The sequence below is a fragment of the Rhodoferax sp. genome, from assembly GCF_025354435.1.
In the GTDB taxonomy this organism is placed as follows: domain Bacteria; phylum Pseudomonadota; class Gammaproteobacteria; order Burkholderiales; family Burkholderiaceae_C; genus Rhodoferax_B.
Map to the genome: position 1 here is coordinate 1 of NZ_JANXMU010000062.1, position 50,537 is coordinate 50,537.

At 63.4% G+C, this 50,537-nt stretch carries 48 protein-coding genes; 39 read left to right on the forward strand and 9 right to left on the reverse strand.

Annotated features, from left to right (window positions below; genetic code table 11):
- The first annotated feature begins 151 nt into the window (after positions 1-151).
- The 25 genes from Q0T48_RS16345 to Q0T48_RS16465 all read left to right on the forward strand — a co-directional run bounded on the left by Q0T48_RS16345 (position 152) and on the right by Q0T48_RS16465 (position 27,483).
- Entirely contained in the window at positions 152-835 is a 684-nt protein-coding gene (locus tag Q0T48_RS16345; protein WP_295958222.1) for a DUF484 family protein, read from the forward strand.
- The gene (locus Q0T48_RS16350) at positions 836-1,774 is read left to right on the forward strand and encodes a tyrosine recombinase XerC (protein ID WP_295958226.1); all 939 of its coding nucleotides are present in this window, start codon (positions 836-838) and stop codon (positions 1,772-1,774) included.
- 57 nt (positions 1,775-1,831) lie between these two features.
- A complete protein-coding gene (locus Q0T48_RS16355; protein ID WP_295958228.1) occupies positions 1,832-3,028 on the forward strand; it encodes a class I SAM-dependent methyltransferase in 1,197 nt (398 codons plus the stop codon).
- A 109-nt stretch (positions 3,029-3,137) separates the two neighbouring features.
- Positions 3,138-4,187, forward strand: coding sequence for a GTP-binding protein (locus tag Q0T48_RS16360; protein ID WP_295958232.1), 1,050 nt, complete (start codon positions 3,138-3,140; stop codon positions 4,185-4,187).
- Between the two features lie 53 nt (positions 4,188-4,240).
- Positions 4,241-4,951 (forward strand): RNA polymerase-binding protein DksA, encoded by a 711-nt coding sequence (dksA, locus tag Q0T48_RS16365; protein ID WP_295958234.1) that lies wholly within the window; start codon positions 4,241-4,243, stop codon positions 4,949-4,951.
- 37 nt (positions 4,952-4,988) lie between these two features.
- A complete protein-coding gene (locus tag Q0T48_RS16370) occupies positions 4,989-6,800 on the forward strand; it encodes an STAS domain-containing protein (RefSeq protein WP_295958239.1) in 1,812 nt (603 codons plus the stop codon).
- Positions 6,801-6,864: 64 nt separating this feature from the next.
- Positions 6,865-7,413 carry an ATP-dependent protease subunit HslV gene (hslV, locus tag Q0T48_RS16375; protein ID WP_295958242.1) on the forward strand — a complete coding sequence of 183 codons (549 nt, stop codon included), beginning with the start codon at positions 6,865-6,867 and terminating at the stop codon, positions 7,411-7,413.
- 3 nt (positions 7,414-7,416) lie between these two features.
- Positions 7,417-8,751, forward strand: coding sequence for an ATP-dependent protease ATPase subunit HslU (hslU, locus tag Q0T48_RS16380; protein WP_295958244.1), 1,335 nt, complete (start codon positions 7,417-7,419; stop codon positions 8,749-8,751).
- Positions 8,752-9,047: 296 nt separating this feature from the next.
- Positions 9,048-9,476 (forward strand): division/cell wall cluster transcriptional repressor MraZ, encoded by a 429-nt coding sequence (mraZ, locus tag Q0T48_RS16385; protein WP_295958247.1) that lies wholly within the window; start codon positions 9,048-9,050, stop codon positions 9,474-9,476.
- 9 nt (positions 9,477-9,485) lie between these two features.
- A complete protein-coding gene (gene rsmH, locus Q0T48_RS16390) occupies positions 9,486-10,439 on the forward strand; it encodes a 16S rRNA (cytosine(1402)-N(4))-methyltransferase RsmH (RefSeq protein WP_295958249.1) in 954 nt (317 codons plus the stop codon).
- The gene (gene ftsL / locus Q0T48_RS16395) at positions 10,436-10,744 is read left to right on the forward strand and encodes a cell division protein FtsL (protein ID WP_295958252.1); all 309 of its coding nucleotides are present in this window, start codon (positions 10,436-10,438) and stop codon (positions 10,742-10,744) included. The genes rsmH and ftsL overlap by 4 nt, the downstream gene beginning before the upstream one ends.
- Positions 10,741-12,471 carry a penicillin-binding protein 2 gene (locus Q0T48_RS16400; RefSeq protein WP_295958254.1) on the forward strand — a complete coding sequence of 577 codons (1,731 nt, stop codon included), beginning with the start codon at positions 10,741-10,743 and terminating at the stop codon, positions 12,469-12,471. Before ftsL ends, Q0T48_RS16400 begins: the two co-directional genes overlap by 4 nt.
- Complete coding sequence (locus Q0T48_RS16405) at positions 12,471-13,961, forward strand: UDP-N-acetylmuramoyl-L-alanyl-D-glutamate--2,6-diaminopimelate ligase (RefSeq protein ID WP_295958257.1); 1,491 nt, start codon at positions 12,471-12,473, stop codon at positions 13,959-13,961. The genes Q0T48_RS16400 and Q0T48_RS16405 overlap by 1 nt, the downstream gene beginning before the upstream one ends.
- Positions 13,958-15,346: a UDP-N-acetylmuramoyl-tripeptide--D-alanyl-D-alanine ligase gene (gene murF, locus Q0T48_RS16410; RefSeq protein WP_295958259.1), complete on the forward strand. Its 1,389-nt coding sequence runs from the start codon at positions 13,958-13,960 to the stop codon at positions 15,344-15,346. Before Q0T48_RS16405 ends, murF begins: the two co-directional genes overlap by 4 nt.
- The gene (gene mraY, locus Q0T48_RS16415; protein ID WP_295958262.1) at positions 15,336-16,514 is read left to right on the forward strand and encodes a phospho-N-acetylmuramoyl-pentapeptide-transferase; all 1,179 of its coding nucleotides are present in this window, start codon (positions 15,336-15,338) and stop codon (positions 16,512-16,514) included. Before murF ends, mraY begins: the two co-directional genes overlap by 11 nt.
- 4 nt (positions 16,515-16,518) lie before the next feature.
- Positions 16,519-18,117, forward strand: coding sequence for a UDP-N-acetylmuramoyl-L-alanine--D-glutamate ligase (gene murD / locus Q0T48_RS16420; protein ID WP_295958265.1), 1,599 nt, complete (start codon positions 16,519-16,521; stop codon positions 18,115-18,117).
- Positions 18,114-19,382 (forward strand): putative lipid II flippase FtsW, encoded by a 1,269-nt coding sequence (gene ftsW / locus Q0T48_RS16425; protein ID WP_295958268.1) that lies wholly within the window; start codon positions 18,114-18,116, stop codon positions 19,380-19,382. Before murD ends, ftsW begins: the two co-directional genes overlap by 4 nt.
- Positions 19,379-20,458 carry an undecaprenyldiphospho-muramoylpentapeptide beta-N-acetylglucosaminyltransferase gene (gene murG / locus Q0T48_RS16430; RefSeq protein WP_295958271.1) on the forward strand — a complete coding sequence of 360 codons (1,080 nt, stop codon included), beginning with the start codon at positions 19,379-19,381 and terminating at the stop codon, positions 20,456-20,458. Before ftsW ends, murG begins: the two co-directional genes overlap by 4 nt.
- Positions 20,455-21,888 carry a UDP-N-acetylmuramate--L-alanine ligase gene (murC, locus tag Q0T48_RS16435; protein WP_295958274.1) on the forward strand — a complete coding sequence of 478 codons (1,434 nt, stop codon included), beginning with the start codon at positions 20,455-20,457 and terminating at the stop codon, positions 21,886-21,888. Before murG ends, murC begins: the two co-directional genes overlap by 4 nt.
- Positions 21,885-22,841: a D-alanine--D-alanine ligase gene (locus Q0T48_RS16440; protein ID WP_295958277.1), complete on the forward strand. Its 957-nt coding sequence runs from the start codon at positions 21,885-21,887 to the stop codon at positions 22,839-22,841. Before murC ends, Q0T48_RS16440 begins: the two co-directional genes overlap by 4 nt.
- 2 nt (positions 22,842-22,843) lie before the next feature.
- Positions 22,844-23,647 carry a cell division protein FtsQ/DivIB gene (locus tag Q0T48_RS16445; RefSeq protein ID WP_295958280.1) on the forward strand — a complete coding sequence of 268 codons (804 nt, stop codon included), beginning with the start codon at positions 22,844-22,846 and terminating at the stop codon, positions 23,645-23,647.
- Between the two features lie 14 nt (positions 23,648-23,661).
- Positions 23,662-24,891, forward strand: coding sequence for a cell division protein FtsA (gene ftsA, locus Q0T48_RS16450; RefSeq protein ID WP_295958283.1), 1,230 nt, complete (start codon positions 23,662-23,664; stop codon positions 24,889-24,891).
- 166 nt (positions 24,892-25,057) lie between these two features.
- Positions 25,058-26,263 carry a cell division protein FtsZ gene (gene ftsZ, locus Q0T48_RS16455; RefSeq protein ID WP_295958285.1) on the forward strand — a complete coding sequence of 402 codons (1,206 nt, stop codon included), beginning with the start codon at positions 25,058-25,060 and terminating at the stop codon, positions 26,261-26,263.
- A gap of 115 nt (positions 26,264-26,378) precedes the next feature.
- Positions 26,379-27,302 carry a UDP-3-O-acyl-N-acetylglucosamine deacetylase gene (lpxC, locus tag Q0T48_RS16460; RefSeq protein ID WP_295958288.1) on the forward strand — a complete coding sequence of 308 codons (924 nt, stop codon included), beginning with the start codon at positions 26,379-26,381 and terminating at the stop codon, positions 27,300-27,302.
- A 4-nt stretch (positions 27,303-27,306) separates the two neighbouring features.
- Positions 27,307-27,483, forward strand: coding sequence for a hypothetical protein (locus Q0T48_RS16465; RefSeq protein WP_295958291.1), 177 nt, complete (start codon positions 27,307-27,309; stop codon positions 27,481-27,483).
- Positions 27,484-27,632: 149 nt separating this feature from the next.
- Here Q0T48_RS16465 and ruvC read toward each other — a convergent pair whose 3' ends face one another.
- From ruvC to Q0T48_RS16480, 3 genes are read right to left on the reverse strand one after another with little or no spacing between them, the layout of a single operon-like run.
- Positions 27,633-28,181 (reverse strand): crossover junction endodeoxyribonuclease RuvC, encoded by a 549-nt coding sequence (ruvC, locus tag Q0T48_RS16470; protein ID WP_295958293.1) that lies wholly within the window; start codon positions 28,179-28,181, stop codon positions 27,633-27,635.
- 40 nt (positions 28,182-28,221) lie between these two features.
- On the reverse strand, positions 28,222-29,211 hold the full coding sequence (locus tag Q0T48_RS16475; protein WP_295958297.1) for a phosphatidate cytidylyltransferase: 990 nt from the start codon (positions 29,209-29,211) through the stop codon (positions 28,222-28,224).
- On the reverse strand, positions 29,208-29,834 hold the full coding sequence (locus tag Q0T48_RS16480; RefSeq protein ID WP_295958300.1) for a lysophospholipid acyltransferase family protein: 627 nt from the start codon (positions 29,832-29,834) through the stop codon (positions 29,208-29,210). Before Q0T48_RS16480 ends, Q0T48_RS16475 begins: the two co-directional genes overlap by 4 nt.
- Before the next feature lie 254 nt (positions 29,835-30,088).
- On the opposite strand from Q0T48_RS16480, the gene Q0T48_RS16485 reads away from it, so the two are divergent.
- From Q0T48_RS16485 to Q0T48_RS16520, 8 genes are all read left to right on the forward strand, one after another.
- Entirely contained in the window at positions 30,089-31,339 is a 1,251-nt protein-coding gene (locus tag Q0T48_RS16485) for an ABC transporter substrate-binding protein (protein WP_295958302.1), read from the forward strand.
- A 73-nt stretch (positions 31,340-31,412) separates the two neighbouring features.
- Entirely contained in the window at positions 31,413-32,294 is an 882-nt protein-coding gene (locus Q0T48_RS16490) for a sugar ABC transporter permease (protein ID WP_295958308.1), read from the forward strand.
- On the forward strand, positions 32,284-33,138 hold the full coding sequence (locus tag Q0T48_RS16495; protein ID WP_295958311.1) for a carbohydrate ABC transporter permease: 855 nt from the start codon (positions 32,284-32,286) through the stop codon (positions 33,136-33,138). The genes Q0T48_RS16490 and Q0T48_RS16495 overlap by 11 nt, the downstream gene beginning before the upstream one ends.
- Positions 33,139-33,144: 6 nt before the next feature.
- Positions 33,145-34,215: an ABC transporter ATP-binding protein gene (locus Q0T48_RS16500; RefSeq protein ID WP_295958315.1), complete on the forward strand. Its 1,071-nt coding sequence runs from the start codon at positions 33,145-33,147 to the stop codon at positions 34,213-34,215.
- Between the two features lie 209 nt (positions 34,216-34,424).
- On the forward strand, positions 34,425-35,663 hold the full coding sequence (locus Q0T48_RS16505; RefSeq protein WP_295958320.1) for an ABC transporter substrate-binding protein: 1,239 nt from the start codon (positions 34,425-34,427) through the stop codon (positions 35,661-35,663).
- Positions 35,664-35,748: 85 nt separating this feature from the next.
- On the forward strand, positions 35,749-36,615 hold the full coding sequence (locus Q0T48_RS16510; RefSeq protein ID WP_295958327.1) for a sugar ABC transporter permease: 867 nt from the start codon (positions 35,749-35,751) through the stop codon (positions 36,613-36,615).
- Positions 36,608-37,468 carry a carbohydrate ABC transporter permease gene (locus Q0T48_RS16515; protein ID WP_295958329.1) on the forward strand — a complete coding sequence of 287 codons (861 nt, stop codon included), beginning with the start codon at positions 36,608-36,610 and terminating at the stop codon, positions 37,466-37,468. Before Q0T48_RS16510 ends, Q0T48_RS16515 begins: the two co-directional genes overlap by 8 nt.
- Before the next feature lie 4 nt (positions 37,469-37,472).
- A complete protein-coding gene (locus Q0T48_RS16520) occupies positions 37,473-38,588 on the forward strand; it encodes an ABC transporter ATP-binding protein (RefSeq protein WP_295958332.1) in 1,116 nt (371 codons plus the stop codon).
- Between the two features lie 71 nt (positions 38,589-38,659).
- Here the strand turns inward: Q0T48_RS16520 and Q0T48_RS16525 are convergent, their stop codons facing one another.
- The gene (locus Q0T48_RS16525; protein ID WP_295958334.1) at positions 38,660-39,907 is read right to left on the reverse strand and encodes a YbiU family protein; all 1,248 of its coding nucleotides are present in this window, start codon (positions 39,905-39,907) and stop codon (positions 38,660-38,662) included.
- Entirely contained in the window at positions 39,894-40,901 is a 1,008-nt protein-coding gene (locus Q0T48_RS16530) for a LacI family DNA-binding transcriptional regulator (protein ID WP_295958336.1), read from the reverse strand. Before Q0T48_RS16530 ends, Q0T48_RS16525 begins: the two co-directional genes overlap by 14 nt.
- A 104-nt stretch (positions 40,902-41,005) precedes the next feature.
- On the opposite strand from Q0T48_RS16530, the gene Q0T48_RS16535 reads away from it, so the two are divergent.
- From Q0T48_RS16535 to Q0T48_RS16550, 4 genes are all read left to right on the forward strand, one after another.
- Entirely contained in the window at positions 41,006-42,007 is a 1,002-nt protein-coding gene (locus Q0T48_RS16535; RefSeq protein ID WP_295958339.1) for a Gfo/Idh/MocA family oxidoreductase, read from the forward strand.
- Entirely contained in the window at positions 42,004-42,315 is a 312-nt protein-coding gene (locus tag Q0T48_RS16540; RefSeq protein WP_295958343.1) for a Dabb family protein, read from the forward strand. The genes Q0T48_RS16535 and Q0T48_RS16540 overlap by 4 nt, the downstream gene beginning before the upstream one ends.
- A gap of 106 nt (positions 42,316-42,421) precedes the next feature.
- Entirely contained in the window at positions 42,422-42,697 is a 276-nt protein-coding gene (locus Q0T48_RS16545) for a hypothetical protein (RefSeq protein WP_295958345.1), read from the forward strand.
- Between the two features lie 200 nt (positions 42,698-42,897).
- On the forward strand, positions 42,898-43,167 hold the full coding sequence (locus Q0T48_RS16550) for a hypothetical protein (RefSeq protein ID WP_295958348.1): 270 nt from the start codon (positions 42,898-42,900) through the stop codon (positions 43,165-43,167).
- A 99-nt stretch (positions 43,168-43,266) separates the two neighbouring features.
- Here Q0T48_RS16550 and Q0T48_RS16555 read toward each other — a convergent pair whose 3' ends face one another.
- Positions 43,267-44,175 (reverse strand): LysR family transcriptional regulator, encoded by a 909-nt coding sequence (locus tag Q0T48_RS16555; protein ID WP_295958351.1) that lies wholly within the window; start codon positions 44,173-44,175, stop codon positions 43,267-43,269.
- Between the two features lie 122 nt (positions 44,176-44,297).
- On the opposite strand from Q0T48_RS16555, the gene Q0T48_RS16560 reads away from it, so the two are divergent.
- Entirely contained in the window at positions 44,298-45,044 is a 747-nt protein-coding gene (locus Q0T48_RS16560) for an SDR family oxidoreductase (RefSeq protein ID WP_295958353.1), read from the forward strand.
- Between the two features lie 77 nt (positions 45,045-45,121).
- Here the strand turns inward: Q0T48_RS16560 and Q0T48_RS16565 are convergent, their stop codons facing one another.
- Genes Q0T48_RS16565 through Q0T48_RS16575 form a run of 3 tightly spaced genes read right to left on the reverse strand, consistent with a single transcriptional unit; the run spans position 45,122 to position 49,853 of the window.
- The gene (locus Q0T48_RS16565; protein WP_295958356.1) at positions 45,122-47,662 is read right to left on the reverse strand and encodes a GGDEF and EAL domain-containing protein; all 2,541 of its coding nucleotides are present in this window, start codon (positions 47,660-47,662) and stop codon (positions 45,122-45,124) included.
- Positions 47,663-49,135: a sensor histidine kinase gene (locus Q0T48_RS16570; protein WP_295958360.1), complete on the reverse strand. Its 1,473-nt coding sequence runs from the start codon at positions 49,133-49,135 to the stop codon at positions 47,663-47,665.
- Positions 49,136-49,142: 7 nt separating this feature from the next.
- Positions 49,143-49,853, reverse strand: a complete 711-nt coding sequence (locus tag Q0T48_RS16575) for a response regulator (protein WP_295958363.1) — start codon at positions 49,851-49,853, stop codon at positions 49,143-49,145.
- A gap of 118 nt (positions 49,854-49,971) precedes the next feature.
- Here Q0T48_RS16575 and Q0T48_RS16580 point away from each other — a divergent pair.
- The coding region (locus Q0T48_RS16580) for an HAD family phosphatase (protein ID WP_295958366.1) at positions 49,972-50,537 on the forward strand (566 nt) is incomplete at its 3' end.

A 50,537-nucleotide genomic window follows, 5' to 3' on the forward strand; every position in this document is an offset into this window, starting at 1 on the left:
TTGCGGTGCTGGGCGAATCCCGCTTCTTGGTCGGCGGCCAGGGCCAGGGTGTGTTGCTTCATCTTTGTCGCCTTGTGAGGGATGACAATACCAATGCAAGTCACGCGCCAGGTCGGGACTTATTCAGCGTTGCCTTAAACCTTTTATGAACATGAACACCCAAAACCCCATCACCGAAGACGACATCGCCAACTTCCTGAGCAATACGCCCGAGTTCTTCGAGCGCCATTCGCAAGTGCTGGCTTCGGTGCAGCTCACCAGCCCACACGGCAACCGGGCCGTCAGCCTGCAGGAGCGCCAGGCCGAGATGCTGCGCGAGAAGATCAAGGGCCTGGAGCACCGCATCATGGACATGGTGCGCAACGGCAACGAGAACGTGATCATTGCCGACAAGCTGCAGCGCTGGGCCCGCAGCCTGCTGCTGACCCGCGCGCCCGGCGACCTGCCCGAGCGCATCGCCCACGAGATCGAGGTGCAGTTTGCGGTGCCGCAGGTGGCCATCAAGGTCTGGGGCGTGTCGGACGAATACGCCCACGCTGCCTGGGCCCAGGGCGTGAGCGAAGACGCGAAGATATTCGCCTCGTCGCTCACCGCACCGTTTTGCGGTGTGAATTCCGGCTTCGAAGCCGTCAGTTGGCTGGCGAACCCGGCCGCCGCCATGTCGATCGCCCTGATGCCGCTGCGCATCGGCGTGCTCAACAGCCCCAGCCCGGCTTTCGGCATGCTGGTACTGGCTTCGCCCGACGGCCAGCGCTTCGAGTCGGCCATGGGCACGGACTTTTTGGAGCGCATCGCCGAGTTGGCTGGTGCAGCGCTCTCGCGTCTGCGGGTTTAGATGGCCCCTGCCGCGCTGGTCGCCCAGTACCTCGACTACGTGCGCTTTGAAAAGCGCCTGGCCGAGCGTACGCTGACGCTCTACGCGCTGGATCTGGTCAAACTGAGTGGGCATGCCGAGTCCGCCGGGGTGGCGCTGACCGATGTGGCCCACCACCACATCCGCCGCTGGGTGGTGCAGATGCACAGCCAGGGCCGCAGCGGGCGCGGCATTGCGCTGATCTTGTCGGGCTGGCGCGGTTTCTACGTCTGGCTGGGCCGCCAGGGCCTGGTGTCCAGCAACCCGGTGCAGGACGTGCGTGCCCCCAAAGCTGCCAAACCCCTGCCCAAAGCCTTGGGGCTGGACGAGGCTGTGGGTTTTGCCGACTTTGAAAACGAAGCCGACGACCCGTGGCTGGAAGCCCGTGACGCGGCCATGGTCGAGCTGTTGTACGGCGGCGGCCTGCGGGTGGGCGAACTGACCGGGCTGGACGCGGCACCCAGCGCCTCGGCCAAAGGCTGGGTCGATCTGGCCGCGGGCGAGGCCCATGTGCTGGGCAAGGGCAGCAAGCGGCGGATTGTGCCCATCGGCAAAACTGCCGTGGCGGCGCTTGAAAAATGGCTGGAAATACGCGCCGAAGGGCAGGGCACAGAGGTATCGGCGGCGATGTTCCTGGGCCGTTACGGCACCCGCCTGACTGCCGCTTCGGTGTGGCAGCGCCTGCGCCGCCGCAGCCGCCTGGCAGGCACCGCCACCCCGGTGCACCCGCACATGCTGCGCCACTCGTTTGCCAGCCACGTGTTGCAAAGCAGTGGCGACCTGCGGGCGGTGCAAGAGCTGCTGGGCCACGCCAACATCAGCACCACCCAGGTCTACACCCGGCTGGACTTTCAGCATCTGGCGGCCACCTACGACAAGGCCCATCCGAGAGCTAAGGCGACAGCGGCGGACAAAAAATAGCCTGCGGGCGGCGGTTCGGGGGCGTAAAAAGCCCCATAAAGCCCCACAATCCGCCCCATGAAAACCATCCGTCTCCGTGAAGGCAAAGAGCGCTCGCTGCAGCGCCGCCACCCCTGGATCTTTGAATCTGCCATCGCCCGGGGCGGTGCCGATGCGGGCGAAACCGTGCGTGTCGAATCCAGCGAAGGCAAGTTCTTGGCCTGGGCGGCATTCAGCCCCACCTCCAAAATACGCGCCCGCGCCTGGAGCTTTGACGAGGCCCAGCGCATTGATGCTGCGTTTTTTGTAGCTGCTGTTGCAAGCGCTATCAGCGCTAGAACCCGATTTGACGTAAAAAGCGACGGCATGCGCCTCATCCATGGCGAATCCGACGGTTTGCCGGGCCTGATCGTTGACCGCTACGGTGACACGTTGGTGGCGCAGTTTCTGTTTGCCGGGGTGGAGCGCTGGAAAGACGTGCTCATCGACGCCATCCTGGCCGCCACCGGCCTGACCCAGCTATACGAGCGCTCGGATGCCAGCACCCGCGCCCTGGAGGGCCTGGAGCCCACCACTGGCTGGCTGCGCGGCGACGGCCCGACCGACTTGACCATCCAAGAGCACGACTGGCGGCTCACGCTGGACATTGCCGAAGGCCACAAAACCGGCTTCTACCTGGACCAGCGCGACAGCCGCCAGAAGATGGCCAGCTACGCCCAGCGCCTGCAGTTCCAGCGGGTGCTGAACTGCTTTAGCTACACCGGCGGGTTTACCGTGGCCGCACTGGCAGGCATGCGTGCTGGGGGCCGCATGGGCCACGTCACCTCCATCGACTCGTCCGGCCCGGCTTTGACCCGGGCGGCGGCCAATGTGGCGCTGAACGGCTTTGCGCCCGAGTGCGTGACCTTTATGGATGCCGACGTGAACGCCTCGCTGCGCCAGTTTGCCGTGCAGGGCCAGACCTTTGACTGCATCGTGCTGGATCCGCCCAAGTTTGCCCCTACCGCCGCCCACGCCGACCGTGCGGCCCGGGCTTATAAAGACATCAATCGCCTGGCCTTCAAGATACTGGAGCCGGGCGGTGTGCTGTTTACCTATTCGTGCTCAGGCGGCATCAACGCCGACCTGTTCCACAAGATTGTGGCCTCGGCCGGTATCGACGCGGGGGTGGACGGCTATATCAGCGAGCGCCTGGGCGGCGCGCCTGACCACCCGATGACGGTCAATTTCCCCGAGGGCGAATACCTCAAAGGGCTAGTGATTTTGCGTAAATGAGCCTATGCGGATACAGATTGAATTGGCCGCTACACTCCCCACCTGTTAATTTCCACGAAATCGGGTGGGCCGCACGGCTCCCGGTGAAAAGTTAGCAATGAAAGAACCTATGGCACTCATCCCCGCCACCATCCTGACCGGCTTTCTCGGCTCCGGCAAAACCACGCTGCTCAAGCGCGTGCTGACGGAGGCCCACGGCCAGAAGATCGCCGTCATCGAGAATGAATTTGGCGAAGAAAACATCGACAACGAGATTCTGGTGTCCGAGCCGGGCGAGCAAATCATCCAGCTCAACAACGGCTGCATCTGCTGCTCGATCCGTGAAGATCTGCGCGCCACCCTGAGCCTGCTGGCCGCCAAAAAGCGCAAAGGCCTGCTCGACTTTGACCGCGTGGTGATTGAAACCACCGGTCTGGCCGACCCAGGACCCGTGGCGCAGACCTTCTTCATGGACGACGAGATCGCCGAAAGCTACCTGCTGGACTCGATTTTGACCCTGGTGGATGCCAAGCACGCCGCCACCCAGCTCAATGACCGCCAGGAGGCCCGCCGCCAAGTGGGTTTTGCCGACCAGATATTCATCAGCAAAACCGATCTGGTCGAGCCGACCGAAGTCGATGCACTCATGCACCGCCTCAAGCACATGAACCCGCGTGCGCCGCAAAAAGCCGTGCATTTCGGCGAAGTGGCCCTGAGTGAAGTGTTTGACTTGCGCGGCTTCAACCTGAACGCCAAGCTTGACATCGACCCCGACTTCCTCAAGGAAGACGACCATGCAGGCCACGACCATGCCGAGGGCGAGCATTGCGACCACCCCTCGCACAGCCACGACCACGAAGGCGGGCACCATCACCACCATGACGACGATGTGAAGAGCTTTGTCTTCAAGTCCGACCGGCCTTTTGACCCGGCCAAGCTGGAAGACTTCCTGAGCGCCATCGTCAATATTTACGGCCCGCGCATGTTGCGCTACAAAGGTGTCTTGAATATGCAGGGCACCGAGCGTAAAGTCATTTTCCAGGGAGTGCACCAGTTAATGGGCAGCGACCTGGGCCCAGAATGGGCTGCAGATGAAAAACGCGGCAGCAAAATGGTGTTTATCGGTATCGATTTGCCCAAAGACATCTTTTTGCAAGGCATGGAACAGTGTTTGGTGTGACGCCCAGAACAGAAATAGTGACGATTGCGGGACGCTAAAGCCCCGCGCCAACCATGAGTACTACCAAAGTGACCACAGCGCCCAAGCCCACCCCCGCCCCCGTGGCGGCTGCCACCGAAGCCACCCCGGCGGTGCAGACCAGCCCCCGCTACACGTCGATTCCGGCCAAGAGCGTGCGTCCTTCGTCGCGTTTGGCGCAGTTGACCGTGCCGTCCATGGCTCCGGCTGTCGCATCCACTGCGGCCAAGTCCAGCTACATGCAGAACGCGCCCGAGCCGATGATTGCGCCGCCACCCCACGTGGCCGCCAAAAAAGACCCTAAGCTGGCGAACAACTGGAAGACCACCCCGGCCGACAAGCTGACCGATGCCGAAGTCATCGCCATGCCCGACTCCGAGTACATGAATGAAAAGCAGACCGCCTTCTTCCGCCTCAAACTCACGGTGCTCAAGCAGGACATGCTGAACAACGCCGGTGAAACCACCGAGCACTTGCGCGAAGATACGGTCGTTGTGCCCGACCCGGCCGACCGCGCCACCATCGAAGAAGAGCACGCGCTGGAACTGCGCACCCGCGACCGTGAACGCAAGCTGCTCAAGAAGATCGAGCAATCCATCAACCGCATCGACGCGGGCGACTATGGCTACTGCGACGAAACCGGCGAACCCATTGGCGTAGGCCGTTTGCTGGCCCGCCCCACAGCAACGCTGTCGCTGGAAGCCCAGCAGCGTCGCGAGCTGAAACAAAAAATGTTTGGCGACTGATTGACCCGTATCTAACCCTGCTTGCGCCGCTGCCACCATGCCACCTAACGAACCCTCGGGTCTGCTGTCCAAGGTTGTCAAGTTCGTCCGCAATCCGACGACGAACTGGTCTGACCTGGACCAGCCCGAGCTCGATAAGGAGAGCCAGTACAGCAAGCAGATGCTCAAGGAGATGATTGAGCGTAAAAAGCGCAACGATTTTGTACGCCGCCGCGAGTTTGACCAGTTGCGCAAGCTGCGCCAGCGCGAGGCACAGCCTTCTTCCGACGCGGTAGAGCGGCCCTCGTTCTTCCAAAGCAGCATGCAGTCCAAGCTGGACGACCGCGCTGGGACGATCAAAAAAATCGACGACATCGAAGCGCAAATGTCCCGCCAGTGGTGGAAAGCCAAAGACACCGGTGCCAGCCAGCCGGTGCGGCTGTCGGGCCAGGCCGGTTTGCAGTCCGCCGAGGCCCATCCGCTGGGCAATACCCGCGCCTATGCTCCTACCGAGGTTGCCGCCCTGCCCACCCGGGCTGCGGCCCACCATGCCAATGCGTTTGCGCCCACCGATGTATCGCCGCTGCGCGACGAGCGGCACTGGAACGTACCCACGCCGAGTGCCGAGCCCATTGTGGATATGCTGGCCGCGCTGGACCACAACCTGAACCTGGATTTTGACTTTGGTGTGCCTGCGCCTGCCCCGAAGATGGCGCAGCCCGCGGCCCTGGATCTGGATTTGCCCGATCTGGATGCCGGTGTTTACGAGCACAACCCCGACCTGGAAGAAGCCGCCATCCGATTTGCCAATGGCGATGTGGAGGGTGCCGAGGCGGCCCTACATACCCTGCTTCGGCAGAACCCGGCGCCATCTGCGCACTCCGAGGTCTGGACTGCGCTGTTTGATTTGTACCGTGCGACCAACCAACAGGATCGGTTTGACACCGAGGCCATCGACTTCGCGGGCCGTTTTGGGCGCACTGCGCCAGCCTGGTTTTCGATTCCCGACCAAGCCGGGCTGCCGCCGGCAAGCTTTGCGCTGCCCGACTCGGCTGTGGGGCAGGGGAGCAGCTTTACTTGGGCCTGCCCCGCCGTTCTGAGCGCCGCGTCCGTTGCCAGCCTGCAAGCCGCTTTGCACATGCGGACACCCGTATCGGTGCAGATCGGTTGGGCCAGCCTGGGCCTGGTGGACAGTGCCGCCGTGCAAGGCCTGGGCGATATTTTTGAGGCCTGGGCAGACCAGGCGGTGCAACTGATTTTTGCCGATGTGGAGCATTTGCAGGACGTGCTCAAAAGCCATACCGTGTCGGGCGATGCCACTGCGCACCCGCAGTGGTGGCGTGTGCGGCTGGCGTTGCTGCGTATCTTGCAAAGCCAGGATGCCTTTGACATGGTGGCGCTGGAATACTGCATCACCTACGAGGTGTCGCCACCGGCATGGCAGGCGGCGCACTGCAGCTACGCTGTGCTGGATGCGCAGGGCAACGGGGTGGCGCGGGATGCGCTGGGCGTGTCGACGTTTGGGTCCTCCGATTTCAAAGACTCCGATACTGGCGTGCATACCTTGCCGCCGGGTTTATCCACCGCGCCAGTGTCTCGGGGTGCCTTATCGGGCCTGGTGCTGGGCGACGCCTCGCAAGCTCTGGCAGTGGTGGATGCCCAGGCGGGCGGCAGTGCGCTGCTGGTGGTGGCCTGTGACACCTTGGTGCGCATCGACTTTTCGGCGGCAGGTTCGGTGTTGAACTGGGCTGCAGACCAGCATGCGGCGGGTCGTCAGGTGCAATTTAACGGCCTGCACCGCCTGGCGGCCATCTTTTTCAACGTGATCGGCATCAACGAAAACGCTACCGTCATTCCACGTCGGAACTGACCTGCTGCCGTGGCGGCGTGCGTGGTGCGCTTGCATTTATGGCCCCCACCCTTACCTAGACCCCATGGAACAATTTCACGGCACCACCATCATCAGCGTGCGCCGCCAGACCCCCAACGGCGTGCAAGTCGCCATTGGCGGCGACGGCCAGGTCACGCTGGGCAACATCATCATCAAAGGCACGGCCCGTAAGGTCCGCAAGCTGCACCATGACCGCGTTTTGGCTGGTTTTGCGGGTGCAACGGCCGATGCTTTCACCTTGTTCGAGCGCTTTGAGGGCAAGCTGGAAAAGCACCAGGGTCACCTTGTGCGCGCCGCCATTGAGCTCACCAAAGACTGGCGCACCGACCGCGTGCTGCGCCGCCTGGAGGCCATGCTGGCCGTGGCCGACAGCACCGCGTCCTTGATCATTACCGGCAACGGCGATGTGCTGGAGCCCGAGCACGGCATTGTGGCCATCGGGTCGGGCGGTGCCTACGCCCATTCGGCGGCCAAGGCGCTGCTGGACAACACCGATTTGTCGGCTGCGCAGATCGTAAAAAAGTCGTTGGAGATCGCGGGCGAGCTGTGCATCTACACCAACATGAACCACATCATTGAAACCCTGGACTGAACCATGTCCTCCATGACCCCCCAAGAAATTGTTGTCGAGCTGGACAAGCACATCGTCGGCCAGCACCAGGCCAAGCGGGCCGTGGCCATCGCCCTGCGCAACCGCTGGCGCAGGCAGCAGGTTGCAGAGCCACTGCGCTATGAGATCACGCCCAAGAATATTTTGATGATTGGCCCTACCGGCGTGGGCAAGACCGAAATAGCCCGCCGCTTGGCGAGGCTGGCCGATGCGCCCTTCATCAAGGTCGAGGCCACCAAGTTCACCGAAGTGGGCTACGTGGGCAAAGACGTGGATGCCATCATCCGCGACCTGGCCGACATCGCTGTGAAGCAAACCCGCGAAGCCGAGATGCGCAAAGTGCGCGCCCGGGCCGAGGACGCTGCCGAAGACCGTATTCTGGACATCCTGATTCCCACCGCGCGCAGCCTGGAAGGGCAGGGCCACACCTCCGATACGCCGGACAGCGCGGCCCGCCAGAGCTTTCGTAAAAAGCTGCGCGAACACCAGTTGGACGACAAGGAAATCGAACTCGACCTGGCTGATGTCAAGGCGCAGATGGAAATCATGGGACCGCCCGGCATGGAGGAGATGACCGAGCAATTGCGCGGTATGTTCAGCCAAATCGGCCAGACCAAACGCAAAACCCGCAAACTGCCGATTGGCGAAGCCCTGAAGCTGCTGGTCGAAGAAGAGGCCGCCAAGCTGGTCAACGAGGAAGAAATCAAGACCCAGGCCATCTTCAATGCCGAGCAAAACGGCATCGTCTTCATCGACGAAATCGACAAGGTCACCTCGCGCAGCGAAGGTGGCGGGGCTGAAGTGTCGCGCCAGGGCGTGCAGCGCGATCTACTGCCGCTGGTGGAGGGCACCACGGTGTCCACCAAGTATGGCACGATCAGGACCGACCACATTCTGTTCATCGCCTCGGGTGCGTTCCATTTGAGCAAGCCCAGCGACCTGATCCCCGAGTTGCAAGGCCGGTTTCCGATCCGGGTGGAGCTGCAATCCCTGTCGGTACAAGACTTTGAGGCGATTCTGGTGCAAACCCATGCCTCGCTGGTCAAACAGTACCAAGCGCTGCTGGCCACCGAAAACGTGACGCTGGAATTCCTTCCCGAAGGCATCACCCGGCTGGCGCATATCGCGTTTGACGTGAACGAGCGTACCGAAAACATCGGTGCCCGGCGTTTGTCGACCGTGATGGAGCGGCTGCTGGACGACATCAGTTTCGATGCAGCCCGACTGGCCGGGCAAACAGTGGTCGTTGATGCTGCCTACGTGGATGCCCGCCTCAAGGAACTGAGCAAAAACGAAGACCTGTCACGGTATATCTTGTAATAGCTCCAGGCTGCGTGTTCTGGCCGTACGCAAATGGTCATCTTTGTTACACCTGATGCGTCGGTTTCATTCTGCACATTCACAAACCTCTCTAAGTGCTTAATTTTTAACGTTTTTTGCGCAAATTAACATGCAACACTGAGGCTAAGTCATTGATTTGATTGAAAAAATACTGCGCTGCCGGTGGGCGCAGTCTTTTTTTCCTGATACAGTGCAAAAAAGTGCAATTAAGTGGTGAAAAGTGCCTTCGCATCGCCCATTTAGTTGTCACTCAATAGCAAGGGTGGGCAGTTGTTGTGTTTCAAGGGGCTTCGTCTCTCAGTCTGGATGCGAAGGGTCGGCTCTCGGTGCCGACCCGGCACCGTGACGTGCTGAGCGCGACAGCTGGCGGCCAACTGACCATCACCAAACATCCCCATGGCTGCCTGATGCTGTTTCCGCGCCCCGAGTGGGAGAAATTTCGCGAGCGGATTGCCGAGCTGCCCATGTCTGCCCAGTGGTGGAAACGCATCTTTTTGGGTAACGCCATGGATGTGGAGCTGGACGGCACGGGCCGCGTATTGGTGTCGCCCGAGCTGCGCGAAGGCGCGGGTATCCAGCGCGAAACCGTGTTGCTGGGCATGGGGCGGCATTTTGAGTTGTGGGACAAAGCCACCTACGACGCACAAGAGGCCAAAGCCATGCAGGGTGACATGCCCGAAGTGTTCAAGGATTTTTCTTTCTAAGGCCCTACGGTGGATACGTTGTGGAAACATACCACCGTCTTGTTGGACGAAGCAGTTGATGCTCTTCTCGACAAGCCGGACTCTTTAACCCACAGCGCCGATGGCGCTGTGGCTACTTACGTCGATGCAACTTTCGGGCGCGGCGGGCATTCGCGCCTGCTGCTGTCCAAGCTGGCCCCCCAGGACCGCCTGATCGCCTTCGACCACGACCCGGAAGCGATTGCCGAGGCTGCCACCATTGCCGACCCGCGGTTTTCCATCCGCCACCAGGGCTTCCGCCACCTGGATACCTTGCCCGACGCCAGTGTGACCGGGGTGTTGATGGACTTGGGTATCAGCTCGCCGCAAATCGACAACCCGGTGCGCGGCTTCAGTTTTCGGTTCGATGGCCCACTCGATATGCGCATGGACCCCACGCGCGGCGAGAGTGTGGCCGAGTGGCTGGCAACAGCCGAGGTTCAACAGATCGCAGAGGTGGTACGTGACTACGGTGAAGAACGGTTTGCTGGGCCCATTGCAAAGGCGATTGTTGCTCGCCGACAAGAATGCGGCCCTCTATCAACCACCACTGAACTGGCCGAACTCGTGGCTAGCACGGTCAAAACCCGCGAGGCGGGCCAAAACCCTGCAACGCGGACATTTCAGGCTTTTCGGATTTTCATCAATGCCGAACTGGAGGAGCTGCAACACGCGCTAAATGCCAGTCTGCGGGTGCTGCAGCCGGGTGGCCGTCTGGTGGTGATTAGCTTTCATTCGCTCGAAGACCGCATCGTCAAGCAATTCATTGCCAAACATGCGCGTGAAGTGGTGGACCGCCGGGCACCAAGCTGGATGCTGGGCGGTACCACCCTGATGAAGCTGGAGGCCTTGGGTCGGGTCAAACCCAGCGCGGCCGAGGTGGCGGGCAACAAGCGCTCGCGCAGCGCGGTGATGCGTGTGGCACGCAGGACGGCAGCGCCATGACCCGGCTCAATCTGGTGCTGATGCTGGCCGTGGTCGCCAGTGCGCTGTATCTGGTGCGGGTGCAGTACGACTCGCGCAGCCTGTTTGTCGAGGTGGACCGGGCCATCGCCCTGTCGCACAAGCTGGAAATTGAAAACGAGCGCTTGCAAGTCGAAAAGCGGGCCCAGGCCACGCCTTTGCGCGTGGAGAAGCTGGCCAAAGAACAACTGCAAATGCGCACCAGCACTCCGGCCATCACCCAGTACGTGACGGTGGCTGCAGCCCCTGCCAACTCTGCCAGCACAGCCGCAGGGAAGGCACCATGAGCCGCAGCGTCCGTTATACCTCCAGCCCCTTGCTGGCCAGCAGAACGCCTGTCTGGCGCAGCAAGCTGGTGGTCGCCGCCATTGCCATCGGCTTTGTGGGGTTGACCGCCCGTGCCGCCTATATCCAGGTGATTGGCAATGCGTTCTTTCAGCGCCAGGGCGAAGTGCGCTTTGCCCGCACGCTGGAGTTGCCAGCCAACCGCGGCCGCATTCTGGACCGCAATGGCCTGATTCTGGCTTCTAGTGTGATTGCGCCCAGCGTCTGGGCCATTCCCGAGGACGTGGACAACGACCCCGAAAAAATCAAGAAACTCGCCAAGCTGCTGGAGATGCCGCTGGCCGACCTGAAGAAAAAGCTGGACGAAGACAAGAGCTTTGTGTGGATCAAGCGCCAGGTAGACGAGCCCATCACCCAAGAGGTGGCGGCGCTCGGCATCAAAGGCATCTACTTGCGCAAGGAATACAAGCGCCAATACCCCGAAGGCGAGGCGATTGCCCACGTGGTGGGCTTCACCGACGTGGAAGACAACGGCCAGGAAGGCATTGAGCTGGCGTTCAACAAGGATCTGGGTGGCAAGCCTGGCTCGCGCCGCGTCATCAAAGACCGCATGGGCCGGGTGGTGGAAGACATCGGCGACCAGGTGCCGCCGGTGGATGGCCGCGAAATCCAGCTCAGCATCGACAGCAAGGTGCAGTTTTTTGCTTACCAAAAGTTGCGCGACGCGGTGCTGGCCAACAAAGCCAAGGCCGGGAGCGTGGTGGTGCTCGATGCCATCACCGGTGAAGTGTTGGCGCTGGCCAACTACCCCAGCTATGTGCCTGATAAACGCAAGAATTTGACCGGCGAGCAACTGCGCAACCGCGCGCTGACCGACACCTTCGAGCCGGGCTCCACCATGAAGCCCATCACCGTGGGTATGGCGCTGGAGGCGGGCCGCATCACGCCGCAAACGATCATCGACACCTCGCCGGGGCGCTACACCGTTACCGGCTCCACCATTACCGACACCCACAACTATGGTGCGCTGACGGTGGAGGGCGTGATCCAGAAATCGAGCAACGTGGGCGCCACCAAAATCGCCCAGCGCATGACTCCGCACGAAATGTGGGACACCTACACGGCCGTTGGCTTCGGCCAGAAGCCACAGATCAGCTTCCCTGGCGCGGTGTCGGGCCGTCTGCGGCCCTGGAAGACCTGGCGGCCCATCGAGCAGGCCACCATGTCTTACGGCTACGGCCTGTCGGCTTCGCTGTTCCAGATGGCCCACTCGTACACCGTGTTTGCCCACGACGGCGAAATCATCCCGGCCACCATGCTCAAGACGGATGAACCGGCGGTGGGCGTACGGGTGTTCTCGGCCCAAAACGCCGCCGCCATCCGCAAAATGCTGCAAATGGCCGCAGGCCCTGGCGGCACCGGCCCGCTGGCGCAGACCGTGGGTTACTCGGTGGGCGGCAAGTCCGGCACGGCGCACAAGCAGGTCGGTAAAGGCTACGCCAGCAACAAATACCGCGCCTGGTTTACGGGCATGGCACCGATCAACAAGCCGCGCATCATCGTCGCTGTGATGGTGGACGAGCCCAGTGCGGGCTTGTATTACGGCGGCATTGTGGCCGCTCCGGTGTTCAGTGAGGTGGTGCAGCAAACCCTGCGCATGATGGGCGTACAGCCCGACCTGGACGTGAAGGCCCAGGTGGTTTCCAAATCTGTGGACGAGTCGTTCTGATGTTGCAACTCCATACCCCTGTTGAGGCCGTGGCCTGGTTGCGCAGCCGGGTCAGCGGCAGCCTGCAGGTGGACAGCCGCGCCATCCAACCCGGTGACGGTTTCATCGCCTGGCCGGGTGCCGCTGTCGATGGTCGCCAGTTTGTGCAGGCCGCTCTGGCCCAAGGTGCTGCCGCTTGCCTGGTTGAGCAAGAAGGTAGCGAGGCCTTTGGCTTCACCAGCGATGCGGTCGCCAGCTACACCGGCCTCAAGGCCAGCACCGGACCGATTGCTGCTGCTTATTGCCAGCAGCCCAGCGACAGCTTGGACGTGCTGGCCATCACCGGCACCAATGGCAAAACCTCCACTGCATGGTGGTTGGCGCAGGCGCTATCAAAAACAGAGCTATACGCGCAGACTCCCTGTGCGGTAGTGGGCACTTTGGGCATTGGAATTCCACCCGACGTGCTGGCCACCGGCCTGACCACGCCCGACCCGGTGCGCCTGCAGCAGGCGTTCCGCGGCTTTGTCGATCTGGGCCTGGGCGCGTGTGCGATTGAAGCCTCCAGCATCGGCGTGGTCGAACGCCGCCTGGATGGCACCCGCATCCGTGTCGCGGTATTTACCAATTTCACGCAGGACCACCTGGACTACCACGGCAGCACCGAAGCCTACTGGCAGGCCAAGGCCGAGCTGTTCTGCTGGCCGGGTCTGCAGGCAGCCGTGGTGAATGTGGACGACCCGCAAGGTGCCGAATTGGCCGCATCCTTGACCGGCCTGGATGTGTGGACGCTGTCCTGCAGCCACAGCGCACGCCTGCAGGCAGACAACATCCGCTACGAAGCTGGCGGCCTGTGCTTCGAGGTGGTGGAGGGCGCTGCGCGCCACAGCCTGCGCACCGCCGTCATCGGCCAGTACAACGTGGCGAACCTGCTGGGCGTGATCGGTGCCATGCGTGCCGTGGGCGTACCGCTGGCTGAAGCCGTACAGGCCTGCCACGGCCTGTTGCCGGTGCCGGGCCGCATGGACTGCATCAACCTACCCGGCCAGCCCCTGGTGGCCATCGACTACGCCCACACTCCCGACGCGCTGGACAAGGCCTTGCTGGCCTTGCAGCCGTTGGCGCAGGCGCGCGGTGGCAAGCTGTGGTGCGTGTTTGGCTGCGGTGGCGACCGCGATGCCTCGAAGCGCCCGCTGATGGCCGCCGTGGCCGAGAAGAATGCCGACCTGGTGTTGGTCACCAGCGACAACCCGCGCAGCGAAAAGCCCGAGCACATCATCAGCCAGATCCTGCTGGGCCTGAGCCACAACGCCGGCGTGCATGTGCAGGCCGACCGCGCCCTGGCCATCACCGAAGCCATTGCCCAGGCAGCACCCGCCGATGTGCTGCTGTTGGCGGGCAAGGGCCATGAGACGACGCAAGAGGTGGCGGGCGTGAAGCATGCCTTCTCGGACAAAGTCCATGCCGAAGCTGCCCTGGCGCGCCGCCCTGCCGAAGGAGCCGCCGCATGATGACCCTGCAACAAGCCCTGGCCCTGCTGCCCGGCGCACGGTTGGTCGGTGACGGCACGGTTGCCATCACCCGCGTGCACAGCGACACCCGCAGCCTGCAACCCGGCGACCTGTTTATTGCGCTCAAAGGCGACACTTTTGATGCCAACACCCTGCTGGCCCAGGCGCAAGCCAGCGGTGCCGTGGCAGCCCTGTGCCACCCCGGCTACGCGCTGCCCGGACTGCTCTGCATCGAGGTGGCAGACACGCTGGCCGCACTCGGCACCCTGGCCACCGGCTGGCGTGCCCAGTTCCACCTGCCGATGATCACCGTGACCGGCAGCAACGGCAAAACCACCGTCACGCAAATGGTGGCAGCGATCCTGCGCGCCGCCCAGCCCGAGGCCTTTTTGGCCACCCAGGGCAATTACAACAACGCCATCGGCGTGCCGTTGACGCTGTTGCGCCTGCGCGCCCACCACCGGCTGGCCGTGGTCGAGCTGGGCATGAACCACCCTGGTGAAATCGCGCTGCTGGCCGCCATGGCCCGGCCCACCGTGGCCCTGGTTAACAACGCCCAGCGCGAGCACCTGGAATTCATGCAGACCGTGGAGGCCGTGGCCCAAGAAAACGGCAGCGTGCTGGCGGCACTGCCCACCGACGGCGTGGCCGTGTTCCCCGCCGACGACAGCTTTTCCGCCCTGTGGCAAAGCATGGCCTGGCCGCGCAGCTGCGTGCAGTTCGCCGTGGGTGCTGCGGATGTGTGCGCCGATGTGCCGGTGTGGGCCGGGGGGGCCTGGCAAGTCCATGCCCGCACCCCCGCCGGGTCGCTGGACTACGCCCTGCACATTGCAGGCCTGCACAACGTGAAAAACTCGCTGGCGGCTGCCGCCTGTGCCTTGGCCGCGGGCGTGCCGCTGGTTGCCGTGGCCCAGGGCCTGGCGGCCTTCGAGCCGGTCAAAGGCCGTTCCAAGGCGCTGGCGGTGCAGATCGGTAGCCGCAGCCTGACCGTGGTGGACGATAGCTACAACGCCAACCCCGATTCGGTGCAGGCCGCCATCGCCGTACTCGCCGCCTTGCCCGGCCCGCGCCTGCTGGTGCTGGGTGACATGGGCGAGGTGGGCGACCAGGGTCCGCAGTTCCATGCCGAAGCCGGTGCCCAGGCGCAGCGCTGCGGCATCGAGCAGGTTTTGACTTTGGGCCCGTTGACGGCCCACCTGGCCCCGTTTGGCGGCCAGCACTTCGACAGCATGGACGCCCTCTTGACCGCCGTGCAGGCCCAGTTGCCTTTGGCCGCCAGCGTGCTGGTCAAGGGCTCGCGCTTCATGCAGATGGAGCGGGTCGTGGCTTTTATCCAATTACAACAACAGCAACAATATTCCGAGGATTCCCCCCGTGCTGCCTAGTCTTGCCCAGTGGTTGCAAACCCTGTCACCCGAGTTCGGGTTTTTCCGCGTGTTCCAGTACCTCACGTTCCGTGCGGTGATGGCCGCCATGACGGCGTTGCTGATCGGCGTGGCTGCGGGCCCGGCGGTAATCCGCCGCCTGGCGGCACTCAAGATTGGCCAGCCCATCCGCGGCTACGGCATGGAAAGCCATCTGGCCAAGCAGGGCACGCCCACCATGGGCGGTGTGCTGATTTTGCTGTCCATCGCCATCTCGACCTTGCTGTGGGTGGATTTGAGCAACCGGTTCGTGTGGATCGTGCTGCTGGTCACCCTGGGCTTTGGGGCCATTGGCTGGGTGGACGACTGGCGCAAGGTGGTCAACAAAGACCCCGAAGGCATGCGGTCGCGCGAGAAGTACATGTGGCAGTCGCTGATCGGCGTGGTCGCCGCGCTGTACCTGGTGTTCAGCATTTCCGAAAACTCCAATATGCGGGTGCTGGAGCTGTTCTTCAGCTGGGTCCAGTCGGGCTTTGACCTGAGCCTGCCGCCCAAGGCAGGCCTGCAACTGCCATTCTTCAAGGAAGTCAGCTACCCGCTGGGCGTGCTGGGCTTTGTGGTGCTGACCTATCTGGTCATCGTGGGCTCCAGCAACGCCGTGAACCTGACCGACGGCCTGGACGGCCTGGCCATCATGCCGGTGGTGCTGGTCGGCTCGGCGCTGGGCGTGTTTGCCTATGTGACGGGCAGCTCGGTCTACTCCAAATACCTGTTTTTGCCGCATATCCCCGGTGCGGGCGAACTGCTGGTGTTTTGTACCGCCATGGCCGGTGCCGGGCTGGCGTTTTTGTGGTTCAACACCCATCCGGCCCAGGTGTTCATGGGCGACGTGGGCGCGCTGGCGCTGGGCGGTGCGTTGGGCACTGTGGCCGTGATCGTGCGCCAGGAGGTGGTGCTGTCCATCATGGGCGGTATCTTCGTGGTCGAAGCCTTGTCGGTGATGCTGCAGGTCAGCTGGTTCAAGTACACCAAGAAGAAGTACGGTGCAGGTCGGCGCATCCTGAAGATGGCACCGCTGCACCACCACTTTGAGAAAAGCGGCTGGAAGGAAACCCAGGTCGTCGTGCGTTTCTGGATCATCACCATGCTGCTGTGCCTGGTGGGTCTGTCTACCCTCAAGCTGCGTTAACACCATGCGGCACTTGCAAGACCTCCCCGTGTTGATCCTGGGCCTCGGTGCGTCCGGCCTGGCCATGGCGCGCTGGTGCGCCCAGCACGGCGCGCAGGTGACGGTGGCAGACACGCGCGAGGCCCCGCCCCAGCTGGCGACCTTGCAGGCCGAAGTGCCCGCAGTGAGTTTCATTGGCGGCCCCTTCAGCGCGGCCCTGGTGCAGGGTGTGCGCGCCGTGTACCGTTCGCCCGGTCTGTCGCCCGAAATGCTGGCCCCGGTGCTGGCCGAGGCGCAGCGTGCGGGCGTGCCTGTCGGAGGTGAGCTGACCCTGTTTGCCCGGGCGCTGGCCGATATGCGCCAGGCTGCTCCTGTTTCAGAACCGCAGCTTGAGCCGGAGGCAGAGGAAGTCCTGCCGTCGGAGGATGACGAAGCCCCCGTGGCCATCGCCGTACCCGCCGTATCGCTGGGTTACCAGCCTGCCGTGCTGGCCATCACCGGCACCAACGGCAAGACTACCGTGACCTCGCTCACTGGCCAACTGGTGGCCCGTGCCGGTAAAACCGTGGCCGTGGCCGGCAATATCGGTCCCACGCTGCTGGACACGCTGGCGGCCCACATGGCAGCAGGCACCTTGCCTGAAGTCTGGGTGCTGGAGCTGTCCAGTTTCCAGCTCGACGCGGCCCAGGGCTTTGAGCCCACCGCCGCCGCCGTGCTCAACCTCACCCAAGACCACCTGGACTGGCACGGCAGCATGCAAGCCTACGGCGCAGCCAAGGCCCGTGTGTTTGGTCAGCAGGGCCTGATGCTGCTGAACCGCGAGGACCCCGGCGTGATGGCGATGCTGCCCGAGCCGATCCGTGTGCGCCTGCAAAAACCGCAACTGCGCCGCCACACCACCTTTGGCGGTGACATGCCCCAGCGCCCCGGCGACTTCGGCATCGAAGTGGTCAACGGCATGGCCTGGCTGGTGCGCGCCCTGGAGGCGGATGAAACCAAGCGCAGACGCAGCGAAGCCGCAGACGACCTGTACATCCAGCGCCTGATGCCCGCCGACGCGCTGCGCATCCGCGGCCGCCACAACGCCGTCAACGCCTTGGCCGCACTGGCGCTGGCCACGGCAGCAGGCTGCACACTGGCCCCCATGCTTTACGGTCTGCGCGAATACCGGGGCGAGCCGCACCGGGTCGAGTCGGTCGATACCGTGCGTGAAATCGAATACTTTGACGACAGCAAAGGAACCAATGTGGGCGCCACTGTGGCCGCATTGAACGGCCTGGGAGCCGAGCGCCGCATTGTTGCCATTCTGGGCGGCGAGGGCAAAGGCCAGGACTTCACGCCGCTGGCCGCGCCCGTGTCGCGCTACGCCCGCGCAGTGGTGCTGATCGGCCGCGATGCGCCGCAGATCCGTGCGGCGCTGGCAGACGCGGGTGTGGCCTTGGTCGATGCCGACAGCATGGCCCAGGCCGTATTACTCGCCAGCCAGCGCGCGCACCCGGGCGATGCCGTGCTGATGTCGCCCGCCTGTGCCAGTTTTGACATGTTCAACAACTACGAGCACCGCGCCCAGGTGTTCATTGAAGCCGTCATGGCCTTGGCCGATGCCGGGGAGGGCGAGGCATGAGCAGCCTGTCCCTGCGTCTATCCGAGCGGTTTCGCGACTGGTTCAAGGGCCTGCCCAAGGCCGCGGCCGATGCTTTGCCAGTCAAGCTGGGTGCCAGTGGCTTTTCGCGCACACCCAGCCAGCCCACCCGCGTGCATGGCTTTGACCAGTCTTTGCTGTGGGTTACCGTGGCGCTGCTGGCTTGGGGCCTGGTGATGGTGTATTCGGCATCGATTGCCATGCCCGACAACCCCCGCTTCGCCAAGTACGACCACAACTTCTTCCTGATCCGGCACGCGGCGTTTCTGTGCGTGGCCTTTGTGGCGGCGCTGATCGCGTTCCAGGTGCCGATGCGTACCTGGGAGCGCTGGGCACCCTGGCTGTTCATTGTTTCGCTGGTACTGCTGATCGCAGTGCTGATCCCGGGCGTTGGCAAGGTGGTGTACGGCGCACGGCGCTGGCTGCCCCTGGGAGTGATGAACTTCCAGCCGTCCGAGATGGCCAAGTTTTCTGTCGTTATCTACGCGGCCGACTACATGGTGCGCAAGATGGATGTGAAAGAGAATTTCTGGCGCGCCGTCTGGCCCATGGGTGCGGCGGTCGGCATGGTGGGCGTGCTGCTGCTGGCCGAGCCCGACATGGGCGCGTTCATGGTGATCGCCGTGATCGCCATGGGCATTCTGTTTCTGGGCGGCGTGAACGCCCGCATGTTCTTTCTGATCGCCACCGTGCTGGTGGGTGCCTTCAGCATGATGATTGCCTTCAACGACTACCGCCGGGCGCGCATCTTTGCTTACTTGGACCCCTGGAGCGACAGCAATGCACTGGCCAAGGGCTACCAGCTTACCCACTCGCTGATCGCCATCGGCCGGGGTGAAATCTTTGGCGTAGGCCTGGGCGGCAGCATCGAAAAACTCAGCTGGCTGCCCGAGGCGCACACCGACTTCTTGCTGGCCGTGATTGGCGAAGAGTTCGGCCTGGTCGGCGTGGTCACGGTGATCTGCCTGTTCTTCTGGCTGATCCGCCGCATCATGCACATCGGTCGCCAGTCCATCGCACTGGACCGCCTGTTTGCCGGTCTGGTCGCCCAGGGCGTGGGCTTGTGGATGGGCTTTCAAACCTTTATCAACATGGGCGTGAACCTGGGGGCGCTGCCCACCAAGGGGCTGACGCTGCCGCTGATGAGCTTTGGTGGCTCGGCGATTCTGTGGAATCTGGTGGCGTTGGCGGTGGTGTTGCGGGTGGACTACGAAAACAGGCAACTCATGCATGGAGCCCGCGTATGAGCGCGCGCCATCTGGTCGTCATGGCGGCAGGTACCGGCGGGCACGTCATCCCCGGCCTGGCGGTGGCGCGCGAGATGCAGCAGCGCGGCTGGACGGTCAGCTGGCTGGGCACGCTGCACGGCATGGAAAACAAGCTGGTGCCGCCATCGGGCATTGCCATGGACCGTATTGCCTTCAGCGGCCTGCGCGGCAAGGGGATTGTGCACATGCTGACCGGCGGCCTGCGTATGCTGGCGGCCTTCTGGAGCTGCTTGCAGATACTGCGCCAGCGCCACGCCAATGCCGTGTTGGGTATGGGCGGCTATGTGTGCTTTCCCGGTGGCCTCATGGCTGCGCTGCTTGGCAAGCCGCTGATGCTGGTGAACGCCGATGCCGCACTGCTGATGAGCAACAAGGCTTTGCTGCCAGTAGCCGACCGCGTGGCTTTCGGCTTCGAAGGCCCTGCCACCCAAGGCATACGCCGTGCGGTGGTCACGGGTAACCCGGTGCGTGTCGAGATCGAATCCATCGCCCCGCCTGCCGAGCGCTTCGCGGGCCGCCAAGGGCCGCTGAGGCTGCTGGTGGTCGGTGGCAGCCTGGGTGCCAAAGCCATCAACGACTGCCTGCCTCTGGCACTGGCCCGGCTGCCCGCCCACCAGCGGCCCCAGGTGGTGCACCAGACCGGCGTGGCCCAGCAGGCCGCAGTGCAGGCAGCCTATGCCGAGCAGGGCATTGCCGCCCAGGTGTTGCCGTTTATCGACGACATGGCCACCGAGTTGGCGGCCTGCGACCTGATCGTCTGCCGCGCCGGTGCCGTCACCGTGAGCGAGTTGTGCGCTGCCGGCGTGGCGGCTGTGCTGGTGCCCTTGGTGGTGAGCACCACTTCTCACCAGCGCGACAACGCCTGCTGGCTGGCTGACAAGCAGGCCGGCATCCACTTGCCGCAAGCCGAGCTGACACCGCCGCGCCTGGCAGAACTTTTGACCAGCCTGAACCGCGAGCAGCTGCTTGCGATGGCCACCCAGGCCCGCGCACTGGCCAAGCCCCATGCGGCGGCGCGCGTGGCCGATGAATTAGAAAGACTGGTACGCCCATGAAACACGCCGTACGCCATTTGCACTTCGTCGGGATCGGCGGCTCCGGCATGTCGGCCATTGCCGAGGTGCTGCACAAGCTGGGTTATGTGGTCTCAGGCTCGGACCAGAGCGACAGCGCCACGCTGCGCCGACTCGGCGGCCTGGGTATCACCACCTTCATCGGCCACACCCCGGCCAATGTGCTGGGGGCGGATGCGATCGTCACCTCTACCGCCGTCAAGGCCGACAACCCCGAGGTACTGGCCGCGCGCGAAAACAAGGTGCCCATCGTCCCGCGCGCACTGATGCTGGCCGAGCTGATGCGCTTGAAGCAGGGCATTGCCATTGCCGGTACGCACGGCAAAACCACCACCACCAGCCTGGTGGCCAGCGTGTTGGTTGAGGCCGGGCTGGACCCGACCTTTGTGATCGGCGGCCGCCTGAACAGCGCCGGGGCCAATGCCCGCCTGGGTACCGGCGACTACATCGTGGTTGAGGCCGACGAATCCGACGCTTCCTTTCTGCACCTGCTGCCGGTGATGGCGGTCGTGACGAATATCGATGCCGACCATATGGAAACCTACGGCCACGACTTCAACAACCTGAAGAAGGCCTTCGTCGATTTTCTGCACCGCATGCCCTTCTACGGCACGGCGATTTTGTGCACCGACGACCCCGGCGTGCGCGCCATCGTGGACCAGGTGACCAACCCGGTCACCAGCTACGGCTTTGAAGAAGGCGCCCAGGTGCGGGCGGTGGACGTGCGCGCCGTGGGCGGCCAGATGCACTTCACCGTGCAGCGCCGCAATGGAGCCACTTTGCCCGATCTGCCGGTGGTGCTGAACCTACCGGGCCGCCACAACGTGCTGAATGCGCTGTCGGCCATCGCCGTAGCGGTGGAGCTGGACGTGCCCGATGCCGCTGTACAGCGTGCGCTGGCCTCCTTTGAAGGTGTAGGTCGCCGTTTCCAACCCTACGGCGAGCAGCCTGCCAAAGACGGCGGCAACTTCACCCTGGTGGACGATTACGGCCACCACCCGGTCGAGATGGCGGCCACGCTGTCGGCTGCGCGCGGCGCGTTTCCGGGCCGTCGCCTGGTACTGGCCTTCCAGCCGCACCGCTACAGCCGTACCCGCGATTGCTTTGAAGACTTTGTGCGCGTGATTGGCGAGGCCGATGTGGTGCTGCTGAGCGAGATTTACGCAGCCGGCGAGGTGCCCATCGTCGCGGCCGATGGCCGAGCGCTGGCCCGTGCCCTGCGCGTAGCGGGTCGGGTGGAACCCGTCTTCATCGACGACATCGCCGCTATGCCGCAGACGATTTTTGATATCGCCCGCGACGGCGACGTGGTGCTGTGCATGGGCGCTGGCTCCATCGGGGCTGTACCGGGCAAGGTGGTTGATTTGCTATCAAAAAAAGAGCAGACTACGCAGATAGTCTCTACGCTATGACCCTAAATTCTTTAAATCTTGGAAAAGTGGCTGTGCTGATGGGCGGTGCGTCTGCCGAGCGTGAAGTGTCCAAAATGTCGGGCACCGGCGTGCTGGCCGCGTTGCGCAGCCAGGGCGTGGACGCACATGCCTTCGATCCGTCGGAACGCGATCTGGGCGACCTGAAGCGTGAGGGCTTTGCCCGTTGCTTCATCGCCCTGCATGGCCGCTTCGGCGAAGACGGCACGGTACAAGGTGCGTTGGAGCTGCTGGGCATTCCGTACACCGGCTCCGGCGTGATGGCCTCCAGCATCGCCATCGACAAGGTGATGACCAAGCGCATCTGGCGTGCCGAAGGTTTGCCCACACCCGGCTGGTTCGAGGTGGACAGCGCTGCCGCGGCCCGTGCGGCTTTCGCCACGCTGGGCGCGCCCATGATCGTCAAGCCCGCCCGCGAAGGCTCCACCATCGGCCTCACCAAGGTGCTGACGTTGGACCAGATAGATGCGGCCTACGCCCTGGCAGCGCAGCTCGACCCGGCGGTGCTGTGCGAGCAGTTCATCAGCGGCGACGAGGTCACCATTCCGCTGCTCGGTAGCGGTACGCAGACCGAGGCGCTGCCGGTGGTGCGTATCGTCGCGCCCGAAGGCAACTACGACTACCAGAACAAATACTTCACCGACACCACCCAGTACCTGGTGCCCTGCGGCCTGCCCGAGGGTGAAGAGGCCGCTATCCAGGCCTTGGTGCGCAAAGCCTTTTTGACCCTGGGCTGCCGCGGCTGGGCCCGCGCCGACGTGATGATCGACGCGGCCACCCGCAAGCCCTACCTGCTGGAAATCAACACCGCCCCCGGTATGACCAGCCACTCGCTGGTGCCCATGTCGGCCCGTGCCGCTGGCATCAGCTACGAAGCCCTGTGCGTGCGCCTGCTGCAAACCGCGGCGCTGGACTACGGAACACCGACGGCCTGAGCATGCAAAAAGTCGCCCCCCCCATGGACGTGAAACTCATGAACGCCACCGCTACGGTGTTGTTCCTGGGCGCGCTCGTCCTCGGGCTGGTGGCGCTGGTGCAATGGACGGCACGCCAGCCGCTGTTTGCCATCCGCGGCATTTCGGTGGTGGGTGATGTGGTGCACAACAACGATGTCACCCTGCGCGCCAACCTGGGCGGCAAGATCAAGGGCACGTTCTTTACCGTGGACCTGAATGCCACCAAGGCCGCTTTCGAGGCCGTTCCCTGGGTCCGCAAGGCGGTGGTGCGGCGCGAGTTTCCGAACCGTCTGCGGGTGGTGCTGCAAGAGCAGCAGGCCGCCGCCTACTGGGGCGACGACAGCGAGTCCCGCCTGCTCAATACCTTTGGCGAAGTGTTCGAAGCCAATGTGGGCGAGGTGGACCACGACGACATGCCCCGCCTGAACGGCCCGGCGGAGCAGGCGGGCCAGATTCTGGGCATGTACCACACGCTGTCCCCCTTGCTGACCCCGCTGGACATGACGCTGGACCAGTTGACCCTGACCAAACGCGGCGGTTGGCGCATGCAGACCGATGCCGGTGGCGAGGTCGAACTGGGCCGCGGCACGGCCGAAGAAATTACCCAGCGCGTGCAGCGCTTTATCGGCACCGTGGCCCAGGTGGCCAAGGAATATGGCCGCACGGTGGATGCCGTCGAGCAGGCCGATTTGCGCTACACCGAAGGTTACGCCTTGCGCTTGCGCGGCGTGACCACCTTGGCCGCACCACTGCCGGTGCCCAAGCAAAAGACAACAGGACATTGATTACAGGACGCACTATGGCAAAAGAGTACAAAGATTTAGTCGTCGGGGTGGACATCGGCACCGCCAAGGTGATGGTGGTGGTGGCCGAGGTGCTGGCGGGCGGCGAGCTCAAGCTGGCCGGATTTGGCGTGGCTCCCAGCAACGGCCTCAAGCGCGGCGTGGTGGTGAACATTGACGCGACCGTGCAGAGCATCCAGATGGCGCTGAAAGAAGCCGAGCTGATGGCCGACTGTAAGATTTCCCACGTCTACACCGGCATCACTGGCAGCCACATCCGTGGCATCAACTCCAGCGGCATGGTGGCGGTGAAAGACCGCGAAGTCACCGCGGCCGACGTGGCGCGCGTGGTGGAAACCGCCAAGGCCATCCACATCTCTACCGACCAGCGCCTGCTGCTGGTGGAGCCCCAGGAATTCATCATTGACGGGCAGGACGTAAAAGAGCCCATCGGCATGAGCGGCATCCGCCTGGAGGCCAAGGTGCATATCGTCACCGGGGCGCAAAGTGCCGCCGAGAACATCATCAAATGCATACGCCGCTGCGGCCTGGACGTAGACCAGCTGATGCTGAACCCGCTGGCCAGCAGCCTGTCGGTGCTGACCGAAGACGAGCGTGAACTGGGCGTGGCCCTGGTGGACATTGGCGCGGGCACCACCGACGTGGCGATCTTCACCAATGGCGCGATCCGCCACACCGCCGTGATTCCGATCGCCGGGGACCTGATCACCAGCGACATCGCCATGGCCCTGCGCACACCCACCAAGGACGCGGAAGACATCAAGGTTGAAAGCGGCTACGCCAAGCAGTTGCTGGCCGACCCGGAAGCCCAGGTGGAAGTGCCGGGCCTGGGCGACCGCGGCCCGCGCATGCTGAGCCGCCAGGCGCTGGCCGGTGTGATTGAGCCGCGGGTCGAAGAGATTTATTCGCTGGTGGCCCAGGTCATCCGCGAGTCGGGCTTTGAAGAAGTACTGTCCAGCGGCATTGTGCTCACCGGCGGCAGCGTGGTCATGCCCGGCATGGTCGAGCTGGGTGAAGACATCTTTTTGAAACCGGTGCGCCGTGGCGTGCCCAAGTACCGCGGCGCGCTGTCCGACATGGTCTCGCAGCCCCGCGCAGCCACCGTGATGGGCCTGCTGGAAGAGGGCCGCATCGGCCGCGCCCGCGGCTTCAAGGTGGCCCAGAAAAACGGCTCCATGAAGACCGCGGTCGGCCGCGTCAAAGACTGGTTTGTGGGGAACTTCTGACCATGCACAGCACCCAGACCCCCCACTCCTTTCCGCGTGGCAGCCCGACACCCATGGCCTTGTGGCGATGGCGAACTTGCCACCCACCCTGGTCCCCGGTCCACCCCGTTTCGTTTTTTGAATCTTGCAATAACAGCACCCCATTGACACCATGAAGGAGAACCACATGCCTATCGAAATGATTGAAGTCGAAGAATTTAACCTGGGCACCCAGATCAAAGTGATCGGTGTCGGCGGCGGCGGCGGCAATGCCGTGGAGCACATGATTGGCTGCAACGTCCAGGGCGTGGAGTTCATCAGCGCCAACACCGACGCGCAGGCCCTGGGCCGCAGCGTGGCGCACAAGACCATCCAGCTGGGCCTGAGCGGTCTGGGCGCAGGCAGCAAGCCCGACAAGGGCCGTGAAGCCGCCGAGCTGGCCGTGGACGACATCCGCGCGGCTATCGCGGGCGCGCACATGCTGTTCATTACCGCTGGTATGGGCGGCGGCACCGGCACCGGTGCGGCACCTGTGATTGCCCGTGTGGCCAAGGAAATGGGCATTCTGACCGTGGGCGTGATCACCAAGCCTTTCGACTTCGAAGGCCCGAAACGTATGGCCAATGCCGACAACGGCCTGGCTGAGTTGGAAGCCAATGTGGATTCGTTGATCGTGGTGCTGAACGAGAAACTGCTCGAAGTGCTGGGTGACGACGTGACGCAGGACGAAGCCTTCGCCCACGCCAACGACGTGCTGAAAAACGCTGTCGGCGGAATTGCCGAAATCATCAACGTGCCCGGCCATGTGAACGTCGACTTTGAAGACGTGCGCACCGTGATGGGCGAGCCCGGCAAAGCCATGATGGGTACCGCCGTGGCCGACGGCCCCGACCGCGCCCGCATCGCCGCCGAGCAAGCTGTTGCCTGCCCTCTGCTGGAAGGTATCGACCTGTCGGGTGCCAAGGGCGTGCTGGTGCTGATCACCGCCGCCAAGGGTTCGCTCAAGCTGAACGAATCCAAGCTGGCCATGAACACCATCCGCGCCTACGCATCGCCCGACGCGCATGTCATCTACGGCACCGCCTATGACGACGGCCTGGGCGACAAGATCCGCGTCACCGTGGTGGCCACCGGCCTGAGCAAACGCCGTGTGGCGGCTCCGTTGCAAGTGGTGGTGCAACGCACCGGCACCGACAACGTAGGCTTTACCTTGCCGGTGCAAGGCAACGGCATGGGTGTGGGCAACGGCCAACCCGACTACGAGTCGCTGCGCGGCCCAGCGGTTTGGCGCACGCCCAACCGCACCCAGGCCAGCGCCCGGGTAGACGCACTGTCGTCGGGTGGCATGGACGACTACGAGATTCCAGCTTTCTTGCGCAAACAAGCTGATTGAGGGCTGTGCTTCGCCCGATCTCGCACATGGGGCGGGATCGGGGGATGTCTTTTCTCGATCTCTGCCATCAACATTGCTGATCGTGGGCGATAGGCCTGCCACTTAAAATCGCACCATGCTCCAGCAACGAACCCTCAAGTCCCTCACCAAAGCCGTGGGTGTGGGCGTGCACAGCGGCCAGCGGGTCGAATTGACGCTGCGCCCGGCACCGCCGGATACCGGCATCGTGTTTCGCCGTACCGATCTGCCGGTGCCGGTGGACATTGCCATGACGGCCGAGTCGGTTACCGACACGCGCATGGCGACCACTGTGTCCAGCGGCTCGGCCAAGGTGTCGACGGTGGAGCATCTGATGTCGGCCTGCGCAGGTCTGGGCATCGACAATTTGATTGTGGAGATCACCGCCGAAGAAGTGCCTATCCTGGACGGCTCGGCGGCTGCTTTCGTCTATCTGCTGCAAACGGCGGGTATCGAATTGCAAAAAGCCCCGCGTCGCTTCATCCGCGTGACCCAGCCGGTGGAAGTGCGCGAAGGCACGGGCACGGCAGAAAAGTGGGCGCGCCTGGAGCCGTACCACGGCTACAAGCTGAGTTTTGACATCATTTTCGACCACCCGGCAGTGGATTCCACCGGCCAACATGTCGAGTTTGACCTGGGCTCTGACTCGTACACCCGCGACATCGCCCGCGCCCGCACCTTCGGCTTCACCCGCGATGCCGAGATGCTGCGCGCCAACGGCCTGGGCCTGGGCGGCGGCATGGACAACGCCATCCTGATGGACGACTACAAGGTGCTCAACGCGGGCGGCCTGCGCTATGACGATGAATTTGTGAAGCACAAGGTGCTGGACGCGATGGGCGACATGTATATGCTGGGCAAGCCCTTGCTGGCCAGCTACAGCGCCATGAAGTCCGGCCACGCGCTGAATAACAAGCTGATCCGCGCACTGATGCTGAACACCGAAGCCTGGGAAATCGTCACCTTCGACAACGCATCCGACGCGCCCGCAGGCTTCGCCCAACTCGCCCGGGCCTGGTAGCCCCATGCTGCTGTTCCGCTGGGCCATCCTGTTCCTGCTGCTGGGCGCAGGTGTGTCCTTCGCCTTCTACGTCGGCACGCGCGACCGCCGCTACCTGCGCTGGGGCTGGGTGGTGCTGAAGTGGACGCTGCTGGCCGCGTTTGGCTTTTTCACGGTGCTGATTCTCGAACGCCTGGCTTAACAAAGGCCAGCGTAGCGAGGCCCCTTCGTGAACAGCGCGGAACTGGCTCTGCCAGGCCGCTGCTGTTGCCCCCTGCGTGTCGTATTGGCTTTTCAAGCCAATACGAGGGGGGTGGCGAAAGATGCGCAGCTCTGCAGCCTGGGGGTGTTCTAGTTAATCCGGCCATCGCGGTACATGCCGCTGGTCCTGCGGGTCAACGGTGTCGCCTGTGCCAACCGTGCCATCGCATGCCCCACATGGGCGTGGGTGATGGCCATACCCAGGGCATCGGCGGCATCCTTGCCGGGCAACACGGGAAGTTTCAGCAGGCGTTTGACCATTTCCTGCACCTGGCTCTTGTCGGCCCGGCCATGGCCGACCACGGCTTTTTTCATTTGCAGCGCGGTGTATTCGTGCACCGACAAATTGCTGTGCCCCAGCGCCGCCAGGCTGGCCCCCCGCGCCTGGCCCAGTAGCAGGGTGGACTGCGGGTTCACATTCACAAAGATGATTTCCACCGAAGCCGCGTCCGGCTCGTAGCGGGTGCAGACCTCACAAATTCCGTCAAACAAAATCTTGATGCGCGCAGGCAGCTGCCCCAGGTCCAGGTGCGTGGTCTTGATGGTGCCACTGGCCACGTAGCTCAGGTTGGAGCCATCCACGTCGATGATGCCGAAGCCCGTGGTCTGTAAGCCGGGGTCGATGCCGAGAAGTCGCATGCTATTCATTTGAGAGCTGGTTGTGCAGGTAGAGTATGCGCTAGAGGCTGAAAAACCACCGAACCGAGTGGAAAAAGATCGGCGCAGCAAAGCACAGCGCGTCCACCCGGTCCAGCAGGCCGCTGGCACCGGTGATGGACTGGCCCTCGGTGCCCCAGTTGGTGATGCCGCGGTCGCGTTTCAGGGCTTTCATCACCAGGTGGCCGGCGGTGCCTGCCACGCAGGCGATCAGCGCCATGGCCAGGGCCTGGCCGGGTTTGAAGGGGGTGATGCCCGCCAGCAAGCCCCCCACCAGGCCACCCGCGGCCACGCCCATGCTCCAGCTGGTCCAGTTGAAACTTTGGCTGATGTGCGGCGCGCGCGGTGGCGGTTGCAGCTTGCGAGAGACCAGGTGCTGCACCAGCATGCAGGTCTGTACCACCAGCACCAAAAAGAAGACCAGAAAAGCGCTCTTGTCGGCGTAGCCGGGGATTTCCAGCCGCACCAGCGCCGGGATGTGGCTGGTGCCGTAGACGCAGACCATGATGCCCCACTGCATCTTGGCGTTGCGCTCCAGAAAGCGGTGCGGGTCGTCGGCCAGTGCGCCCACCAGGGGCAGCGCCAGAAACACATATACCGGGATGAACACCGTGAACAGGTCGAAATGCCGCCCGCCCGCCATCCAGAACTGCACCGGCAGCACCACAAAAAACGCCAGAATCAGGCTGCGGTGGTCGCCCCGGTGGGTGGGCGACAAGGTGATGAATTCGCGCAACGCAAAAAATGCCACCAGCCCAAACAAGGTGATGGCAAACCAGCCGCCCAGCACCCAGCCCAGCCAGAAGGTGGCGGCCATGAACCAGGTGTTTTTCATGACCCGGCGCAGGTCGTTCAGGTCGGAGCCAAACGCGGCCTTGAAGGCTCCGTCGTCGCGCTCGCGCAGCGACACCAGCAGCAGCGCCGCGCTGGCCAGGGACAGCACGCCAAACACCAGCAGAAACAGCGCGGCAACCTGCTGGCTGCCGCTCAAAGCACGCAAAAATTGGTTCATATGTCTCGGAGGGCAATCACGTTCAGCCGCGCCCGGTCCAGGAACGCCCGCCGCTCCTCACCCGGCTCTACCTGCATCGGCGTGCCAAAGGTTACCGAGCACAGCACCGGCACCGGAATCACCTCGCCCTTGGGCATGACGCGCTGCACGTTGTGGATCCAGGTGGGCACCAGCACCACCTGCGGAAACTGCACCGCCAGGTTGAACAGCCCGGCCTTGAAGGGCTGGGGTTCGGGCGCAAAGCCCCGCGTGCCTTCGGGAAACAGGATGATCGAGTCACCGCTCTCCAGCGCGTCCACCAGTGGCTCCAGCGGGTCTTGCTCCACGCCTGCCGCATCCTTGGTGCGGGCCCGGTCCACGTAGATGGCGTTGAACACCGCGCTGGTAAACCATTTCTTGAAGCGCGACCCGGCCCAATAGTCTTTGGCGGCGATAGGGCGGGTGATGCTGCGCAGCTCGGTGGGCAGGGCGGCCCAGATCAGGACCAGGTCGATGTGGCTCTGGTGGTTGGCGAAGTAAATGCGCTGTTCGGCCTTGGGCGGACAGCCGTGCCAGCGGGCCTGGGCCCCGGTCAGCAGCCGTACGATGCCTAACAAAATGAAACTGGTGAACTTGGCGAGCATGGCTGCGATGATAAACGGGCAGGGTGGCGCGCCCGGTGTTTTGTATATAAAAAGTGCTTCTAGCGCACTATCTATTTACGCTAGTAGCTATGAAATATGTAGTATTTTCTAACAAATCGAGGGAAAGCCCTAGTATTCATAATTCGTTAATTAATGAAAAATTACGATCCTCAGCGCGGCATGGTGCCGCGCTGAACCCAACCTTTGCCCAGGCCTCCCAAACCTGCGAGGCGGCAAATCCAGGAGACAGATTGATGATGAAGCTTTCCAAAGTGGCGCTGGCCATGGCTGTTGTGGTATCCGCTGGCGCATTGCACGCCGGTGAAGTCGAGGTGTTGCACTACTGGACCTCGGGCGGCGAGGCCAAGTCGGTAGCCGAGCTGAAGAAGATCATGCAGGCCAAGGGCCACGTCTGGAAAGACTTCGCCGTGGCCGGTGGCGGTGGCGACAACGCCGCCACGGTGCTGAAGAGCCGGGTGGTGTCGGGCAACCCGCCAGCCGCTGCCCAGATCAAGGGCCCGGCCATCCAGGAATGGGCTGCTGAAGGCGTGCTGGCCAACCTGGACAGCGTGGCCAAGGCTGAAAAATGGGACAGCCTGCTGCCCAAGGCCGTGGCCGATGGCATGAAGTACAAGGGTAGCTACGTCGCCGTGCCAGTCAATGTGCACCGCGTGAACTGGATCTGGGCGAACCCCGAAGTGCTGAAAAAAGCCGGTGTGGCCGGCATGCCCAAGACCTACGCCGAGTTCTTTGCTGCGGCCGACAAGATCAAGGCTGCGGGCCTGATCGCCGTGGCCCACGGTGGCCAGAACTGGCAAGACTTCACTACCTTTGAGTCGGTGGTGCTGGGTGTCGGTGGTGCCAAGTTCTACAGCGATGCGCTGGTCCGCCTGGACCCCAAGGCGCTGAACAGCCCCACCATGAAGACCTCGCTGGAAACCTTCCGCAAGATCAAGGGCTACACCGACGCCGCCTCCGCAGGCCGCGACTGGAACCTGACCACCGCCATGGTCATGCAGGGCAAGGCCGGCTTCCAGTTTATGGGTGACTGGGCCAAGGGCGAGTTCCTGGCCGCTGGTAAGGTGCCGGGCAAGGACTTCCTGTGCGCTGCCGCCCCCGGTACCGCCACGTCTTACACCTACAACATCGACTCGTTCGCCATGTTCAAGCTCAAGTCCGCCGATGCGCAAAAAGCCCAGGGCGACCTGGCTGCCGCCATCATGGGCACCGAGTTCCAGGAGATCTTCAACCTGAACAAGGGCTCCATCCCGGTGCGTTTGAACATGAACCTGGACAAGTTTGACGACTGCGCCAAGCAGTCGGCCAAGGACTTTGTCAGCACCGCCAAGACCGGCAGCCTGGTGCCGTCCATCGCCCATGGCATGGCTGTCAGCCCTGCCGCCGAAGGCGCGATCAAGGACGCCGTGAGCCAGTTCTGGAACGACGACAAGATCACTGTCGATGCGGCCATGAAGAACATTGCCTCCGCGGCCCAGACCAAGTAATTCTTCGGTCTCGCCCCCCGCCTGTGGTTCGCCGCAGGCGGGGGGCTTTTTGTCCACTGCGAGAGCGAAATGTATGAAATTGAATTTTGAGCAGTCCCTGCCCAAGCTGGTGATTGCGCCCGGCTTTGTGCTGGGCTTTGCCTTTATCTACGGGCTGATGATCTGGAACGGCGTGCTGTCCATGACCGCGTCGCGCATGCTGCCCAACTACGACGAATTCGTCGGCCTGGCGCAGTACGCCAAATTGTTCGAGATGGACCGCTGGTGGCTGGCCCTGAAGAATCTGGGCATCTTCAGCGTGCTGTATGTCGGCGGCGCGATGCTGATCGGCATGGCCCTGGCCATTGTGCTGGACCAGAAGGTCCGCGCCGAAGGCCTGCTGCGCACCATTTACCTGTACCCCATGGCGCTGTCGTTCATCGTCACCGGCACGGCCTGGAAGTGGATGCTTAATCCCAGCCTGGGGCTGGAAAAGCTGATGCACGACATCGGCTGGACCAGCTTCAGCTTCGACTGGCTGGTGCAAAGCGACACCGCCATCTATTGCGTGGTGATCGCCGGCATCTGGCAATCGGCCGGGTTTGCCATGGCGCTGTTTTTGGCAGGGCTGCGCGGCATCGACGACAGCATCATCAAGGCCGCGCAGATCGACGGTGCCAGCCTGCCGCGCATCTACTGGCGCATTATTTTGCCGATCCTGCGCCCGGTGGTGTTCTCCACCATCATGGTCTTGTCGCACCTGTCCATCAAGAGCTTCGACCTGGTGATGGCTCTGACCGGCGGCGGCCCCGGCTACGCCACCGACGTGCCCGCCACCTTCATGTACGTGATGAGCTTTACCCGCGGCCAGATCGGCCTGGGTGCGGCCAGCGCCACCATGATGCTGGCCACCGTGGCAGCCATCGTGGTGCCCTATTTGTACAGCGAACTGCGGAGCAAACCCCATGATCGGTAAGAGTCTTTCCCGTGTGCTGATCTACGGCGTACTGTTCATAGCAGCGCTGTTTTTCCTGGCACCCATGTATGTGATGCTGGCCACCTCGTTCAAGGACGCGGAAGAAATCCGCAGCGGCAACCTGCTCAGCCTGCCGCACGGCCTGAACTTCGAAGCCTGGACGCTGGCCTGGTCCAGCGCCTGCACCGGCACCGACTGCCGGGGGCTGCAACCCTTCTTCTGGAACTCGGTGCTGATCGTGGTGCCTGCGGTGATCATCTCCACGCTGTGGGGCGCGATCAACGGCTACGTGCTCAGCCTGTGGAAGTTTAAGGGCAGCGAAGTGCTGTTTGGCTTCATGCTGTTTGGCGTGTTCATGCCGTTCCAGGTGGTGCTGTTGCCGATGAGCCAGATTCTGGGCTGGCTGGGCATTTCCAGCTCGGTCTACGGTCTGATTTTTGTGCACTGCCTGGCCGGTCTGGCGGGCACCACGCTGTTCTTCCGCAACTACTACGCCGCCATCCCCAAAGAGCTGGTGAACGCCGCGCGTATCGACGGCGCAGGCTTCTGGCGCATCTTTGTGCGCATCATCGTGCCGCTGTCCACGCCCATCGTGATGGTCACGCTGATCTGGCAGTTCACCAACATCTGGAACGACTTTTTGTTTGGCGTGGCCTTCAGCGGTGCCGACAGCAAGCCCATCACCGTGGGCCTGAACAACATGGTCAACACCACCAGCAGCGTGAAAAACTACAACGTCGACATGGCAGCCGCCGTGATCGCGGGCCTGCCCACCATCCTCATCTACGTGCTGGCAGGCAAATTCTTCGTTAAAGGACTCACAGCCGGTGCTGTGAAAGGATAAAAAGCTATGGCATCCGCACTTCACATTCAAGGCATCCGCAAAACCTTTGGCAGCGGCGACAAAATGGTCGAGGTGCTCAAGCGCATCGACATCGACGTGGCCCCGGGCGAATTTTTGATCCTGGTCGGCCCGTCCGGCTGCGGCAAGTCCACCTTGCTCAACATCATTGCCGGGCTCGAAGAGCCCACTGAGGGCGACATCCGCATTGGCGACCGCAACGTGGTCGGCGTGGCCCCGGCCCAGCGCGATATTGCCATGGTGTTCCAGAGCTACGCGCTATACCCCACGATGAGCGTGGCAGAGAACATCGGCTTCGCGCTGGAGATGCGAAAAGTGCCCAAGGCCGACCGCGAAAAGCGAATTAACGAAGTCGCGGCCATGCTGCAAATCACCCACCTGCTGGACCGCCGCCCCGCGCAGCTCTCTGGTGGCCAGCGCCAGCGCGTGGCCATGGGCCGGGCCCTGGCGCGCAAGCCGCAGCTGTTTTTGTTTGACGAACCGTTGAGCAATCTGGATGCCAAGCTGCGCGTCGAGATGCGCGCCGAAATCAAGCGCCTGCACCAGGTCAGCGGCATCACCAGCGTCTATGTGACCCACGACCAGATCGAAGCCATGACCCTGGGCAGCCGCATCGCCGTGATGAAAGACGGCGTGCTGCAACAGTTGGGTACTCCCGACGATATCTACAGCCGCCCGGCCAATACCTACGTGGCCAGCTTCATCGGCTCACCTACTATGAATTTAATAGCTGGTCGTGCAGGTACTGCCGACGCTAGTGGCCAATTTTGTATACAAGGTGCGAATCTGCCGCTGGACTGCCCGCTGCCCGGCGTGGACACGCTGCTGGGCCTGCGCCCCGAGCACATCGAACTGGCCGATGCCTCCCCCTGGCGCGGCGAGGTCAGCCTAGTCGAACCCACCGGGGCCGATACCTACGTGGTGGTCAAAACCGCATCGGGCTTGGTCACCGTGCGCACCGCCCCGCAGGTCGGCGTCAAGCCTGGCGACACCGTGGGCCTGCACGTGGCGGCTGCGGATGTGAGCTGGTTTGATGCGAAAAGCGGCGTGCGGATGTAGTGCCGCCAGTCTCTTCCCTGTTTTCAGGGAAAACACCTGTGTTATTTGTATTTAATTAATAAATACTTAATAAGTTCGGGTGGCGCAGTGCAGGCCCGGATGCAAGGGGCCTGCCGATGGCTGCGCCCATACCCTCACGGGCACGGACCTGGGGCATAGAACCCTGGGCCGGCCGGTGATTTCACTACCAAAATGACAGGAGACATGGGATGAAAAAGACAATCATGGGCTTGGCGCTGGCCGCCGCTTTCAGTGGTCCGGCTATGGCGCAGCAAAGCGTCGAAGTGCTGCACTGGTGGACCGCCGGTGGCGAGGCTGCAGCGCTGGGCGTGCTCAAGGGCAACCTGGAAAAGCAGGGCATCAAGTGGAACGACATGCCCGTCGCCGGTGGCGGTGGCGAGCAGGCCATGACTGCCGTGCGTGCCCGCGTCACCGCAGGCAACCCACCCACCGCCGTGCAGATGCTCGGCTTTGACATCCAGGACTGGGCTAAGCAAGGCGTGCTGGCCGACCTGAACGACGTGGCCGCTAAAGAAGGCTGGGACAAGACCGTACCCGCCGCGCTGCAACGCTTCTCCAAATACAACGGCAAGTGGGTCGCCGCACCGGTGAACGTGCATTCCACCAACTGGGTCTGGGCCAACAAGGAAGTGCTGGCCAAGGCCGGTATCACCTCCGACCCCAAGACCTGGGACGAATTCATTGCCGATGGCGAGAAGCTGCAAAAGGCGGGCTTCATCGCCCTGGCCCACGGCGGCCAGCCCTGGCAGGATGCCACCATGTTTGACGGCGTGGTGATCTCCACCGGCGGTGTGGATTTCTACCGCAAGGCCTTCATCGACCTGGACCCGAAATCCCTGAACTCGCCCACCATGCTGAAGGCCTTTGACCGCATGTCGCAACTGCGCAAGCTGGTCGACAAAGACTTCTCCGGCCGCGACTGGAACGTGGCTTCGGGCATGGTGATCAGCGGCAAGGCCGGTTTCCAGATCATGGGTGACTGGGCCAAGGGCGAGTTCATCGGTGCCAAGAAGGTGCCGGGCAAAGACTTCTCCTGCTTCCGCGTTCCCGGCACGCAAGGCGTGGTGTCGTTCAACTCCGACCAGTTCGCCATGTTCAAGGTGGGTGCCGACAAGGTAGCCGCCCAGACCAAGCTGGCCTCGGCCATCATGGAGCCTGGCTTCCAGTCGGCCTTTAACGTCGTCAAGGGCTCGGTGCCTGCGCGTACCGACGTGTCTGACAAGGACTTTGATGATTGCGGCAAAAAGGCCATGAAGGACTTCGCCGAAGCCAATGCCAAGAACACCTTGGTGGGTTCCATGGCGCATGGCCACGCCGTGCCTGCGTCCATCAAGAACGCTTTCTACGACGTGATCACCCGCCACTTCAATGGCCAGATCGACTCGAAGAAGGCGGTCGTGGAATTGGCCGCAGCCGCCAAGTCCTAAGCGCTGACAGGGCGGGTTTTCGCCCTGTCCTTGTGCGGGCCGACGCGCTAGCGTCGGCCTTTCCATTTCCCTCGTAAGGTCCTGCATGAAAGCTGGTTTTTTACCCAAGCTGCTGATCACCCCCAGCGCCTTGCTGGTACTGGTGTGCGTCTACGGCTACATCATGTTCACCATTTACCTGTCGTTCACCGCTTCGACGCTCATGCCGCAGTACGAGTGGGCGGGCACCACCAACTACGTACGCCTGATGGGCCTGGAAAACTGGTCGGTGGCGCTGTCGAATCTGTGGGTGTTTGCGTCGCTGTACATCGTGATCGCCATGGCCCTGGGGCTGACGCTGGCGATTCTGATCGACCAGAAAGTGCGCGCTGAAAGCGGCCTGCGCTCGGTGTTTTTGTACCCCATGGCGCTGTCCTTCATCGTCACCGGCACGGCCTGGAAATGGCTGCTCGACCCGGGTGTCGGCCTGGAGCACACGATGCAGACCCTGGGCTGGAGCAACTTCGCCTTCGGCTGGATCAAGGATTCGGAAATGGCGATTTACTGCGTGGTGATTGCCGCCGTGTGGCAAACCACCGGCTTTGTGATGGCGATGTTTCTGGCCGGCCTGCGCGGGGTCGATTCCGAGCAGATCAACGCCGCCCGGCTGGACGGTGCCAAGAGCTGGCAGATCTACCAGCGCATCATCATTCCGCAGCTCGGGCCGGTGTTTATCTCGGCCTTTGTGATCCTGGCGCACATGGCCATCAAGTCCTATGACCTGGTGATCGCGCTGACCAATGGCGGCCCGGGCCGCTCCACCTGGCTGCCCTCGGTCTTCATGTACCAATACACCTTTACCCGCAACGAAATGGCCGTGGGTGCCGCCAGCTCGGTGCTGATGCTGGTGGCCATCGGCGTGGTGGTGCTGCCGTACCTGTACGGCGAAATGCGGAAGGTCAAAAATGGATAAGACCTTGTCGCGCGTTCTGCGCATCGCCCTGTATGCCGTGCTGGTGGGTACGGCGCTGCTGTTCATCCTGCCGGTGTACGTGATGGTGGTGAATTCGCTCAAGCCGCTGGACGAGATCCGCAACGGCAACCTGATGTCGCTGCCGGTGGATTGGACCCTGGCCCCCTGGCGCAGCGCCTGGAGCACCGCGCAAATCGGCGTGCAGGCCACGGGGCTGAAGCCCTACTTTTTCAACTCGTTTCTGCTGGTGATTCCGGCGGTGGTGATCTCCACGCTGATCGGCGCGCTCAACGGCTACATCCTCACGCAGTTCAAGATGCGCTTTGCGCACGCGCTGTTTGCGGCCATGCTGTTCTCGGTGTTTATTCCGTTCCAGATCGTGCTGATTCCCATGGCCAAGACCCTGGGTTTTCTGGGGCTGGCGGGCACGGTGAAGGGGTTGATTTTTGTGAACGTGGTGTACGGCATTGGCTTCACCACGCTGTTCTTTCGCAACTACTATGCGGCGTTTCCCACCGAGCTGATCCGCTCGGCACGCATGGATGGGGCTAACTTCTTTGGTGTGCTGCTGCGCATCCTGCTGCCCAATAGCGCGCCCATCATCGTGGTGACGGTGATCTGGCAGTTCACCAACATCTGGAACGAGTTTTTGTTTGGCGCATCCTTCAGCGACTACACCTCGTTCCCGCTCACCGTGGCCCTGAACAACCTGGTGAGCAGTTCCACCGGGGTGAAGGAATACAACGTGCATTTCGCGGGGGCCTTCATCGCTGCGATTCCCACGCTCATCGTCTACCTGGTGTCGGGTAAATACTTCGTCCGCGGCCTGATGGCCGGGTCTGTCAAGGGTTGAACACATGGCTTCGTTAGATCTCGTCCACATCCAAAAAAGTTTCGACAACGTCCAGATCCTCCACGACATCACCATCTCGCTGGCCGACGGTGAATTTCTGGTGCTGGTAGGCCCCAGCGGCTGCGGCAAGAGCACGCTGATGAACGTGATTGCCGGGCTGGAAGAACCCAGTGGCGGGTCGCTGCGCCTGGACGGCCAGGACATCACCCAGGTGGCCCCGGCCGACCGCAACATCTCCATGGTGTTCCAGTCGTACGCGCTGTACCCCAACATGACGGTAGCCAAGAACATCGAGTTTCCGCTGGAAATGCGCAAGGTGGCCAAGAACGTGCGCGTCGAGCGCGTGGCCAGTGTGGCCAAGCTGCTGCAGATCGAGCATCTGCTGCAGCGCAAGCCGCGCCAGCTCTCTGGCGGCCAGCGCCAGCGCGTGGCCATCGGCCGTGCCCTGGCGCGCGAGCCCAAGCTGTATTTGTTTGACGAGCCGCTGTCCAATCTGGATGCCCAGTTGCGGCTGGACATGCGCACCGAAATCAAGAAGCTGCACCAGCGCCTGAAAGCCACCATCGTCTACGTCACCCACGACCAGATCGAGGCCATGACCCTGGCCACCCGCATCGCGGTGATGAAGGGCGGCGTGGTGCAGCAGTTGGGCAGCCCGCACGAGGTCTATAACCGCCCGGCCAATACCTTTGTGGCCAGCTTCATGGGCTCGCCGCGCATGAACCTGGCCAAGGCCCGCGTGCTTGCGCAGGGCGACGGCATCGTGCTGGAGATGCAGCAAGGCGACCGGCCCGCGGTGCGCATTGCCGTGGCGTCTGTGCCTGCGGCACTGCATGCCTACCAAGGCAAAGAGGTGATTGCCGGTATCCGCGCCGAAGCCATCAGCCTGCCCCGCGACGGTGCCGTGGAAACCGCCATGCACCGCCTGGTGCAAGCCCGGGTGGAAGTGATTGAACCCACGGGTGCCGACACCCTGGTGGTGCTCAACTTGGGCGGCCACGAATTCACCGCCCGTGTCGAACCCGACGCGCCGCTGGTACCGGGCCAGGAGACCCAGTTCTTGGTCGATCTCAGCAAGCTGGTCTGCTTTAATGTGCAGACCGAGCAGCTGATTGCATGAAGATTTTTTAGAAAAAATAGGCTGCTAGTGCAGGTAGTACCTACGCTGGTAGCTATTAATTCAGTAGTATTTCAGCTCTCGTATCCCATCTGGCTACGGCCTAGCGGTGTCAAGTTGGCGGGCGTAAAGCGCCCCTCAAAATCTACCTCGTAATCCTCCGCAGCAAAGTCGGGCGACGACTTGCCCGCCTCGAATGCGGGGCGCTGCTTGGCCAGGAACGTTCGGTTCTTGGCGCAATCGGGGGCGGCACCGATGTAGATCACGTTGCTGTAGCCAGTGCCTTGGTGCTTGTCTTCCACACCGTGGATGGTGTCGGGGTGCCACCAGACCGTATCGCCCGCGTTGACCTTGGGGATGGAGCCATAGGCACGCAGCAGCAGGGCGTGGTGTTCGGGCGAGGCGACCAGGGCGCGGCCAGCGCGGGCACCGCAGAGCTGGTCTTCGGCGATGTCGTCCTGCAGCGCGCGCAGCAGCATCCAGGCCATGGCATTGGCGATGGGCACCAGGTTCAGCGTGCCGTCACCCGGGCCCTGCGGGGTCAGCGCGGTCCAGCCCTGGAAGGTACGGAACATGCTGGACACGGCGGGCGAGGGGATCTCGTGCGTTTCGGTGCGGTAGGCGGCGGCAAACGGGTCGTACTGGCCGATGTCGCCCCCGAACACGTGGCGAAAGACGTTCTGGTAGCCGGGGTCGATCCAGCGCTCGATGGAGCCGCCGTCCATGTGGGGCGATAGGCCCAGCGAGGCATCGCCGGGTTCGCGCTGGCGCACGCGGTCGGAGTAGGTGCATTCCTGGTCGGGGTTGAACACCGGCTTGCCCTCATGCTGGCTGTCCCACAGGCGGTTCAGCCAGCGCCGGGCCTGGGCCAGCTCCACCGACTGGCGCGCATCCATTTGCGGCTTGGACCAGTAGATGCCGTAGATCTGGGGCTTGGAGCTGGCCAGGGCGCTGAAGTATTTGTCGATGCCGCGCTTGCCCGCTTCTTTGTCGAGGTAGTGGTTGTCGGTGATGTAGTCGGCCAGGGTGGCGTTCCATTGCGCTACCCGCTCTGGCGCGAACACGTTGCGGATCACCAGGCAGCCGCGCTGCTTGATACGGGCGATCTGTGCCGCGTCCAGCGTGTCGAGTTGGCTGAACTGCACCTCGGGTACGGGCTGCTGGCCCTGTGCGCGCTCGCGTTCGATGGTTTCTACCTGGGCTTCGATGTTGCGCGTCAGAGCGTCGAAGCGTTGCTTCAGGTCGGGAATCTGGGCGCGCAGCTGGCGCTTGGCGGCGATGATTTCGCTTTGGAAATTGAGGTTGGGATCAGCTTGTTGCATGGAATAGCTCCAGGGTGGGGGGAGAAAAAATCGCTTGGCTGGCGGGCAGATCGGGCTGCGCAAACCGCGCTAGCATGCGGCTGCCCAGTGCGTGGCCGGCCCGGTGCATGTCTTCAAAACAGGCCCAGAAGGGCTGGCGGATGTACTGGGGTAGGGGGCTGCTGTACTTGATGGCCAGCTCCAGGTGTTGGCCGGGGCCTACCCGCAGGCCGCTGTCGGCCAGCGCGCTGAGCAGCGGCAGCACCGGGGCTTCGCGGGTCAGCACCAGGCCGTCGAAGGCAGCGGCCTGGGCACGTGTCCATTGGTAGATGGCCTCGGGGGAGTCGTCCAGGCTGACTGCTGCAATGCCTTCACCGGCTACGCCGGACTGCTGGCAGGCGCGGGCAAAGCCATCCGCCAGGTGCTGCGCAAACGTGGTGCCCGCCGCGGGCAGCAGGATGCCCAGGCGCTTGCGGCCCTGCGCCACCAGGGTGGCCACCGCCATGGCAGCAAAACTTTCGTTGGCAAAGTCCACGCTGTCGTGCGCGGGCAGGGCGGTGCGCCCGTAGGTGATGAAGGGGAAGCCCTGGTCCTGCAGCCAGCGCACCCGCGCATCTTGCGGCGCGGTGTAGGTGAGCACCAGGCCATCGGCCAGGCCGCGCTCGATCACGTACTGCACGCTGTCCAGCGCACTGTGCCCGGCGACTTGCGGCAGCACGATGAGGTGGTAGTCCGTGCCCTGCAAGGCATCGCCCAGGCCGAGCAAGAAGTCTTTAAAGCCGAGCTGGGTGGCATCTTGCCGGTCCTGGATGAAGGCCAGGGTGTGGGTTTTGCCGGTCTTGAGGTGCACGGCGGCGCGGTCGCGCACGTAGTGCTGTTCGCGGGCGGCTTGCAGCACCTTGTCGCGGGTTTCCGGCAGCACGCTGGCGGCCCCGGCCAGGGCGCGCGATACCGTGGCCGACGACAGACCGGTGGCCTTGGCCAAGGTGGTAATACTGGCTTTTCGGGGTTGCATCTTGTCTCCTGATGTTCATTATGTAAACGTGTACATGGCTTGTCAAGCTTTGACTTGGCAAAATGTAAACGTTATCATTTGATTTTTAAAAACAAGGAGACACTATGCGTTGGGCTTTTATCGGGGCCAGCACCATTGCTGGCGAATGGATGGTGTCGGCCGTGCGTTCGGTGGGCGACGAGGTGGTGGTCGTGGTGTCGGGTGATCTAGCCCGGGCCCGCGCTTTTGCCAATACTCATGGCATCGCCCATGCCACCGACGACGAAGCCGCGCTGGCCGGTCTGGGTCTGGACGCGGTCTACATCTCCAGCACCAACGAAAAGCATGAGGCCTCGGTGCTGCATGCTGCCAGCCTGGGCCTGCATGTGCTGTGCGAGAAACCCCTGGCCACCAGCTTGGCCGCCGCCCAGCGCATGGTGCAGGCCTGCGCCCAGGCGGGCGTGGTGATGGGCACCAACCATCATCTGCGCCACAACAGCGCCCACCGTTTGATGCGCGAGAAAATCCAGCAGGGCGCGCTGGGCCGTTTGGTGTCGGCACGAGTGCAGCATTCGGTGTACCTGCCCGCGCATCTGCAGGGCTGGCGTTTGAAAGACAAAGGCGCGGGCGGCGGTGTGGTGCTGGACATCGCAGTGCACAACGCCGATTCGCTGGCCTTTCTGCTGGGCGAGTACCCCACCGAGGTGGTGGCCATGACCAGCAACAGCGGCATGGCCGAAGGCATGGAAGACAACGCCATGTCGGTCTGGCGTTTTCCCAGTGGGCTGACGGCATTTACCCACCAGGGCTTCAACACTCCGTTTGCCGACGTGGGGCTGGAAATCCACGGTACCCAGGGTTCGCTCAAGGGCGTGGGTATCCTGCACCAGGGACCCGACGGGCGGTTGGACTTCAGTAACGCCCAGGGCGTGCAAGCCCTGCCGCTGGACCAGATCAGCCTGTACAGCCGCGGCGTACAGAACTTCCACCTGGCCATCCAGGGCCAGCCCAACGATCTGGCCGATGGCCAAGCCGGTGTGCGCTCGCTGGCGGTGGCGCTGGCGGTACTGGAAAGCGCGCGCACCGGGCGCAGCGTGGCCGTGGACGACGCAGGAGCCACAGCATGATCCACCACTGTGTGTTCGTCCATTTCCGGCCCGAGATCACCGTGACCACCAAGCAAGGGCTGTGGGACGAGTTGCGTTCCCTGGTGGGCGAGGTGCCCGGCCTGCGGGAGGTGCGCGCCGGGGCCAATGCCCGCTACGAGGACCTGGACCACGGCTTTGCCGATGGCTTCATCGCCGTGTTCGATGGCCCGCAGGGCCTGGCCGCTTACCAGGCCCACCCGGCGCACCAGGCTACCGGCGCCAAGCTGGTGCAGGCGGCACTCGGTGGCCTGCAGGGTTTGATGGTGTTTGACCTGGATCTTCCGTAGTGCATCCGTAGTTCAGGTGCGGCACCAGCTGCACTAGCCGCGGGGTGCGCAGCTTCTCCACACACCACTGCAGCGCCGTCACAATGCGAGCAGGAGTGCGACCAATATGTTCAAAATTTACTGGACCGACGAAAACAACCAGGCCCACGGGCAAGAGACGGCAGAGCTTGCGCAAGCCCTGCAGATCACCAAAGACAAACGCAACGCGGGCTACAGTTTTGTCACCATGGCCAGTGAAAACCCCCAGCAGGTGGGCAAGCAGGGCGTGGACTCCGTTGTAGGCGGCAAGACGCCCGACGGCCAAGCCTACGACTGGTCCAAGGCCGGACGCGCCGGTATGCCGCGCCGAAACGACAGGGTCATCACCAAGAAAGACAACTGAGCCCAGGCTTGGCGTATGGTGGGTTTTGCTATGAAAAAAGAAGCTGCTTGCGCATATTAAATATGGGCTAGAGGTCTATTTTGTTCATAAAATTTGTCCCATGAAGAGCCAAACACCGCAAGACGGGCGCGACGGTGGGCAGCTCTGCATGACGGTGCGGCAGTAGACTTCATTCCATCGCCGTTCCACACATTCCAACCATGTCCCCTACGCCTTATCTCTCCAACAGCGCTGCCTCCGAAATCCAAGCCTGGGAGGCGCTCAAGACTTTGGGCGACGCCGCCATGGCGCATGGCGGCTTGCAGGGGGTGCTGCAAATGTTTGTAGCAACGCTGACCGGGGCCGAAGAAGTGGCCCGTGTGAGCGAAGAAGCGGGCCACCCCGACAGCATGACGCCTGAAGTGATTGCGCAGTGGGTGACTACGGACTACGTACCGGGCATGCAGCAGGCGTTGAATGCTATCAAATAGATAGCTGCTGGCGTAATATTTATAAGCACTGGAAGCCTGTTTGATCCATACGTCTTTGGCGGAGGGCCGCAAGCCCGGCGAGTGTGGATGGTGGGAGCCTCAATAGTTCTGGTGCAGCAGCGGCGGCACCAGTCGCGGGTTGCGCAGCTTGTCCACCCACCACTGCAGTGCAGGCCCGGCGCGGTGTGAATGCCAGCCGACAAAGAGCAAATTCGGCTCTCGCGGGTCTTGCGTGGGCAGGGCCACCAGCGTGCCGCGCTCCAGGTGGTGGCGTACTTTCTCCAGCGGTAACCAGCCCACGCCCAGGCCCGCCACCTGGGCGGCAATCTTGGCCCGCATGCTGGGCATGGCCAGCCGCTCCTGGTGGGTTTGCACGCCGTAGCTGCGGGCGATAGCCAGGCGCGATGTGTCGGCCACCACCACGGCGCGGTGGGCGGTGATGGCCTCCATCGCCAAAGGCCGTGCGGCCTGGGCCAGCGGGTGCCGCGGCGCGACGGCAAACACCCATTCCAGCTGCGCCAGCTCGAACCACTGCAGGTGCGCCATGGCCGGGGGCTCGTTGGTGGCGGCCACCACCAGGTCCGCGCGCTGGTCCAGCAGCGCCTCCCAGGTGCCGCCCAGCACCTCGTGGGCAAAGCGCAGGCGCACGCCGCTGTTCAGCGCATCAAAGTCGGCCACCAGCGGCAGCAGGGCTTCGATGTTGGCCAGCTCGTCGGTGGCGATGCGCAGCTCGGATTCCCAGCCGCGCGCCACCTGCTTGACGCGCTCGGTGAGCCGCTTCGCCTGGGCGTGCAGCTGCGCGCCTTGCTCGACCAGCAGCAGTCCCGCCGGGGTCAGCGCGATGCGGTAACCGGCACGGTCGAACAGCAGCGCGTCCAGCCGGTCTTCGAGCTGGCGGGCGGCATACGACACGGTGGATGCGGCCTTGCCCAGGCGCTCGGCCGCGCGCGACAGGCTGCCGGTGGCGCGCACGGCTTCTAGCAGCTGTAAATCGTCCAGGCTCAACATGTTCGATAGTTTCGCATGGGTTCATCGAAATGGTGGTGTTTCTGGCGTGGTCAATCGCCAGACACTTGCTCCATCGGCCCCGTCGGGGTTGAAGAATCAACGAAACCATCGAAGGAAACACCATGAACCGCTTTGCAGGAAAGAACATTTTGGTCACCGGTGGCAGCAGTGGCATTGGTGCCGCCGCTATTGCTTTTGCCCGCGAAGGCGCACGGGTGGCCATCACCGGCCGCGACGCCGAGAGCCTGGCCCGGGTGCAGGCCGAGCTGGACCCGAACGCGCTGGCCCTGGTCAGCGAAGCCGGGGATGTGTCGGCGCAGGCCGCGCTGGTGGCCGAGCTGCAGGCGCAGATGGGTGTGATTGACGGTGTCTTTATCAACGCCGGGGTGGCCAAATTCGGCCCGCTGGCGCAGATCGACGAAGCCCTGTGGGACAGCAGCTTTGATACCAATGTCAAAGGCCCGTACTTTCTGATCCAACGCCTGGCGGCACTGATGACGCGGGGCGGCTCCATCGTGCTGAACGGCTCCATCAACGCCCACATCGGCATGCCGAATTCCAGCGTCTACGCTGCCAGTAAGGCCGCGCTGATCTCGCTGGCCAAAACCTTGTCGGCCGAGTTGCTGCCGCAGGGCGTGCGCGTCAATGTGGTCAGCCCCGGCCCGGTGACCACGCCGCTGTACGGCAAGCTGGGCCTGGCCCCGGACCAGCTGCAGGCCATGGCCGCTAGCATCCAGGCGCAGATCCCGCTGGGCCGCTTCGGCACCCCTGAAGAAATCGCGGCGACGGTGCTGCACCTGGTGTCACCGGAGTCCGGTTTTATCGTGGGGACCGAGATTGTGGCGGACGGCGGCATGAGCCAGATGTGACCCGTCTGCTGGCGCTATTTACTATGCATTTAATAGCTACTTGCGTAGGTGGTATATGCGCTAGCGGCCTATTTTCTTTAAATTTGGACTCCGCTGCCGCCAGGCCCATGCGGGCCCCACTGGACCTGTGCCCAGGGCAGCGGGCGGCCAAACCAGTAGCCTTGGGCGTGGTGGCAGCCCATCTCTTGCAGGCGTTGCGCCTGGGCTTCGGTTTCCACACCTTCGGCCACCACGTCCACCCCAAAGCCTTTGGCCATTTGCAGCACCGCCGCCACAATCGACGCGTCTTGCGGCGAGCTGCACAGGGTGCGCACAAAGCTCTGGTCAATTTTGAGGCAGTCAAAGGGCAGCCGCCCCAGGTAGGCCAGCGAGGAGTAGCCGGTACCGAAGTCGTCGATGGCAATCTTCACGCCCTGGGCCCGGATTTCGCGCAGCCGCTCCACGGTCTGGCCGTTTTGTTCAATCAGTACCGACTCGGTCAGCTCCAGCGTTAGGTTCTGCGGGGGGAGCCCGCTCTCCCGCAGTGCCTGTTTCAGCGTGGTGCCGAAATCGGACTGAATCAGCTGCCGTGCCGACACGTTCACATGCAGGTCGAAGTTCGGCGGTAGCTGCGCCAGGTGCTGGGCCACATCGCGGGTGGCGGTGCGTAACACCCAGTCGCCCAGCGCCAGAATCAGGTCGGAGCTTTCGGCGATCGGGATGAAGATGCCCGGCGGCACCAGGCCGCGTGCCGGGCTTTGCCAGCGCACCAGCGCTTCAACACCGGTGACGCATCCCGTCGCCAGCGCGATGACGGTTTGGTAATGGACCCGAAACTGCCCCCGCTCCAGCGCCTGGCGCAGCTCATTGGCCAGCCGCGCGTTTTCCAGCGACTGCTCCATCATGCTGGGCTCAAACACGCCCCAAGACCCCCGGTGGCGGCGTTTCACCTCGCCCAGCACCACGCTGGCATTGCGCAGCCATTCGGGCAGGTCACTGGCCGGAAGCTGCCCCGCGACCACACCTACCGAGGCGGTCACCATGATCTCGTCTCCGCCCGATGCAAAGGGCGTGGCAAACAGCTGCAGGGCCTGTGTGGCGATGTCGGCGGGCGCCTGTTCGGTGTCTAGGTGCAGCAACGCAAATTCGTCGCCGCCCACCCGGGCCATCCACACCTGGCTGGGCATTTGTGCCCGCATCCGCCCGGCGATGGCTTGCAGCAAACGCTCACCGGTGGCATGGCCAACGTTGTCATTGATAGCCCGAAATCCATCCAACCCCAACAGGCAGAGCACGGCGGGGCGGGTGCCGTCCCAGTGCACCTCCTCCAGCAGGCCGCGCCGGGTCAGCAACTGGGTCGGGCTGTCGTAGCGCAACTGGTCGCGCATGTTGTTGAACGCGCGCTGCAGGCGCTGCGCCATGGCGTTGAAGGCATGCACCAGGGTGTCGGTTTCTTGCACCGCCCCGCCGGACTCAATGGGGGTATCCCACTGGCCCAGCGCGAGCTGGTTGGCCGCCTGTGCCGTGCGCTGGATGGGCCGGGTCACCCAGCCAATGGCCCACAGGCCGAGCACAAAACCCAGCGAGGCAAACCCGATGATCCACGCCATGTTGCGCTGGCTGGCGGAGCGGATACCGCCCAACAGGTCGGACTCGGGCACCAGCATCACGATGCGCCAATTCAGCCCCCGGACATCCGAGTACGGGGCCACCCGGCAGATGTACAGCTTGCCGTTAACCGCCAGTTGAAAGCCGGAAGCACTCTCGGTGGGGGCATCGGCCACCGGCTGTGCGGCGGCGCGCAGCACCGGGTTGCTACTTTCCGACAGGCGCAGACGCTGCCCGCGCGGGATGCTGCTGTGCCCATCGGCCAGCACCGAACCCGGCTCTGAAAACGCCACCAGTTCCCCCTCGCTATCGGTAATGGCAATGATGCCTGTGCCACGCAGTGGCTCGTCATGCAAAAACTGGTTCAGGCCGTTGAGTTTGACATCGGCCTCCATCACCCCAAGAAACTGGTTGCCGACTTTGACTGGTGCGGAGGCCGAAATGGTGACTTCTGCCTGCTCGTCATAGTTGGCATAAATGGCCGACCAGCCCGCCTTGCCCGACTGGGCAATCGGCGCGTACCAGGGCCGCCCGCGCGGGTCGTAGCCATCGTAGCCCGCCACGGTATCGCCGGGGTGGTCACCTTTGTAGATGCGCAGCTGGCCCTGGGTGGAGGCATCTTTGAGCATCAGGCTGAAGCCCGCACCGGCATCTTCGCGGCGCATGCCCGCGTATTCGCCTGCGGCGCTGCCAAAACTCAGGGCGCTGATTTGCGTTTGGTTCAGGTACAGGTCCTGGTACACCCCGCGTAGGTGGCGGTAGAGGGGGCCCAGGTCGTTGGGCGTGTACAGCCCATGGCGGCCAATGGCATCGGCAATGCCGCTCTGGATGCGAAAGGGCTCTTCTAAAAAGTTCACCAAACGGTTGCTGGAAGCCACCGTGAGCGCATCCAGAATGCGCACGCTGGTGGTGTCGATCAGGCGGTTGGTGTTGTCTTGCTGCGTGAGCGCCTGCAAGGCCACAGTGGTCGCCAAAATCAGCGCAAAAGGCACCGATATGGCAACGCGCAGGGAGGGTCGGAAAGTCCGCATTCAAGCCACCGCAGGCAGTTGGGGAGGATGGCGAAATGCCCCCGAGGTGATCGGAAACAGCGGCAGCGGCAGGCTCAGCCGCGCGCACAAGCCCTGCGGTGCCGCATGCAGTACCACCGCGTTGCCACCGTGGCGCAAGGTGATTTCTTGCACGATGGACAGGCCCAGGCCGCAGCCGCCAGGCAGTTCGCTGGCGCGCCAGAAGCGCTCGAACACGTGCGGCACATCGGATTCCAGCAAGCCGGGGCCGTTGTCTTCCACCTCCACCACCGCATGGCCTTGCAGGCGCTGCACCCGCAGCGTCACGGTGGCACCCCGGCCCGCGTAGTGCAGGGCGTTGTCGATCAGGTTGCTGATGGCTTCGCGCAGCAGCAGCTTTTCGCCCAGAGTGACCAGGCTGTCCTCGCCCTCGTAGCCCAGGTCGATGCCTGCCGTGATGGCGCGTGGTGTCCATTCGCGGGCCACTTCGCGGGCCAGCGCGGCCATGTCCATCGGCTGGGGTGTGATATCGGCCTCGGTACGGGCCAGCGACAGCAACTGGTGCACCAGGTGGGCGCTGCGCAAGGCCCCGGCGTGTACCTTGGTGAGCCGCTCTTGCAGGGCCTGCGGGTCGCGTTCCGTCAGTGCCAGCTCGGTCTGGCTGATCAGACCCGCTAGCGGGGTGCGCAGCTGGTGGGCGGCATCGTTGATGAAGCGCTTTTCCTGGCCCAGGCTGCGCCGCACGGCGGCCAGCATCTGGTTCACCGCCTCGGCCAGCGAATGCACTTCCAGCGGGGCCTGGGTCAGTTCGATGGGCAGCAGGGTGGTGACGCTGCGGTGGGCCCGGTCGCCCAGCAGGGCTTCCAGGCGCTTCAGTGGCTGCAGGCCGCGGCCCACGCCGATGAACACCACAGTGCCAATCAGCGCGCCCAGCAGCACCAGCGGCACCAGCATGTCGGCCACCAGTTCGCGGGCAATGCGCTGCTGCACGGCCAGGCTTTTGGCCACCTGTACGCGCAGGCGCTGGGGTGCGTCGGCATCACCGTAGTTGACTTCCAGCAAGGCCACCCGCACCGGTTTTTTATCCAGCAGGGTTTCGTAAATCAGCGGTTCGCCGGGCTGCACGTGGACATCCAGCAGCGGGTCGGGCAGCTTGCTGTTGCCCAGCACAAACTGGCCGGGCGGGGACGACACCATGTAGCTGACGCGGTCGGTCGGGTCTTCTTCGAGTATGTCGCGGGCGGCGCGCGGAAAGTCCACCAGCAGGCCCGAACCCATGGGCTTGACCTGGCGCGCCAGCGAGCGCACCGACTGGGTCAGCGACTGGTCGATGCCCTTTTCGGCGTAGTTGAGCGCGATGCGGTAAGCCAGCAGCCCGCCCACCAGCCATAGCAGCAGTTGCGGCAGCAGCAGCCACAGCAGCAGCTGGCGTTTCAGGGACAGGCCGGGAGCCTTGTCTTTTTGCAGGCCCGGCGGAAGGCCTGGCAAGCTCATGGTGGTCTCATGGCGTGGTGGTTTCCAGCATGTAGCCCAGACCGCGCACGTTGCGGATACTCAGGCCCGAGTCGGCCAGCTTGCGGCGCAGACGGTGCACGTAGACCTCCAGCGCGTTGGAGCCGGTGTTGGTGGTGTCACTGGGGTCGCTGGGGTCGGCCTTCCAGGCGCTCAGCACGTCTTCGCGGCCCACCACCTGGCCCGCGTTGGTGACCAGCAGCGATAACAGCGCCCATTCGCGGTGGGTCAGCTCCAGCGGTTCGTCGTCCAGCCAGGCCAGTGGCTGGGTGGCATCCAGCCGCAGACGGCCGGTTTCGCCCATTTGCAGCTCCAGCGACCCGCCAAAGGCGGGCAGGCGCGAGCGGCGCAGCATGGAGCCCAGGCGGGCTTCCAGCTCGGCCATGTTGAAGGGTTTGGTAAGGTAGTCGTCGGCCCCGGCGTTCAGGCCCTCGATGCGGTCTTCCACGCCATCGCGGGCGGTCAGTATCAGCACCGGCAGGGCCAGCAGCCGTTTGCGGATCCAGCGCAGCAGGGCCATGCCGTCTACCAGCGGCAAACCCAGGTCCAGCACGACCCCGTCAAAGCGGGTGGATTCCAGCAATTCCTGGGCCAATGCGCCGTTGGCCGCGGTGGTGGTTTGGTGCCCCGCCTGCCCCAATTGGGCCGCCAGGCCGTCGCGCAGTAAATCGTCGTCTTCAACTATGAGTAGGTGGGCCATGGGCAGAGCATAACAAGACGAGGCTATACCATGAAACTATCGTGTTGATAGCTGCTTGCCAAGGCAGAATATGCGTTAACTGCCAATTTAATCTACAAATCTACCGAAAGAAAAACCTATGAAGTTTGAAGCCGTACTGTTTGACTGCGATGGCGTGCTGGTGGATTCCGAGCCGCTGACGATTGGCGTGCTGCGCGACCTGCTGGCCGAGAGCGGCTGGAGCATGACGCTGGCCGAATGCATGCGCTTGTTCGTCGGCAAAACCGTGATGGACGAAGCGCCCGCCATCGAGGCCCACACCGGCCATCCACTGACCGATGCCTGGATGCTGGAGTTCCGCGCCCGGCGCAACCACGCGCTGCAGACCCGGTTGCAGCCGATTCCTGGCATCCACGCCGCTCTGCACGCCGTGCATACCGCCTACGCGGGGCGTATCGCTTGCGCGTCGGGGGCCGACCGCATCAAGATTGAGCTGCAACTGGAAAAAATCGGCCTGGCCGAATATTTCAAGGGTTTTGTTTTCAGCGGCCATGAAATGCCCCGCACCAAGCCCTGGCCCGACGTGTACCTGGCGGCCGCCGCCGCTTTGAACGTGGACCCCGCCCGCTGTGCCGTGGTGGAAGACACCACCACCGGTGTGCGCGCGGGCGTGGCCGCCGGGGCCACGGTGTTCGGCTACGCGCC

Excerpts from the sequence above, each read along its gene's own strand:
- Q0T48_RS16345 (WP_295958222.1), top strand. The coding sequence starts at position 152 with ATGAACACCCAAAACCCCATCACCGAAGACGACATCGCCAACTTCCTG.
- Q0T48_RS16350 (WP_295958226.1), top strand. The coding sequence starts at position 836 with ATGGCCCCTGCCGCGCTGGTCGCCCAGTACCTCGACTACGTGCGCTTT.
- Q0T48_RS16355 (WP_295958228.1), top strand. The coding sequence starts at position 1,832 with ATGAAAACCATCCGTCTCCGTGAAGGCAAAGAGCGCTCGCTGCAGCGC.
- Q0T48_RS16360 (WP_295958232.1), top strand. The coding sequence starts at position 3,138 with ATGGCACTCATCCCCGCCACCATCCTGACCGGCTTTCTCGGCTCCGGC.
- dksA (WP_295958234.1), top strand. The coding sequence starts at position 4,241 with ATGAGTACTACCAAAGTGACCACAGCGCCCAAGCCCACCCCCGCCCCC.
- Q0T48_RS16370 (WP_295958239.1), top strand. The coding sequence starts at position 4,989 with ATGCCACCTAACGAACCCTCGGGTCTGCTGTCCAAGGTTGTCAAGTTC.
- hslV (WP_295958242.1), top strand. The coding sequence starts at position 6,865 with ATGGAACAATTTCACGGCACCACCATCATCAGCGTGCGCCGCCAGACC.
- hslU (WP_295958244.1), top strand. The coding sequence starts at position 7,417 with ATGTCCTCCATGACCCCCCAAGAAATTGTTGTCGAGCTGGACAAGCAC.
- ftsL (WP_295958252.1), top strand. The coding sequence starts at position 10,436 with ATGACCCGGCTCAATCTGGTGCTGATGCTGGCCGTGGTCGCCAGTGCG.
- Q0T48_RS16400 (WP_295958254.1), top strand. The coding sequence starts at position 10,741 with ATGAGCCGCAGCGTCCGTTATACCTCCAGCCCCTTGCTGGCCAGCAGA.
- Q0T48_RS16405 (WP_295958257.1), top strand. The coding sequence starts at position 12,471 with ATGTTGCAACTCCATACCCCTGTTGAGGCCGTGGCCTGGTTGCGCAGC.
- murF (WP_295958259.1), top strand. The coding sequence starts at position 13,958 with ATGATGACCCTGCAACAAGCCCTGGCCCTGCTGCCCGGCGCACGGTTG.
- murD (WP_295958265.1), top strand. The coding sequence starts at position 16,519 with ATGCGGCACTTGCAAGACCTCCCCGTGTTGATCCTGGGCCTCGGTGCG.
- ftsW (WP_295958268.1), top strand. The coding sequence starts at position 18,114 with ATGAGCAGCCTGTCCCTGCGTCTATCCGAGCGGTTTCGCGACTGGTTC.
- murG (WP_295958271.1), top strand. The coding sequence starts at position 19,379 with ATGAGCGCGCGCCATCTGGTCGTCATGGCGGCAGGTACCGGCGGGCAC.
- murC (WP_295958274.1), top strand. The coding sequence starts at position 20,455 with ATGAAACACGCCGTACGCCATTTGCACTTCGTCGGGATCGGCGGCTCC.
- Q0T48_RS16440 (WP_295958277.1), top strand. The coding sequence starts at position 21,885 with ATGACCCTAAATTCTTTAAATCTTGGAAAAGTGGCTGTGCTGATGGGC.
- Q0T48_RS16445 (WP_295958280.1), top strand. The coding sequence starts at position 22,844 with ATGCAAAAAGTCGCCCCCCCCATGGACGTGAAACTCATGAACGCCACC.
- ftsA (WP_295958283.1), top strand. The coding sequence starts at position 23,662 with ATGGCAAAAGAGTACAAAGATTTAGTCGTCGGGGTGGACATCGGCACC.
- ftsZ (WP_295958285.1), top strand. The coding sequence starts at position 25,058 with ATGCCTATCGAAATGATTGAAGTCGAAGAATTTAACCTGGGCACCCAG.
- lpxC (WP_295958288.1), top strand. The coding sequence starts at position 26,379 with ATGCTCCAGCAACGAACCCTCAAGTCCCTCACCAAAGCCGTGGGTGTG.
- Q0T48_RS16465 (WP_295958291.1), top strand. The coding sequence starts at position 27,307 with ATGCTGCTGTTCCGCTGGGCCATCCTGTTCCTGCTGCTGGGCGCAGGT.
- ruvC (WP_295958293.1), bottom strand. The coding sequence starts at position 28,181 with ATGCGACTTCTCGGCATCGACCCCGGCTTACAGACCACGGGCTTCGGC.
- Q0T48_RS16475 (WP_295958297.1), bottom strand. The coding sequence starts at position 29,211 with ATGAACCAATTTTTGCGTGCTTTGAGCGGCAGCCAGCAGGTTGCCGCG.
- Q0T48_RS16480 (WP_295958300.1), bottom strand. The coding sequence starts at position 29,834 with ATGCTCGCCAAGTTCACCAGTTTCATTTTGTTAGGCATCGTACGGCTG.
- Q0T48_RS16485 (WP_295958302.1), top strand. The coding sequence starts at position 30,089 with ATGATGAAGCTTTCCAAAGTGGCGCTGGCCATGGCTGTTGTGGTATCC.
- Q0T48_RS16490 (WP_295958308.1), top strand. The coding sequence starts at position 31,413 with ATGAAATTGAATTTTGAGCAGTCCCTGCCCAAGCTGGTGATTGCGCCC.
- Q0T48_RS16495 (WP_295958311.1), top strand. The coding sequence starts at position 32,284 with ATGATCGGTAAGAGTCTTTCCCGTGTGCTGATCTACGGCGTACTGTTC.
- Q0T48_RS16500 (WP_295958315.1), top strand. The coding sequence starts at position 33,145 with ATGGCATCCGCACTTCACATTCAAGGCATCCGCAAAACCTTTGGCAGC.
- Q0T48_RS16505 (WP_295958320.1), top strand. The coding sequence starts at position 34,425 with ATGAAAAAGACAATCATGGGCTTGGCGCTGGCCGCCGCTTTCAGTGGT.
- Q0T48_RS16510 (WP_295958327.1), top strand. The coding sequence starts at position 35,749 with ATGAAAGCTGGTTTTTTACCCAAGCTGCTGATCACCCCCAGCGCCTTG.
- Q0T48_RS16515 (WP_295958329.1), top strand. The coding sequence starts at position 36,608 with ATGGATAAGACCTTGTCGCGCGTTCTGCGCATCGCCCTGTATGCCGTG.
- Q0T48_RS16520 (WP_295958332.1), top strand. The coding sequence starts at position 37,473 with ATGGCTTCGTTAGATCTCGTCCACATCCAAAAAAGTTTCGACAACGTC.
- Q0T48_RS16525 (WP_295958334.1), bottom strand. The coding sequence starts at position 39,907 with ATGCAACAAGCTGATCCCAACCTCAATTTCCAAAGCGAAATCATCGCC.
- Q0T48_RS16530 (WP_295958336.1), bottom strand. The coding sequence starts at position 40,901 with ATGCAACCCCGAAAAGCCAGTATTACCACCTTGGCCAAGGCCACCGGT.
- Q0T48_RS16535 (WP_295958339.1), top strand. The coding sequence starts at position 41,006 with ATGCGTTGGGCTTTTATCGGGGCCAGCACCATTGCTGGCGAATGGATG.
- Q0T48_RS16540 (WP_295958343.1), top strand. The coding sequence starts at position 42,004 with ATGATCCACCACTGTGTGTTCGTCCATTTCCGGCCCGAGATCACCGTG.
- Q0T48_RS16545 (WP_295958345.1), top strand. The coding sequence starts at position 42,422 with ATGTTCAAAATTTACTGGACCGACGAAAACAACCAGGCCCACGGGCAA.
- Q0T48_RS16550 (WP_295958348.1), top strand. The coding sequence starts at position 42,898 with ATGTCCCCTACGCCTTATCTCTCCAACAGCGCTGCCTCCGAAATCCAA.
- Q0T48_RS16555 (WP_295958351.1), bottom strand. The coding sequence starts at position 44,175 with ATGTTGAGCCTGGACGATTTACAGCTGCTAGAAGCCGTGCGCGCCACC.
- Q0T48_RS16560 (WP_295958353.1), top strand. The coding sequence starts at position 44,298 with ATGAACCGCTTTGCAGGAAAGAACATTTTGGTCACCGGTGGCAGCAGT.
- Q0T48_RS16565 (WP_295958356.1), bottom strand. The coding sequence starts at position 47,662 with ATGCGGACTTTCCGACCCTCCCTGCGCGTTGCCATATCGGTGCCTTTT.
- Q0T48_RS16570 (WP_295958360.1), bottom strand. The coding sequence starts at position 49,135 with ATGAGCTTGCCAGGCCTTCCGCCGGGCCTGCAAAAAGACAAGGCTCCC.
- Q0T48_RS16575 (WP_295958363.1), bottom strand. The coding sequence starts at position 49,853 with ATGGCCCACCTACTCATAGTTGAAGACGACGATTTACTGCGCGACGGC.